Raw genomic sequence first — 57,671 nt, 5'->3', positions numbered from 1 at the left:
GAGTTGCTGAATGAAACCATTCTGCCGTAGCGTCGGTTCAGTTGCAATTTGCAACTGAATCGGAGGGTAGATGAAACCGACCGTCGGTCTGAAGGTGCTTCTCGCCACCGTGTGCGCAGTGGCCGTGGCAACGATCTACGCGGCACAGCCGGTGCTGGCCCTGATCGGCCACGACCTGGGCGTGCCCGACGCTGAGCTGGGATCGATCGTCACCGCCGGACAACTCGGTTATCTGGTTGGGCTCGTCGTTCTCGTCCCACTCGGCGACATGCTCGATCGCCGCAGGCTCATCGCCGCGCACCTGCTGTTGGCCGCCGCCGGCGTGGCACTGGCCGCGACGGCCGCACAATCCCGGCTGCTGCTCGCCGGCCTGGCGGTCGCCGGCCTGTTCGCGGTCGTCGTGCAGACCACGGTCGCCTACGCTGCGGCCCTGTCCACACCCGAACAACGCGGTCGAACCCTGGGCGTGGTGACCTCTGGAGTCGTCATCGGCATCCTCGGATCCCGCGTGGCGGCGGGCGCCGTTGCCGCGGTGTGGGGTTGGCGCAGCGTCTATCTCGGGCTGGCGGTGTTGTTGCTGGCGCTGGCATGTCTCGTCCTGCGACTCCTGCCGCCCGACCCGCCCCGGGCGCACACCACCTACGTCGAGGTGCTGGCGTCGTTGGGCCGACTGTTCAGTGACCGCCTCTTCGTCTCGCGCGGCGTGATCGCGTTCTTTCTGTTCGCCTCCTTCGGAACGCTGTGGAGTGGCCTGGCTCTGCCACTCGCGGCGGACCCGTGGCATCTGAGCACAGCGCAGATCGGACTCTTCGGAATCGCCGGCCTCGCAGGCGCACTCGGCGCAGCCCGGGCCGGACACTGGGCTGACGCCGGGTTCGCAAGTACGGTCACCGGCGGGGCGCTCGCGCTACTGGCCGTATCGTGGCTGGCCATCGGGCACGCGTCATGGTCGTTGCTGCCGATCGTCGTCGGTGTCGTGGTGCTCGACTTCGCGGTGCAAGCAGTCCATGTGAGCAATCAGCACCTGCTGACCACAGCCCACCCACACCTCACCAGCAGCGTCATCGGCGGCTACATGTTCTTCTACTCGCTCGGCTCAGCCCTTGGGGCGACTGCCACGACCGCCGCGTACTCGGCCGCGGGCTGGACCGCCTCGGCGCTCCTCGGCGCCGCCTTCGCCGCCTGCGGGCTCATCGTCTGGGCGGTCAGCCGACCGGCGCACCGAACGCCACGATGACGGCGACCACTTCAAGGCCACCGGGATCGGCGCCTGAGGGCTTGCCCCTCAGATCGGCTTCCTCAGGTCAGATATCGGTACGTCGGTGACCCGGGTTCGAGCAACTCGACGTGGATGTCGGAGTCCCTCATCCGGGCCAGCAGGCCTTCGAGGTCGGTCGCTGCACTCAACTCGACACCGCACAGTGCCTCACCGGTCTCGCGGTTGTTGCGCTTGACGTACTCGAAAAGCGTGATGTCGTCGCCCGGTCCTAGGACCTCATCCAGGAATCGGCGCAACGCCCCGGGCTCCTGCGGGAAGTCGACCAGGAAGTAGTGCTTGAGCCCCAGATGCACCAGTGAGCGCTCGACCACCTCGTTGTACCGCGACACGTCGTTGTTTCCGCCGGAGATCAGGCACACGACGGTGGAACCGCGTTCGATGTCCGCCTCCAGCAGCGCCGCGACCGACAACGCACCGGCAGGCTCGGCGATGATTCCGTCGTTCTGATACAGATCGAGCATCGTGGTGCACACCGCGCCTTCGTCGACCGTGGTGAGCGAGACCATGTCACCGGCGGCGGCCAACGCGGCATAGGGCAGCGCCCCGGCCCGCGCCACTGCCGCACCGTCGACGAACTGGTCGACGTGTTCGAGGGTGACCGGCTGACCCGCGGCCAGCGCGGCGATCATCGAGGCCGCACCGGCCGGCTCGACACCGAGTACCGAGGTGCCCGAGGCCCGCTCGGCGAGGTAGGTGGTGATGCCGGAGATACAGCCGCCGCCGCCGACGGGGACGATCACCAGGTCCGGCTCGTCGTCGAGTTGGTCGAGCAGCTCGGCAGCGATGGTGCCCTGCCCGGCCATCGTCCGCACATCGTCGTACGGGGGTACGAGGGTCGCCCCGGTCCGGGCGACATCGTCGAGCGCCGCGGCAGCAGCCAGATCGTAGGTCGACCCAACCGCGATGAGCTCGATGAACTCGCGGCCGTGGTATCGGATCCGGTCACGCTTCTGTTTGGGCGTCTTGGCCGGCACGTACACGCGGCCGTGGGTCCGCATCGACCGGCAGGCCATGGCGAAGCCTTGGGCGTGGTTGCCCGCCGAGGAGCACACCACACCAGCGGCCAGCTCCTCGGGCGAGAGCTGCGCCATCAGATTGAACGCCCCGCGCACCTTGTAGGAACGCACTGCCTGCAGATCCTCACGCTTGAGGTAGACATTGGCTCCGGTCGCGTCCGAGAGCCGTTCGTTGAACTGCAGCGGGCTGCGGGTGACCACGCCGGAAATTCGCTTGGCGGCCTCGTCGATGTCGGCCGCGGAAAGCGGCGCAGCCAGCGGGGAGACTCGGGAGCCCTTGCTCAGATCGGCAGTCACCGTTCAATGGTGCCACTGGCCAGGCGTTTCTCTGCAGCTGGGTGGGGACACACCGCAGGATCCCGGCAGCTGCACGGCCACCCCGAGGAAATCCACCGCAGTTGGTTGAAGGGACTCCGAACTGGGAAAACAACCGTCATGTGGCACATGCAGCGGCTGGTGCGGCGGGTGGCGGCGCGCACCGTTTCGGTAGGCGTGCTGGCATTATCTGCCTGCGCTACGGCCACCGGCATCTCTGCGGATGCCTACACGGCGCGGATTTTCATCAACGGCGAGCAGGTCCCGACCACGTTCTCGGTGCTCTGCACGCAACGGTCCTGGCTGTGGACCATCGAAACGCAGCCGGAAACGCCCGGCTTCACGGCCATCATCCAGACCGGCGGCACCGTCGAACCGAAAGCCATGCGCCTGACCGGGCTGGAAGGGTTCACCGGCGGCTCAGCCAATGTGACAGCACCTGCCGATGCCAGCGTGGATGGCACCACATTCCATATCAGCGGCACGGCGCGTGGCTGGTTCGCTGATCGTCCCACCCGGCCGGCCGAGGTCCAGTACCGGATGGAAGCCCACTGTTGAGCAGTCTGGACCGATAAAGTGACACGCCGCATCCAAGGTTTCGGCTAGCCGAAATCAATGTTGCGAGCTATCGTCAATACATGACCACCGCCGGGAACTTTCGTAGTGTCGCCTCCCGGGCCGATCACGAAGTGGACATCGCCGGGGTGCCCTGGCCGACCTACAAGCTGATCGCCCTGGCGGTCGGCGCCCTGGTACTGGTGATCGTCGGCGTGGCAACCATGAGCGCTGCACCGGCGGTACTCTCCGCAGCCGCGGCGGCCATCGTCGTGTGGCTGACCCTGGGCCACGTTCCGCCCTCTGATCAGTGACCCTCCAGCAGCCGCCGCAACGTCTCTAGATCCGCTGCCACCGCGGCCACGTCCGCTTCGAACTCTGCGTCCGTCATGCCCTGCCGCTGCCGCACGGTGAACACGACTTCGCACGACGCGGCGTCGACGCCGCCCGGCACCACCCGCAGCGGGTTGTAAACGGCCTCACCCGAGGGCAGCCGCACCACGTGATCGAGTACTCCCAGCGTGTTCGGGCCGGCGAACTCGACGGTGACCTCACCCATGGGGGAATCGGCGACCCATCCCCGCGGAGTGAGTCTCAATCCGCCCTCGGCCAGCCCCGCCGCCCAGTTGGCCAGGTGCTGCGGATCTGCCGCGTAGGCGTACACCGCGTCCGCGGCAACCTCGATCCAGACGCTCACATGCGTACTGCGCATGGCTCCCACCGTAGGCTGCTGTCGGTTCACTGCCCACCCCGACGCGTGATCGCAAGGGCGGTAAACGTTTTCGCCCAAATGTTCAGCCGCGGGCCGGGTGTACCGTCGGGCTTGTGGGTATTGCGACGACAGGCCTGACGCCGGTGGAGGAAACCGCGTTCCTGACCCTGTACGCCAGGGCGCTCGACAGCAGATGGGTGAGCCCCATCCTCGGCGACACGATCGCCGACGAGACTGTGAAACGGCTCGACTACGACTTCGCCGGCCTGGGTGTGCAGACCAGCGTGGTGTGCCAGTCGGCGTTGCGCGCCAAGATGCTCGACGATCGGGTCCGCACGTTCGTCGTCGAGCATCCCGACGCCGTCGTGGTCGACCTCGGTGGAGGACTCGACAGCGGCGTCCACCGCGTTGCGCCGCCGGCCACAGTCGACTGGTACAGCGTCGATCTACCCGGAATCAGCGAACTGCGCGATCGGGTGCTGCCCGCACTCCCCCAGGCGCACACCGTCTCTGCGTCGTTGGCCGACCCGGACTGGACGGATCCGATCCCGTCGGACCGCCCCACCATGCTGGTGGCCGACGGATTGTTCGCGTTCCTCACCGAACCGGTGATCACAGGCATCTTCCGGAGAATCACCGAACACTTCGAATCCGGTGAATTGGCATTCAACGATTACGGTCGCATCGGTTGGGTGAGTAAGGCCGCGCTGAAGTTCTTCCCCGCCAAGATGTTCAAAGACGTCGGAAGCCAATGGGGCTATCCGGGATTCAAGGATGCGCACCATCCTGAAACGTGGAATCCGCGGATGCGGCTCATCGAGGAGTCAAGTCTGGCCCACCAGCCTGAGGTCGACCGCTTTCCCGGCATGCTGCGGATCGCAACGCGGGCCACCGGCCTGAGCAAGGCCGGCGCACGCAAGGCGCGCATCCTGCGCTACCGGTTCTGACGCAGCCGCGCCATTACGCGCGAGATAATCGACCCCGGGTTTCGCTCCTGCGTCAGGCCGGCAGTTCGTGGTGAATACCACACGTGCACAACTCGATTGACGGACACGTGCACCGCATCCCCCATTCGATGATGGCCCGCGCCCGCCTCAGCGACTCCAGTTGCTCGTCGATCTCGGCCAACTTGCTCTGGGCCAGTTCGCGAGCCAAGGGGCGGCCCGGAGTGTCGTCCTTGAGCAGCAGAGCGATGTCTGTCAGCGAGAATCCCGCCGTCTTGCACAACCTGATCACTTCCAGCCGCATCAGGACCGACTCCTGGTAGCGGCGCTGGCCGCCCACGCGGTGCGGTGCAGGCAACAAGCCGACCTGCTCGTAGTAGCGCAGCGCGGTCTGGGCGATGCCCGACCGCTGCGTGACGTCTCCGATTGTCAGCGTCGCGTCCATCTGCCCTCCTGCTGCGCTTGACTTAGAGTCAACTCTAAGTCGTTGACTGGCTACATGCCATACACCGACTCCACGCTGGAGACCCTGAGTCACTCCCGATACGCGCTGCTGCGCAGCTTTCGCCGCGACGGCACCGCAGCAGACACCCCGATCTGGTTCGTGCTCGACGGCCGAACGGCATTGTTCCGCACCAAGATCGGACCGAAGACCCGCAGAATCACCGCGCGGCCCGACGTCGAACTGGTGGTCTGCGATCGCCGGGGCCGGATCACGGACACCACCTGGCTGACCGGTCGGGCCACCGTGCTGGGAGGCGAAGACGCCCAAGCCGCCAACCGCGTCCTGCACCGGCGCTACGGCTGGCAGTGGAACATCGTGCCGCTACTGAAGATCCCCGGAGTCACCAATGTGCACGCCGACCTTCCGTTGCGGGAAAAACTACGGCGGGCGCGGGATCGTGCACTGTGGCCCGACAGCGCGATCGTGAAGATCGACCTCGACGATCAACCCAGGCAACCCGGCCCGAGCAACGCCTTCAGGTCGCCCATCAACGCCGAGGACGGCGTCACCCGAAGGGACTGATCCAGTTCCAGCGTGGTGATCCGTTCACCGCTGATCAGCCGCAGATGCACCTGAGATGTGCCGGGATGGTTGGCCAGCACCTGCTTTAGCGCAGTGACCTTGTCGATGGTGCACTGCCGGGTCGGCAGGCTCACCGCCAGCGGCCGGTCGGCCTGGGCGCTGCTGAAGTCGGGTACCACCAGTTCGTGGGCGATCAGCGAGATCCGGTCGTCCCGGGCAGCCACCTTCGCCTTGACCAGGACCACCACGTCGTCAGCGATCTCGTGACCGAACAGTGAGTAGGTCTGTGGGAAGAACAGCACCTCGATGCCACCGGTGAGATCTTCCAATTGGGCTGAGGCCCAAGGCAAGCCGTTCTTGTTCACCCGACGGTTGACCGAGGCCAGGATGCCACCGACCACCACCTGCGCATCGTTGGCGACATCGCCGTCGAGAATCGCCGGAATCTGGGTGTCGACCTGGTTGGCCAGCAGGTGGGCAACCCCGTTGAGCGGATGGCCGGACACGTACAACCCCAGCATCTCGCGTTCGAGCGCCAGCTTGTGCTTGTCCTCCCACTCCTCCTCGGGCACGCGGATGGTGAACACCGCATCCGTGCCGCCGCCGTCGTCGGCGCCGCCGAACAGGTCGAACTGGCCCATCGCCTCGGCCTTCTTGGTGCCGAGCACCGAGTCGACGGCGTCGGTGTGCACCAGGAACAGCCCCTTGCGGGGGTGGCCGAGCGAATCGAACGCGCCCGCCTTCACCAATGACTCGGTGACCTTCTTGTTGCAGGCCGCGATATCGATCTTGTTGAGGTAGTCGGAGAAGTCGGCGTATTTGCCCTTCTCGGTACGGGTACTGATCAGCGACGCAACGACATTCGCGCCGACGTTGCGGATGGCCCCCAGCCCGAACCGGATGTCATCGCCCACCGAGGCGAAGTTCTGCACCGACTCGTTGACGTCGGGCGGAAGGACCGTGATGCCGAGCCGACGGCAGTCGGCCAGATACACCGCGGCCTTGTCCTTGTCGTCACCGACCGAGGTGAGCAGGCCGGCCATGTACTCGGCGGGATAGTTCGCCTTGAGGTAGGCCGTCCAGTACGACACCAGGCCGTAGCCGGCCGCGTGCGACTTGTTGAACGCATATCCGGCGAACGGAAGGATGGTGTCCCACAAGGCTTTCACCGCGGCCTCGGAGAACCCGTTGGCCGTCATGCCCTCATAGAAGCCCTTGTACTCGGCCTCGAGCACTTCGAGCTTCTTCTTACCCATGGCCTTACGGAGCGCATCGGCCTTACCCATGGTGTAGGAGGCGACCTTCTGCGCGATGAACATGATCTGCTCTTGGTAGACGATCAGGCCGTAGGTCTCGGCGAGGATCTCCTTGAGCGGCTCTTCGAGCTCAGGATGGATGGGCTTGATGGCCTGGCGGCCGTTCTTCCGGTCCGCGTAGTCGTTGTGGGCGTTCATGCCCATCGGGCCGGGCCGGTACAGCGCGAGGACAGCGACGATGTCGTTGAACCCGGTGGGCTGCATCCGGCGGAGCAGGTCTCGCATGGCACTGCCGTCGAGCTGGAACACGCCAAGGGTGTCGCCGCGGCCCAGGAGTTCATAGGCGGCCGGATCATCGAAAGGCAACGTTTCGAGGTCGAGGTCGATACCGCGGTTGGCTTTGATGTTCTCGATGCAGTCACCGATGATCGTCAGGTTCCGCAGGCCCAGGAAGTCCATCTTCAGCAGGCCGATGGCCTCGCACGACGGATAGTCCCAGCCGGTGATGATGGCGCCGTCCTGCGGCCGCTTCCACAGCGGGATCGCGTCGACCAGCGGCTCAGAACTCATGATCACCGCGCAGGCGTGCACGCCCGCGTTACGGACCAGGCCCTCCAGGCCGCGCGCCGTCTCGAAGATGGTCCGCACATCCGGATCGGTGTCGATCAGGGCACGGACCTCGGCGGCTTCCTTGTACCGCTCATGGTTGGGATCGGTGATCCCCGACACCGGGATGTCCTTGGCCATGATCGGCGGCGGCAGCGCCTTGGTGATGCGGTCGGCGATCGCAAAACCAGGTTGGCCGTAATGCACGCGGGCCGAGTCCTTCAGCGCCGCCTTGGTTTTGATCGTGCCGAAGGTGATGACCTGCGCCACCCGGTCGCTGCCCCACTTGTTGGCCGCGTACCGCAGCATCTCGCCACGACGGCGGTCGTCGAAGTCGATGTCGATATCGGGCGCGGAGGGTCGTTCCGGGTTGAGGAACCGCTCGAACAGCAGGCCGTGCGGGATGGGGTCGATGTTGGTGATGCCCATCGCGTACGCCACGAGCGAGCCGGCAGCCGATCCACGGCCCGGCCCCACCCGGATGCCGACCGAACGGGCGTAGTTGATCAGGTCGGCCACGATCAGGAAGTACGACGGGAAGCCCTTGTCGCAGATGACCTTGATCTCGTAGGCGGCACGCTCGGTGTACTCGGCGGGTACGGCGTCCCCACGGAACCGGCGGTTCAGCCCCTCCGTCACCTCGTGTGTCAGCCACGACGCCTGGTCGTGGCCGTCGGGCACCGGGAACACCGGCATGCGGTCGGTGGGTGTCCACACGTCGGCATAGGACTGCACCCGCTCGCCGATCAGGACCGTGGAATCACACGCGCCCGGAACCTGCGAATCCCACAGGGCCCGCATCTCTTCGGCCGATTTGAGGAAGTAGCCGTCGCCGTCGAACTTGAACCGGTTCGGGTCCGACAGGGTCTTGCCGGTCTGGATGCACAGCAGGGCCTCGTGGTTCTGCGAGGCCTCACGCGTCACGTAGTGGCAGTCGTTGGTGGCCAGCGGCGGAATGTTGAGCTTCTTCCCGATCTCGAGGAGGCCCTCGCGAACCCGGCGCTCGATGTCGAGGCCGTGGTCCATCAGCTCCAGGAAGAAGTTGTCGGCGCCGAAGATCTCGCGCCATTTGGCGGCCGCCTCCAGCGCCTCCTGACGGTGGCCGAGCCGGAGCCTGGTCTGCACCTCACCGGACGGGCAACCGGTGGTCGCGATGATGCCTTCGGCATGCTCGGCGATGATCTCGGCATCCATGCGCGACCACTTGCCGAGCTGACCTTCGAACGACGCCAGCGAGGACAGCTTGAAGAGGTTGCGCAGACCGGTGGCATTCTCGGCCACCATGGTCATGTGGGTGTAGGCACCGCTGCCCGAGACGTCGTCACTCTTCTGGCTCGGGTCACCCCACTGGACCCGCTTGGTATCAAATCGAGAAGCGGGAGCTATATACGCCTCGATGCCGATGATCGGCTTGATGCCGGCCTTGGTTGCCGAGTTGTAGAACTCACTGGCACCGAACATGTTGCCGTGGTCGGTCATACCGATCGCCGGCATGCCCAGCCGCTGCGCCTCGGCCAGCATCGGCGTGATCTTCGCGGCCCCGTCCAGCATCGAGTACTCGGTGTGGTTGTGCAGGTGTACGAAGGACCCCGAAGATGAACCGCTCATAGGGTGGCCAGTCTATTGCCGACCACCGACACCCTCCGGGCGTGTCGCCACGCGTGTCTGCGCCGAGGTTTCAGCGATCACGATCAGCGATCGACAGCAACCCGTTTCCGATGACCTGGTGCAGTTGCTTGGCTATCGCCGGCACATCAACCGGCCGACCCTGCCAGCCACTGTAGGCACCCACTCCCCACATCATCGCGTACAGCAGTTCGACCAGGGTCGCGGGCTCGGTGTGCGGGGGCAACTCGCGTCGGGTGATCGCCTCGTCGACCACCTCGCCGAGGAACCCGCGGGTGGCCGCGACCGTGGCGGCGGGCAGGTCCGGATGCCGGTAGGCCTCAAGCCGCGCATTGGCCAGGAACCCGACCACCGCCTGGTCCCGATGCCATACCGCCACCACCGCATCGATGTAGGCATACAACCGATCCAACGTTCCTTCATGCTGTTTCGCCACGCGAATGCACGAAACGACGACGTCGTGTGCCTGCTGGAGAAGTGCGCCGTAGAGTTCTTCGCGACTGGCGAAGTAGTAGTTGAGGGTCGGACGGCTCAGACCACTGCGCTTCGCGATCTCCTGGAATGTCGCCGCCGCGTACCCGCGTTCGTTGATGACCTCATAGGCCGCGTGCACGATGCGTTCACGGGTTTGCGCAGCGTCGGCGCCAACCGGCCTTCCGGGCCGACGAGCGGCCCGAGGCCCGCTTCGCACAGTCATTCAGCAAACACTATGACATTGCCAAAATGACGTCAAAAGATGCGTTCGCAAATAGTCGCTCGGCCGGGTCAGGACCCCGGCCCGGTGTGGCCGGCCGATCGGAGACCCATCAGCCGTCCGGCCAGGTAGGTCCGCACCGCATCGTCGGCGGTCAATTCGACGGCGCGGCGGTACGCCGCGGCCGCCTCGTCGACCCGTCCCGCCCGGGCGAGGAGGTGTCCGCGGGTGACCCACGCCGGCTGAAACGCGCCGGCCGCGCGGTCGGTGATCGTGTCGAGGGTGCGCAGTCCCGCGTCAGCACCGTCGATTTCGCCGTCCAGGGCCGCCAGGGCCACAGCCGCTCCCAACGACGGCCCGACCCGCATCAGCGCCCGGTACAACCTACGCAGCGCATGCCGGTCGACGTCGGGGGCGCAGTGCGCCGATTGAATCGCCGCCTCGTACTGGAACCGGCCCGGACGCGCAAAGCCGTGTGCACGGGCAAGCAGGCCTTCCCCCCGCGCGTGCAGCTCGGCGTCCCACCGATCCCGGCTCTGATCGTCCAACGCCACGAAGTTGCCGTCCGAGTCGAGGCGCGCGGGACGGCGCGCCTCGCACAGACACATCAGTGCGGCCAGACCCAGAACCTCGGGCTCGTCGGGCAACAACTCGACGAGCACCATGGCCAGGTGCAGGGCCTCGGACGACAGCGATTCGATGGCCGTGGCCTGCGGGACGGACAGCCAGTCGATCGAGTAGGCGCCGTACACCGCTTCGAGTACCTCGGGTAGCCGCGCATCGAGGTCGGCACGCTCCGGCAGGGTGAACGGGATCCCGGTGTCCCGAATGCGTTTCTTGGCCCGCACCAGCCGTTGCGCCATGGTGGCGGGGGCGACCGCGAAGGCCGCGGCGATGGCGGCGGCGTCCACCCCCAGAACCGTCTGCAGCATCAGCGGGGTACGGATGTCGGCGGCGATGGCCGGGTGGGCGCACACCAGCATCAGTTCGAGCCGACGGTCGGGAATCGCCGCCGGGTCCGCCATCTCCCCCGCGACGTCGTGGCCCTCGGTCCATGGCCCAATCAGCCGGTAGGCGGGTGATTTCCACATGTCCCGCAGTCGATTTCGCGCCACGGTCACCAACCACGCCTCGGGATTGCCCGGAACGCCGTCGCGTGGCCACCGTTGCAGGGCGCGTTCGAGCGCGTCGGCCAAGGCGTCCTCCGCCGCGGCGATGTCGCGGCTCTGGGCGGCCAGCAGCGCAAGCAGTCGGCCGTAGGACCGGCCGACCACCTGCTCGAGGCGCGCCGAGGCCGGTGTGTTCAGGGCGCGTACCAGCCCCGGCCACTGCGATAGGTCACTGCGACGGGTCTGATCTCGATCGAACCCCACGCCGCCGCCGGGCATTTCGCCGCCCACGCCAATGCCGCATCGAGATCGGGCACGTCGATCACGAACACGCCGCCCAACCGTTCCCTGGTGTCGGCGAACGGGCCGTCCTGGATCTCGGCGACACCGGTGCGTGCGGTGTAGGTCGTGGAGGCTGACGCCGACTGGAGTACCTGTGTCCCGATGAGCACTCCGGCCGCGTCGAGATCGTCGGCGTAGCGGGCGAATGCGGCCCGGGCCGGTTCCATGTCCTCGTCGCTCAGGCCCGCCTCCGGGCCCTCCTGATAATGCATGAGTAGGCAGTACTGCACGGTGTCCTCCCGGTGTCGGTTTTCAGCCTGTCACCGTGATGACGATTCCGGTTGCACCTGATCGACAAAGTCGGCCGGAACCTCGGCCGGCTTCTTGCGCAGCGCTCCGGCGGTCATGATCACCAACGCCACCCAGATGAGGGTGAACCCGATCCACCGGCCCGGCGGCATCGGCTCGTGACCGATGAACACACCCCAGGCCATCTGCAACCCAGGGTTGAGATAGAACAACAGGCCCAGTGTCACCATCGGGAGCCGCTGTGCGGCCGCGGCGAACAACAGCAGCGGGACTGCGGTGACCGGCCCGGCCAGCAACAACAGCAGCGCGTGCCAGGTGCCGTGGTCGAGGAAGTTTCCCCGGCCCAGCACCTCGAGCGTGATCACGTAACCGGCCGCAAAGGGCAGCGCTACCAACGTTTCTGTGGCCACACTGACCCGCGGGTCGGCCTGCACCACTTTCTTGATCAGGCCATAGACACCGAAGGACAGCGCGAGCACGACCGCGATGTAGGGCGGCGCGCCCAGCTCGACGGTCAGGATCACCACTGCCACGAGTGCGAGCACCAGGGCGACCGCCTGCCATCGGCTGATCCGTTCGCGGAACACCAGCACGCCCAGCAGCACGCTCACCAGGGGATTGATGAAGTAGCCGAGAGCCGCGTCCACCACATGGCCGGTGGTCACGGCATAGATGTAGGTCCCCCAGTTGACCGAGATCAACGCGGCGGCCACCAGCAGCTGCAGCCAGGTCTTCAGCGTCAACCTGCGGAGGTCGCCGAGCCGCCGGGCCACCGCGAGCACCAGCAGCAGGAACACTGCGCTCCACACGATGCGGTGGGCCAGCACCTCGGGCGCTCCCGCCGGGAGCAACAACAGGAAGAAGCCGGGGCACAAACCCCACCAGATGTAGGCACCCGCACCGTAGAGCACCCCGGCGCGGGTGCCGCCGGTCTGCTGCGCAGGTACCTGCACACCCACCGCTAGTGGCGGCGCAGAACGTCGAGGGCGGCCTGCAGGTCAGCCGGATACGGACTGGTGATCTCGATGCGCCGGCCGTCGGCCGGATGGGCGAAGGCCAGCGACCGGGCATGCAACCATTGACGTTCCAGCCCAAGCTTTTTCGCCAGCGTCGGGTCGGCGCCGTAGGTCATGTCGCCGCAACACGGATGGTGCAGCGCGGAGAAATGCACGCGGATCTGATGAGTACGGCCGGTCTCCAGGTGAACGTCCAGCAGGCTGGCGGCCTGGAACGCCTCCAGGGTGTCGTAGTGGGTGATGCTGTGGCGTCCGCCCTCGACCACGGCGAACTTCCAGTCGTGACCACGATGCCGCCCGATCGGGGCATCGATGGTCCCACTCGACGGATCAGGGTGCCCCTGCACCAGCGCGTGGTACCGCTTGTCCACGGTGCGTTGCTTGAACGCCCGCTTGAGCGCGGTGTACGCCCGCTCCGACAACGCCACGACCATGACTCCGGAGGTGCCGACGTCGAGTCGGTGCACGATGCCCTGGCGTTCGTGGATGCCCGAGGTGCTGATCCGGAAGCCGGCGGCGGCCAGCCCGCCCAGGACCGTCGGGCCGTGCCAGCCCACGGTCGCGTGCGCGGCCACGCCCGGCGGTTTGTCCACCGCCACGATGTCGTCGTCCGAGTAGAGGATGCCCATGCCCTCGATGTCGACCGGGGTGTTCTCGACCGGTGGCGGCGCCTCGGGAAGCCGAACCTCCAGCCACGCCCCGGCGACGAGCTTGTCGGACTTGGCTGCCGGCGCGCCGTCGATATCGACACCGCCGTCCTCGGCCATGGCTGCCACCGCGGTACGGGACAGCCCGAGGAGCCGGGCCAGGCCGGCGTCGACCCGCATTCCGGCCAGGCCCTCGGGCACCGGCATCGACCGGGTGGTCACTATGACGTCTCGGCCTGGCGCCCGACCGCGCTCGACTCGTCGGACTCGGCCGCAGTCTCGGGATCGGCGTCATCCGACTTGTCGGCCTGATCATCGTCCGCCGCTTTATCGTCGTCGTTCAGGCGCCGCCGCCCGACGGTATCGAAGTCGAACCCGAACAAGGAGAGCGCCACCAACAGGATCGCGCCGCCGACCACCGCGGGATCGGCCACGTTGAACACCGGCCACCAGCCGACCGAGAAGAAGTCCACCACGTGACCGCGCAGCGGTCCGGGAGCACGGAAGAAGCGGTCGATCAGGTTTCCCGTCGCACCGCCCAGGATCATCCCGAGACCGATCGCCCACCACGGGGAGACCAGCCGACGGCCCATCCAGACGATTCCGATCACCACTCCGGTCGCGATGAGCGTCAACACCCAGGTGTATCCGGTTGCCATCGAGAACGCCGCGCCGGAGTTGCGTACCAGCGTCCAGGTCACGGTGTCACCGATGATCGACACCGGCTGTCCGGGGGTCAGCAGGCGCACCGCGAGCACCTTGGTCACCACGTCGATGAACAGCACGACCGCGGCGACGGTGAGCAGCAGACGCAGCCGCCGCCGGGGCGGAGCAGCGGTTACAGGGGATGGTTTCGCATCCCCGGTTGCGTCGGTCACCGGCTCCACCGGGCCTGACGTTTCATCAGTCACTCCCCCATCATCCCAAACAGTCGAGCCGGGACAATTGCGGGACAATCTGGACCGTGACGGAGACCGTGACAGGACCTGTGGAGCCGCGCCGGCGCGTCGTCGTGATCACCACCGGCGGCACCATCTCGACCAGCACCGACGATGCCGGGATCAGGCATCCGACGCGTGCCGGGGCCGAGCTGACGGCCGGGCTGGCGGTTGACGCGGACGTCGAGATCGTCGATGTGCTCTCGACCGACAGCGCCCTGCTGACACCTGCGGACTGGGACGTGATCCGGGCAGCGGTCGGGGTCGCGGCGGCCCGCGCAGACGGCGTCGTCGTCACTCACGGAACCGACAGCCTGGAAGAAACCGCGCTGTGGCTGGACCTCACCTACGACGGAGCCGTGCCGGTGGTGCTGACCGGGTCGCAGCGCAGCGCCGACGCACCCGACGCCGATGGTCCGGCCAACCTGCAGCACGCCATCTCTGTTGCGGCCAGTCCGCAGGCCCGGGACCTCGGGGTGGTCGTGAGCTTCGCCGGGACCGTGTGGCAACCGCTGGGTCTTCGCAAGCGGCACACCGAGGAGTTGAACGCCTTCAGCGGGCTGCCCCCGACCAAGCGCCGCCCGTTTCTCGGTGAGTTGTCCGCATCGACGGCACCGCGAGTCGACATCGTCGCCGCCTATCCGGGAGCGGAATCGACCGCCCTGGACGCCTGCGTCGACGCCGGGGCACGTGCGGTGGTGCTCCAGGCGATGGGCTCGGGCAACGTGGGAACCGCGCTGATCGACGCGGTGCGCCGGCACTGCCGCGACGGCGTCGTGATCGCGGTGTCGACCCGGGTTCCCGACGGCCCGGTCGTCGCGCAGTACGGACCGGGCCGGCGGTTGGTCGACGCGGGCGCCATCGTGGTCCCTTCCCTGCGCCCAGCGCAGGCCAGGGTTCTGTTGATGGCCGCACTGGCTGCCGCGCGACCGGTCGCGGAGGTCGTCGACGCCTGGGGTTGACAGCCTGTGCTGAAATAGCGAACGTGCGTTTCCACATTGCGGCGGCAGCTGCCGTCGGCCTGTCGGTGCTCGGCCCGCTCCCGACCGCGCAGGCTTGGCCGTGGCCGCCGCCACCGGGCATCGAGGACATCAACGGCTACCCGATCGCCGAGGGCAACTACACCTCACCCACCGATTTCTACGGGCTGTACTTCCAGACCCCGGACGGTCGGTTCTGCGGAATCCTGCCCAACCGCGGTCCGGTCGGTTGCGACGCGGTGCCCGCAGATGCACCCGAGGGCATGAACCAGACCTTCGTCGAGGCCGGAGCGCCGGCCTCCTACCGTTATTCGGGGAGCAAGCTGTTCACCCGCGAGGTCGACGTGCTGCCCGCCGGCTATCGGCTGGAGAACTGGGAAGCCGCCTGCGCGGTCACCCACGAGGGCACACTGATCTGCAAAACGTCCGGCCGGCACGGCTTTTCGCTCGATGCCGCTTCCGGCGTGCTCTGGTAGTAGCCCGCGGGGGTTGACGGCGTCGGTTCAATGGAACCTATGCGCCATCACCTCATGGCAATTGCGGCGATCGGTCTACTGACGCTGACACCGGCCCCGACTGCGGCGGCGGAGCCACCGCCGGGCGCCGACGACATCGACAGCTACCCCAAAGCCGAGGGGCATTACAGCTCGCCCACCGACTTCTACGGCGTGTTCTTCCGGACCCCGGACGGTCGGCATTGCGGAATCGGCCCCAACGGCGGGCCGGTGGGCTGCGACGCGGTGCCGATCGACGCACCGGCCGGCAGCAACCAGATCTACGTCAACAGTGGCGCACCCGCGGCCTACCGTCATTCCGACACCGCGTCGTTCACCCGCGAGGTCGACGTGCTGCCCGAGGGCCACCGGCTGGAGAACTGGGGCGCCAGTTGCGGTGTCGGCTATCAGGGCACCGTGACGTGCAAGACCTACGGCGAGCACGGCTTCATCTTGAACGCCACCTACGGGGTGCTCTGGTAGTCGGCCAGGCCGCTGAGATAGTCACCCCAGTCCAGGCTGTCGACCGGATCGGCGCGGCGGAAACCGGGACTGTCGTCGGGAAACGTCCGGGCCGGCCCGGGACCGCTGGCCCGGGTTTCGAAGCGCACGGTCATCACGCCGTGGCCGGCCCCCTGGACCCAGCCGTGACCGTGGTCGGGGTGCGCGACGTCGTCGCCGATGCGCCAGCCGGTCGGGCTGCTCTGAGCAGCGTCGGCGGCCTCATGCTGGTGCGAGTCGGCGATGTCGTCGAGCTGCTCAAGATCCGGAAACAGGGATTCCTGCCTGCTGTCGGACAATCCCGAAAAACCCACGCCGACAAGGCGAATCGGGCCGATCTCCACCGGGTCGAGCAGCAACCGGCGGGCGGTGCCGATCAGGGTGGCGGCCTCGGTCGTGGCATAGGCGAGCGTCGCCGAGCGAGTCAGCGTGCTCATATCCGACTTCTTCAGCTTGACCGTCACGGTGCGGGCACCACGCCCGTCCTTCTCCAGGCGCCGGTGCGCATGTTCGCCGATCGGTGCGATCGCATCCTGTAACTGGCGAAGAGTGGTGAGATCCTCCGGAAAGGTCGATTCCGCGCTGATCTGCTTGGCCTCGGCGCGCTCGGTCACCGGGCGGTCGTCGATCCCGCGGGCCAGCCGATGCAGCGCGGCACCCACCGCCGTGCCGAGCACACTGGCGGCTTCGGCATCCGACAACGCGGCCAATGCGCCCACCGTCTCGATCCCGAGTCGGTGCAGCTTCTCCTCGGCCACCGGGCCGATCCCCCACAACTTCCGCACCGGCAGGCCGTCGAGCAACAGCGCCTCCTCGTCGCGGCGGACGATCCGGATCCCATCGGGCTTGGCCAGCCCGGACGCGATTTTGGCGATCTGCTTTCCCGAGCCGGCTCCGACGGAGGCCACCAGCCCGGTCTGCTCGAGCACCTTGGCCCGCAACTGCTGACAGAACTGTTCGACGTCGGCGGCGGTGGCGCCGACCAGTTCAACCGGTTCACCGAAGGCCTCGTCGAAGGACAGCTGCTCGAGCACCGGGACGACGCTGCGCACGGTGTCGAGTGCGCGTCGGCTCGCCAATCCGTAGACCGCGCCGCGGGGCGGCAGCACCACGGCGGGTGCACCGACGAGCCGGCGGGCCTGGTGCATCGGCATCGCCGACCGCGCGCCGTAGCGGCGCGCCTCGTAGCTGGCCCCCGCCACCACGCCGCGCCCGCCCAGGCCGCCGACCAGCACGGGTCGGCCGCGCAGGGTGGGACGCGTCAGCTGTTCGACGGATGCGAAGAACGCATCCATGTCGAGGTGCAGAACCCAGCGTCCGCCCGCGCCCGTGACCTCGGCGCCGTTCATAGTTGCTGATGCTATGGCGCTAGCCTGACTTTCATGACGCCGGATGACGTGCCGATCAGGGACGAGTCGATTCGCCTTGGACAGTTCCTCAAGCTGGCCTCCCTGATCGATAGCGGCGCCGACGCCAAGTCCGTCATCGCCGACGGCCTGGTGAGCGTCAACGGCGAGGTCGAACTGCGCCGGGGCCGCCAGCTCCGGCCGGGCGACACGGTCACGTTCGAGGACCGCACCGCGCGCGTGGCCGGCGCCTGAACCGACCGCCTCACGCCTTGGTGATCGCGACCCGTACTCCATCCCCGATCACCGAGCCCTCCAGCCCCGTCGCCGCATCTACGAATTCGAAACCGGTGGCCAGGATCTCTCCGGCGATGAGATCACGATGGGCCCGGGCCCATGGCTCGTACTGCGCCGGCACCGACATCTGCACGACGATCCGGTCGGACACCTCCAGGCCGGTCGACTTCCGCAGTTCCTGAAGTTCGCGGATGCGGTCCTTGGCCCAGCCCTCGGCCTCAAGCTCCTCGGTGACCGTGCCGTCCAGAACCACCAGGCCCGCACCGTCAGGCAGGGCCGCAGTCCATTCCGGATCGGCGGCAACCAGTTTGGCGGTGTACTCCTCGGGCTGCAGCACCACCGGTCCCGCTGTGAGGGTGCCGTCGGGATTGACCACGCCCTCCCCTGCCTTGACGGCCTTGATGGCGGCCTGCACGTCCTTGCCGATCCGGGGACCGGCGACGCGGGCGTTGACGGCGAGGTCGAACTTGCCGTAGGCGTCGATGTCATCGGTCAGCTCGACCGCCTTGACGTTGAGCTCATCGGCGATCAGATCCGCGAACGGCGCGAGGGCGGATGGGTTTTCCACCGCCACAGTCAGTTTCGGCAACGGCAACCGAACCCGCAGCTTCTTGGCCTTGCGCAGCGATGACCCGACCGAGCACACCTCGCGCACCTGATCCATCGCGGCCACCAACTCGGCATCGTGCGGCACCACGTCGGCTTCGGGCCAGTCGGTCAGATGTACCGAACGCTCACCGGTCACGCCCCGCCAGATCACCTCGGTGGCCAATGGCAACAGCGGCGCGGCCAGCCGGCAGGTCACCTCAAGGACGGTATGGAGGGTGTCGATCGCGTCGGCATCCTCTTCCCAGAAACGCGAACGTGACCGGCGCACATACCAGTTGGTCAATGCCTCGGTGAACTGTCGCAGTTCGTCGCACGCCCCGGAGATGTCGCAGGTGTCCAGCGAGTTGGTGAGATCGCCTCGCAACTGGGCCAGCTTGGCCAGGATGTAGCGGTCGAGCACGTTGGCCGAGTCCGTCCGCCAGGTGCCCTTCTTCGGCGCGTACAGCGCCAGGAAGCTGTACGCGTTCCACAACGGCAGCAGCACCTGACGCACACCTTCGCGGATGCCCTGCTCGGTGACGATCAGGTTGCCGCCGCGCAGGATCGGCGAGGCCATCAGGAACCAGCGCATGGCATCAGAGCCATCGCGGTCGAACACCTCGCTGACATCGGGATAGTTGCGCAGCGACTTGCTCATCTTCTGGCCGTCGTTACCTAGCACGATCCCGTGTGCCACACAGGTTTTGAATGCAGGCTTGTCGAACAGCGCGGTGGCCAGCACGTGCATGGTGTAGAACCAGCCACGGGTCTGGCCGATGTACTCGACGATGAAATCACCCGGGAAGTGGGCGTCGACACCGTTGTGGCCGTCGAACCACTCCCGATTCTCGAACGGATAGTGCACCTGCGCGTACGGCATCGACCCGGAGTCGAACCACACGTCGAACACGTCCTCGATCCGGCGCATCGTGGACTTGCCGGTCGGATCGTCGGGGTTCGGCCGGGTCAGTTCATCGATGAACGGCCGGTGCAGATCCGTCGGCCGCACACCGAAATCGCGTTCGAGTTCGTCGAGGCTGCCGTACACATCGATCCGCGGGTACGCCGGATCATCGGACTTCCACACCGGGATGGGGCTGCCCCAGTAGCGGTTTCGCGATACCGACCAGTCGCGCGCATTCGAGAGCCACTTGCCGAACTGGCCGTCCTTGACGTGCTCCGGGTACCAGGTGATCTGCTGGTTGAGCTCGACCATCCGGTCGCGGAAGTCGGTGACCTTGATGAACCACGAGGACACCGCACGGTAGATCAGCGGATTGCGGCACCGCCAGCAGTGCGGATAGGAGTGCTCGTAGGTCTCGTGGCGCAGCAGCACCGCGCCGTTGGCCGCGGCGGGCCCGTCGCCGTTCTTGAGGTCCCGGATGATCTGCGAGTTGGCCTCGAAGACATGCTGGCCCGCGTAGTCGGGCACGGTGGTGTCGAAGCGGCCCTTCGAATCCACCGGGGTGACCGCGACGATGCCGGCGGCGTCTGCGGTGGCCTTGTCGTCCTCGCCGTAGGCAGGCGCCATGTGGACGATGCCGGTGCCGTCCTCGGTGCTGACGAAATCAGCAGGCAGCACCTGGAACGATTTCGGCGCGTCCATGAAGTAGGTGAAGGGCGGCAGGTAATGCGTCCCGAGCAGGTCGCGCCCGGTGTAGCTACCGAGCACCTCCGGTTCCTCCCCGAGTTCGCGCGCGTAGGCGGCGAGGCGAGCCTGGGCCAGCACGTAGCGCCGCCCGTCGGTGCCCTGCGCCAGCACGTAGTCGATGTCGGGGTTGACGGCGACAGCCTGGTTGGACGGCAGTGTCCAGGGCGTCGTCGTCCAGATCAACAGGTGAGCGCCCTTGAGCGGGCCTTCGGTCACGGTGAAGCCGACTGTCACCGCCGGATCCTGGCGGCTCTGGTAGACGTCGTCGTCCATGCGGAGCTCATGGTTGGACAACGGGGTCTCGTCGTTCCAGCAGTACGGGAGCACCCGGTTGCCCTCATAGGCCAGGCCCTTGTCCCACAGCTGCTTGAATGCCCAGATCACCGATTCCATGAAGGTCGGGTCCAGGGTCTTGTAATCGTTGTCGAAGTCGACCCAGCGGGCCTGCCGCGTGACATAGGCACGCCACTCGTCGGTGTACTTGAGCACCGATGCGCGACACGCCGCGTTGAACTTCTCGATGCCCATTTCTTCGATCTGGGCCTTGTCGGCGATGCCGAGCTGGCGCTGCACCTCGAGTTCGGCGGGCAGTCCGTGGGTGTCCCAGCCGAACCGGCGCTCCACCTTGTAGCCGCGCATGGTGCGGTAGCGCGGCACGATGTCCTTGACGTAGCCGGTCAGCAGGTGGCCGTAGTGCGGCAGGCCGTTGGCGAACGGCGGACCGTCGTAGAAGACGTACTCCTCGGCGTCGGCACGGCGCGCGATGCTCGCCCGGAAGGTGTCGTCGGCGCCCCAGTAGTCGAGCACCTCGAGTTCCCGCTCAGGGAAGTTGGGTGCCGCCGGCTTGGGGTATCCGGCCGACGTTGAAGACTCCGATTGGGCAGTCACTGACGCGTCTCCTGTGCCTCGTCTGTCCAGGCACGGGGACGACGTCGCGCGGGTGCGCAAGCGCCGCGGTACCACCCCGCTTGCGCGCTGTCACGCAGCGCGCCGCTCAACTTTCAGGCGATCACGAGCCCACCCGTCCGGTTCTACTGAGCCGCGGGCCTGAAGCACCCGAATCCCGCAACTGTTCTTCCGAAGGCTCCCCGGTGATGGCCGGATCAGCGCCGATGCGCCCAGTCTAGTGACCACCGCAAATCGTTGAGAAATCACACCTAACCGGAGGTGACCTCGATCAGTGCCAGCGGGAACTGCTCGGACAATTCCTGCACCGTGCACTCGTCGAACCCGCGGCTGTCGAACCGCCAGTCCAGGCTCATCGTGGTCGCGCTGTCGCAGCGGATATGCAGCGAGAGCGGATGCTCGCACTGACCGGCCCGCGGCCCCTCGCCGTAGGCGAAGGCGATGTCCGCCGGCGGATGGTCCCCGTTGTCGACGACGGGCCGGGCCGCCGCGAGCAATTCGGGCCCTGACAGGTCACGACGCGACACGCAGGACACCCCGACGCGGCGATATCCGGCGCGCTCGGGACCGGTGACGACGTCGACGACCAGCACACCTTCGCCGATCGTGCGGGCGACCGTCCGGCCCAGTGCAGCCAGCAGCAGCTCCTCGGCAGTGCAACCCATCGCGATCTGGGCTTCGTGCACCTCCGCGGACAACACCTCATCCAGCGAACTGGACACCGACGCCAGATCTGCGACAACGGGGGGCCCCGCGGTGCCGTAGTCGGCGATCCACGAGCTCGCGCCGTATGCATGGGGCAGGACGGAAACAGACATAGCTGTAACGGTAGCCAGAGAGTCCCAAAAATGGGAGAGCTGTGCCAAAAGTCTGACATCGTTGTCAATTACGTCATTGCTGGCTTCGCTGCGGTTCGCTGTGACCAACCCCGGGCACGGGGTCTATTGTGTTCTGATGCCGCGAACCGACGAGAACGGCAGGCAGCTCAAGGCCCTGCTCGACTATCTGCTGGATGGCGAGGTCGACGCCAAGGCCGTGTACAGCGCGCTGGGCGTGTCCAGTAGCACGTACTACCGGCGGGTGAAAGAAGCCGACTACCCGAATGCCGAGGAATTGCGGCAGGTGGCCGACCGCTTCCACCTCAGCTATCCCGACCTGCAGATTCGGTTCGGGCTGATGAGCCGCCAGGAAGTCTGGCACTACATGGAATCGTCACCGGTGACGGTGGCACCGGCGGATACCGCCACCCGTGTGCGCCAGACGGTCCACCGCCCCAAGAGACTGTCCCAATTGACCCCGAGATCCGACGCACCCCCGCTGTGAGCAACCCGCACGTCAGCTGAATCCGCAACACAGTCCGAGGCAGATCGTTATGTCCGTCGCCACACTCATCCTGATCACACTGTCCTGCATTCTGTGGAGCCTGTGGATCAGGAGGGTCACCTGGTCGTGCCGGTGGGAGGTGGCCGCCACCCTCAACATCGCGCTCCAGGGGCTGGCCGTACTCCTAATGTCGCCCTGGGCCTCGGCGACCATCGGGCAGGTCCTCTACGAGCTGACGGGCAAGTGGAATGTCGAGGACTACATCGGTCACGACTGCTACATCGTGGCCGCCTCGGCCATCGTGTACAACTCCCTGGGCCGGCTCCAGGACGACAACGCCATGCAGCGCTCGTTCAAGCAGTACGTCGAGCGCCCGGCAACGATCTGCATCCCGGTCCTGCTGGCCACCTTCTCGATGGGCAACGGCGCCGCGGTGTACCGGGCCGACTTCTTCCAGGTGCCCACCGACTTCTGGCTCAGCGTGTACTGGATCATCCTGTGCGGCACCTTGATCTACCTGCTGGGCTACGGTGCCCGCGCCATGCTGATCCTCCGCAAGGATCCGCGGTCCCGGCGGATCGCCAACATCTATCTGTTCGCCTCGATCAGCGGCGTACTCGCATGCGCGACACGGATCGTCACGTCGCTGGTTCCGGCGCTGCAACCCATCGAGAACGGCCGTCTGGTCTGGATTTTCGCCTGTGGCTGCGGTGCGATCTTCGCACTCGCGTCCGCGCATTCCTGGCGGATCAAGACGCGGTGGCTGTCCCCGAGCAATCGGTGAGGTCGAGGCGCACATCAATTCACTGTCCCCACGGCACCGCCCGCTGCCGTCCCGCTCGCCCGTAGGATCGTAAAGTGCCGTCGCCGACAGAATCTACGAGCACGGCCGAACACTCCTCGCTGTTCGTCCGGCTCGGCTCAGTCATCGTGCGATGGCCGTGGATCGTCATCGGAATCTGGTTGGCCATCGCCGCTGCCCTGCCCCTGACATTTCCGTCGTTGACCCTGATGGTGCAGCAGCGTCCGGTCGCGATCCTGCCGTCGCACGCGCCGGTCACCGTGGCCACCCGTGAGATGACCGAGGCGTTTCACGAATCCGGCTCGGAGAACGTGCTGTTGGTCGTGCTCAGCAACGACAAAGGCCTGGGCCCGGCCGATGAAGCGACGTACCGCACGCTCGTCGACGATCTGCGCAAGAACCACACCGATGTCGTGATGCTGCAGGACTTCATCAGTGCCCCGCCCCTGCGCGAATTCATGGCCAGCAAGGACGGCAAGGCCTGGATCCTGCCGGTAGGCATCGCGGGCGACGTCGGTTCACCACAGTCATACGCGTCGTATACCCGTGTCGCCGACATCGTCAAGAACAGCGTGCAGGGCGCCGAGCTGACCGCGAGCCTCACCGGACCCGCCGCGACCGTCGCCGATCTCACCGACATCGGCGAACGCGACACGACCGCCATCGAGATCGCCACGATCGGGATGGTTCTGGTGATCCTGCTGTTGATCTACCGAAATCCGGTCACGATGCTGCTGCCCCTGCTCACCATCGGGGCCTCGCTGGTGACGGCCCAGTCGGTGATCGCGGGCCTGGCCTACCTGGGCATGGGAATCTCGAACCAGACCGTCGTGTTCCTGACCGCCATGATGGCCGGCGCCGGAACCGACTACGCCGTCTTCCTCATCAGCCGGTATCACGACTATCTGCGCGACGGACTGGAATCCGACCGCGCGGTCGAACAGGCACTCGGCTCGATCGGCAAGGTCATCGCCGCATCCGCCGCCACGGTCGCCGTCACCTTCTTGGGCATGATGTTCGCTCAATTGGGCCTGTTCTCCACCGTCGGCACCGCACTCGCCGTCGCCATCGGCATCGCGTTGTTGGCCGCGTTGACGCTGTTGCCCGCCGTGATGGTGCTGGTCGGGCGTCGGGGTTGGATTGCCCCGCGCCGTGACCTCACGAGCCGGATCTGGCGACGGTCCGGTATCCGCATCGTGCGCCGGCCATGGTCCCATCTGGCCGCCAGTCTGGTCGTCCTTGCGGCGCTGGCCAGTTGCGCGACCCTCGTCCAGTACAACTACGACGACCGCAAGGCGCTGCCGGCGCACGCTGAGAGCTCGATGGGTTATGCGGCGCTGGAGGACCACTTCCCGATCAGCTCGGCCATTCCGCAGTACCTGATCGTCCAGTCCCCGAACGAGTTGCGTACGCCCCAGGCTCTGGCCGACCTGGAACAGATGGCCCAGCGGGTGAGCCAGCTCCCCGGGGTCGCGGTCGTGCGAGGTATCACCCGGCCGACGGGAGAATCGCTGCAGCAGGCACGACTGAGCTATCAGGCCGGCGAGGTCGGAACCAAGCTGAACGACGCGTCGACCCAGATCAACGGGCGCGCAAGCGATCTCAACCGGCTCACCGACGGTGCCGATACGTTGGCCACCAGCCTGCTCGATGTGCGCACACAGGTCACCCGCGGCGTGGCCGGAGCGCGGGGCCTGGTCGACGCCCTGGCGACAATGCAGAAGCAGGTCGGCGGCAACACGACGCTCCAGCAGATCGACAGCGCGGCAAAGCTGGTCAGCAGCATGCGGGCGCTCGGCGACTCGCTCGACACGAACTTCGCCGATCTGACCAACGGCATGCCGTGGATCGATCCGGTCCTACGGGGTCTGGACACCAGCCCGGTCTGTCTCACCGACCCGGCCTGTCTCGAGGCCCGCGGATCACTGCGCCGACTGGCCGCCGCCCGAACCGACGGTACCTTCGATCAGATCGCCGCCCTGGCACGGGATCTGCGGGCGACCGATTCCATGCAGACCCTCGAGGACACCGTCAAGAAGCTCAGCGCCACCATCGACACCGCGAGCAAGGCCATGCAGTCCATGGGGCTGGCCAATCCGGCCCAGGCGCGATCACAGCTCAGCACCCTGCAAAACGGCGCCGACAACCTCGCCGACGCCAGCAGACAGATCGCCGACGGAGTCTCGCTACTGGTCTCCGAGACCAAGCGGGTGGGTTCGGGGCTCGACGAGGCGTCCGCATTCCTGCTCAACATGAAGACCGACGCCGCCAGCCCACCGATGTCCGGGTTCTACGTGCCCGCACAGATTCTGACCCAGGACGAATTCCGTAAGGCCGCAGCGACATTCATCTCCCCCGACGGGCATACCGCGCGTTACCTGATCCAGACCGACATCAACCCGTTCGGCACCGAGGCGATGAACCTGGTCAATTCGATCGGTGACACCGCGCGGAGCGCCCTGCCCAATACCGCGCTCGAAGGGTCCTCGGTGTCTATCGCCGGATATCCGGCGATGCTGCGCGACACCCGCGACTTCTACAACCACGACATCCGGCTCATCATCGCGATCACCATCGCAGTCGTGCTACTGATCCTGGTCGTCCTATTACGTGCGTTCGTCGCGCCGCTCTACCTGATCGCCTCGGTGGTGATCTCCTACCTGTCGGCCCTGGGTATCGGTGTCGTGATGTTCCAGTATGTCCTCGGCCAACAGTTGCATTGGAGCGTGCCCGCACTGACCTTCATCGTGCTGGTGGCGGTCGGCGCCGATTACAACCTGCTGCTGATCTCCCGAATACGCGATGAGTCGCCCCACGGCGTGCGGTCGGGTGTGATCCGTACCGTCGGATCCACGGGCGGCGTGATCACCGCGGCCGGACTGATCTTCGCGGCATCGATGTTCGGCCTGTTGTTCGCAAGTATCACGACGGTCGTGCAAGCCGGATTCGTTGTGGGCGTGGGGATTCTGCTGGACACGTTCCTGGTCCGCACGTTGACCGTGCCCGCCATCGCCACGCTGATCGGCACCGCGAACTGGTGGCCGTCGGATTTCGTCACACGTCAGGTCGACCGGTTGCGCAGTCGACTGAGGGTAGGGGTAAAGCAGGAAGCCGAGCCCGGCAACTGAGCCGAGCCGGCTAGCCGATCCCTGGGAACAGGTTCTTCACCTGTGCAGCCGCGTTGTCGATGTTGGCCTGATCAGCGGGGCTCACCTTGATGCCCTGCACCGCCTTGTCGATGTTCTCCTGGTCGGTGCGGCTCAGCTTGATCGTGGGCTGCGACGCGGGAGCCTGCTGTGGCGGCAGTTCCGCCAAGCCGGTGCCGGCCTGCCGCAACCAATCCTCGACGTTGGCCCGGGCTACGGGATCGATGCCGGTAGCCGGGGCACCCGGGTAGTCGTTACGCGAGTAGCCGGCGTCCACCATGGGTCGCACCACGCCGTCGAGCTGGTCGACCAGTTCGTTGGGAACTCCGAGATCGCGAAGCGGTCTGGTCAGGGGCAGGAGCTGGGTCGGCAGGAAATACGCCGTCTGCGTCGCCCCCTTGGAGTTGACCGTGACGAAGATGTTCTGCGGCGGCACTTCCTCACGGGTGGAGTACGACGTCTCGGTGTGCAGATATTCCAGCGCGACAAGCGAATTCGCGAGCGCCAGGAAGTTGTCCGGCCGATCGGGGAAGTCGGCGATGAAATCGTATTCACCCACCACCAAGGTGGTGTCGTACTGGCTCTCCACCGGACCGCGCACGGTGTAGTCGATCAGCGGCACGTACGTTCCCGGCGTCAGCGACGACAGGACCGAATGGCTGAACGGTGTCACCGACTGCGGGGGCCCGAACAATGTGAAGGACACGCCTTCTGGGGCGCGCGCACCAGGATCCTGCGACAGGCGCGCCAGCGCCTCGCTGAGCACCAGCGCGCCCTCGGAGTTGCCGACCACCACGGTCTGGCCGGGAGTGTTCTGCAGCGCGGTCTTCAGGTTGCGCGCACCGATGTCCACCGAGTCGCCCACGCTGTCGGTCGAGATGTCGTTGCCGGGCCACAACTTGTCCGGCAGCCGGCCGTACACCATCCCGGCGGGATACTCGACGATGCGCCGGTTCGCATTCGGGTAGTAACCGCGGCCCACCTTGTTGGTGATCTGGTCCCACGGAATGCCGGGGCCGCGGGCGCCGCCGAAGATCAGCGCGTTCTCGGCGGACGCGGTTCCGGCGCCGAACACCGTTCCCGCGGCGACGAGGCCGACGGCGAAGGTTCCGGCGAGCAGGCCTTGCGGCACGCGGCGGACGGCATCTCGTGACCGCCTCCGACCGCGGACCGCTTCGCGACGCCGACGTCCTCCGTTGACTCCAGGCATCCTGCCGTCTCCCTTCTGAGCACCGCCCGTCGGCGGTGTCATGCTGCCGCTCATATCCCCAGCAGACCGATCGTGATGAACAAAGCACCTGCCGCAGTGAGGATCATCGCTACGTCGCGCCGCGTGCACGAACGGATCCAGGTGTGCACGCGGGTCATCCACACCAGCGTACGTTGCGGCGCGATCAGGTAACTCAGGAGTGGGATCTCCACGAGTGCAAATGCCACCAGGTTGAAGGCGATCACCGCGCCAACCTGTGTGCCGGGTGCGACACCGGAGGCGTGTATGACGGCCAGTGCCGCCAGGTAGTCGACCGACGGCAGCGCGATACCCAGCCCGCTGACGCCGGCCACCCACAGCGAATTGCCTTGCATGACCGCACGTATCCGGTCTCGCAGACCGACGCGCGGCGCCGCCACTGCCACCTGGCCGGAGCCGGATTCCTCAGGCGCCGGCTCTGCCTTTTGCGCCCGCCGCGAGCCCACGTTGGCGGCCACCAATACGGCGGCGACCAGGGCGAGGATGCCGATCCCGATCTGCATCCTCGGCACGGTGAGCGTGCCTGCGGCCAGCGGTGCGGCGTCGAGGACCAGCAACGCCGTCCCGCCGACCACCAGGCCCATGAGGAACCCGCCGCACAGGAACGCCAGCAACTGATGCACCGGCCGGGGACGGTTCAGCATCAGCACGGTCAGCCCGATCCGTACCGGTTCGAGGCTGACCGCGATGGCCATCAGCAAAAGGGTTGCCCACATGGTGGTTTCAGCGCTTCGGTTCAGCCCCGATCAGGCGTCCAACCTCGCAAACTCCTGCCGGCGGTACAGCTCGGCACTCGCCTGCCGACGGACCTTGCCGCTGGTGGTGATCGGGAGCGAGCCGGGGGCCACGAGTGCCAGGTCGGCGGGGTTGAGTCCGTGCGCCGTCGAGATGGCGGAGATCACTTCGCGTTTCATCAACGTGAGACGCTCGGACAGGGCCTCCGGGCTTTCGTCGGAACGCTTCTTGACCTCGATGACGGCGACCAGCTTTTCTTCCTCTTCGTGGTTCACCGCAATCGCAGCGACCCGCCCACGGGAGATCGCCGAGACCGTGGCCTCGATGTCGTCCGGGTAGTGGTTGCGCCCGCGGACGATCAGGAGATCCTTGACCCGTCCGATGATGAACAACTCGCCTTCGGAGATGAAGCCCAGATCGCCGGTCCGCAGCCATGTTCCGTCGGGGACGCCGTCGACGGTCGCGCCGAAGGTCTCCTGCGTCTCGGCGGGCCGGTTCCAGTATCCGGCCGCGATGTTCTCGCCCTGCGCCCAGATCTCACCGATCATCCCGGCGGGCATCTCGGTGTGGGACTCCGTATCGACGATCCGTACGGCCGGGCTGTGCGGTGTCCCGTAGCTGATCAGCGCGGTTCCGCTGGCACACCGCTCGGCGTGCCCGGCGGCCAGTTTCTCGGGCTCGAAGTTGGCCACCACCGGCGGCTTGCCCGGCTCGCGCGTCGCGACGTACAGCGTGGCCTCGGCCAGACCGTAGGACGGACGAATCACCTTGCCCTGCAGATTGAACGCGGCGAACCGCTTGGTGAAGCGTTCGACGGTCGCATGGTGAACGCGCTCCGCGCCGCTGATGATGCTCAGCACGTTGCCCAGGTCGCAACCCGCCATATCGTCATCGGTAGTCTTGGCCGAGGCCAGGTCGAAGGCGAAGTTGGGTCCCGCGGTCAGGCCGGTGGTGACGCTGCCGAGCTGCTGCATCCAGCGTGCCGGCCGGGCCAGGAACGCCAACGGACTCATCATCACGGTGCGCCATCCACCCAGGATCGGCGCCACGATGCCCGCCATCATCCCCATGTCGTGGTACAGCGGCAGCCACGTGACGACGGTCGTGTCGGCCGGCGGCACGCGGTTGTAGTCCGGATAGAAGCTGGCCATCATCTGCTCGAAGTTGGCCGTCAGGTTGCGATTCGAGACCATCACGCCCGCGGGAGTCCGCGTCGAGCCCGACGTGTACTGGAGGTACGCGGTCTCGGGGGCGGCTTCGCGCCTCAGCCGTACCGCCTTGCGGGAATCGAGGTCGAGCTTGTCGACCTCGAGCACAACGGGCGCCGGGTTGCCGTCCTGTGCCACCGCATACGGGGTCACCGTCCCGGAAATGGCGGACGTGGTGAGGATGACGGTGGGCGCCGCGTCACGCAGGACCGCGGTGACCCGCTCGTCGTGGGCGCCGATCATCGGCGTCGACAGCGGGACGCAGACCACCCCGGCTTCCAGTGAAGCCAGGAACGCGACGATGTAGTCGAGGCTCTGCGGTGCCAGCACCACCGCGCGGTCCCCCGCTGCGGCGTGGGTCTGCAGTTCCCCCGCCAGATTCCGGATGCGTCGGTAGAGCTGACCCCAGGTCAGGGTCTCCTCAACGCCATCCCAGTCGCGTTCGTAATCGACGAAGGTGTAGGCGATGTCATTGGGCTGCATGCTCGCCCGCTCACGCAACACGCCGTTGAGTGTTGACTCAGCCATCGAGTGTGCCTTCCTGTTCTGACTTCATTCCGCGGCTCACCTGCGCGACCCTGCGCTGAGGTTTTCCAGCACCCGTGCACACGTCGACTTCAGCACCTTGACGTACCGGCCGACCGATTCATGTGCCTCGGGATTGTTCGGATAGACCACCGAGACCGCCGTGCGGTCCTTCAATCGCACCAGGAACACCGTCATCTGGTACGAGTACACGCCGTCACTGAACATGCCGATCCGCATCGATTCCAACTCGGTGGTGAGCAGCACCGACAACGGGGCCGCCCCGGCATCCAGGAAGTTGATCACCTGGAAATTCGGCCTCGGCCAATCCAATTCGGGCCGCAATTCGAGCACCCGGTAGAACGGGACATCGACGAGCTGATGTCCGGCGTCGAAGGACTGCTGTGCCGCAACGGCCGATTCGGCAAAGGACCTACCCGCGATCGGGACGGTGATCGGGACCAGCCCGGTGAACCAGCCCATCGTCATCAGGTCGGCCGTGGTCTTGCGGGTATCGCTCGGTGTCAGGCCATAGTAGGTATCCGCTCCGGTCAGTTCATGCTCGGCCATCCCGGTGCAGGCGAGCATGCCACCGATGAAGCGGGCCCCGGCTGCGACGCATGCCGATTCGAAATTTGCCGTCTGCTCCTCGTCCATGAGGGTCTCGACCCACATCTCCGCTCCACACGGCTCGAGCGGATCGCCCAGAGGCAGTGGGAAGTCCGGCAGGCTGCCCTTGTTGCTGGTCGCGAAATCGGCCCACGCCGTGACTTCCGGCGAATCCGACGTCAATGCACCGAGCAGTTCCTTCTGACGCATGCAGAAGGCGTCGTAGCTGCCCGCCTCCGGAAGTGCCAGCGGCGCGCCACCACTGACGAGGGTGGTGTACATCGCGTGGAACTCCATGAGCGTGACACCTGCGAACGTCGCGTCCATGTGCAGGTGGTCGATGCTCACGTAGAGCGTGAACCGATCCGGGTACTGGACGATGCCGTAGGTGAAGCAGTCCCAGTGCAGCGGATCCGGAGTCGACAGCGTCAACTGACGCAGTTCCTCCGACGTGAGATCGCCGTGCCGGGTGGGCACGAACTTGATGTCGGCCGGATTGGGCATCGTGCGCCGCACGATGTCGTGGACATCGTGGTATTCGAACCAGCTACGGAACGTGTCATGCCTGCGCACATGGGCATTGACCACGTAGGTCATCGCCCTGATGTCGCATTGCCCTGCAATGTCACACGTGACGATCACCAGACGGGAGTAGTCCAGGCCCTTGGCTCGCTGATCGATGAACCCGCGCAGGTGCTGGGCCTGCATGTAGCTGACCGGCACGTCACTGACGGGCGCTTCAGCCGCCTTGGCGCACGAGGCCGGCGAGGCTCGCCAGGAAACGGCAGAACCGGGCGGTGCGTCCCACTCTTCGACCGAACCGATCGAAACGGACCCTAACTGCAACGTGACTCCTCTATAAACTCAACCGAATTCGGCATCACGCCGTCGGTGTCAGCTCCGTGTCGGCATTGGCGACCAACTTCTCGCACAACTTGTCGGCGAGCCCGCGGACGGTGGTGATGTCCGCCGGGCTGATCCGCACCCCGGTTTCGGTCTCGATCCTGGTCCGTACCTCGAGGTTGCCCAGTGAGTCGATGCCGTATTCGGCCAGCGGACGATCCGGGTCGATCGAACGACGCAGCAGCACGCTGATCTGGTCGGAGACCAGCCGGCGCAACCGCGAAGGCCATTCGTCCTGCGGACTGGCGTACAACTCGGTGAGGAACCCGCTGGCGTCGGAATCCCCGGAACTCGCGGGACGGAACGACTCGGCGAACGGGACCCGCTTGGCGAAGTCGGCGAGCCAGGACACCCCCACGATCGGGGTGTAGCCGGCGTAGCCACGGTTGTGCCGCAGCATCGTCTCGAACGCGTGGGCGCCCTCGTCTGGCGCGATCGCCGAATCGGAGGCCTCGGCAAAACCGGTGCCCTTGCCGATCTCGGTCCACGCACCCCAGGCGATGGCGCTCGACGGCAGTCCCTCATTTCGCCGCCACTGGGTGAATCCGTCCAACCAGCTGTTGGCGGCCGCGTACGCGCCCTGCCCCGGTGAGCCCACCAGGGCGGCAGCCGACGAGAAGCAGCAGAACCAGTCCAGCGACTCCGACCGCGTCGCCTCGTGAAGGTTCCACGCGCCCACAGCCTTTGGTGTCCAATCTCGGGTCATGAGGTCGTCGGTGATGTTGGTCAGCGTGGCGTCTTCGACGACCGCCGCCGCGTGCAGGACACCACGCAGAGCCAGTCCGGTGGCCGTCGCCGCCGACACCAGGGCGGCGGCAGTGGCGGGATCGGCGATGTCGCCGGTGACCACCTCCACCTCGGTACCGAGGCCGCGGATCCGGTCGAGCTCGACCAGTGCTTCGGCGGACGGCTGGGACCTGGCGTTGAGCACGATCCGGCCGCAACCGGCCGACGCCATCTTCTCGGCGAGGAACCGTCCGAGGCCGCCGAGGCCGCCGGTGATCACATAAGCCCCGTCGGCGCGGAACACCGGTGCGTGCTCGGGCGGCACCACCGCCGTATCGGAGCCCGACTCCGGGATCTTCACGACGAGCTTGCCGGTGTGCCCGGCCGCATCCATCAGTTCCATCGCCCCGGCCCATGCGGTCAGCGGATAGGTGCTGATCTCCGGCAGCGGTAGCGCGCCTTCGGCGAGCTTGCCGAACACCGTCTGCAGCAGTCGGCGGACGACGTCGGGTCGACGCTGGCTCAGCGACGACAGATCGACCGCGTGGAACGACAGGCCGTCTCGGATCATCGCCGGCGTGAGGGTGGCGTCACCGCGAAGGTCGGCGACTCCGGTCTCGACGAACCGACCGCCGAAGGCGAGTAGTTCCAGTCCGGCACGCTGCCCTGACCCGGTCAGCGAATTGAGCACGACGTCGACACCGTATCCGTTGGTATCGCGGCGGATCTCGTCGGCGAAGCTCAGTGTGCGCGAGTCGTAGACGTACTTGATGCCCATGTCGCGCAACAGTTGCCGACGCTCGGGACTGCCCGCGGTGGCGAACACCTCGGCTCCGCACTCGCGTGCGACCGCGATGGCTGCCAGGCCGAGGCCGCCGGTTGCCGAATGGATCAGCACCTTGTCCTGTGCCGATATCCTCGCCAACTCCCGCAGCGCGTACCACGCGGTGGCATGCGCGGTGGGCACCGCGGCGGCACTGTCCATCGCCAGCTCATCGGGGAGAGCGACGGCCAGGTCGGACGCGCACGTGACGAACGTGCCCCAGCAACCGGTCGCCGCCACGCCGGCCACCCGGTCGCCGACCTTGTGGTCGGTGACATCGGGTCCGACGGCCGTGACGACGCCGGCGAAATCGCGGCCCAGCGCTGCGGACTGCTCCGCCAGACCGGGATACCGGCCCGACGCCGCCAGAACGTCCACGAAGTTCAGGCTCGATGCGCTGACCCTCACCTCGATGCAACCGGGCTCGGGCGCCGGACGCTCGAAGGTGGTCAGCTCCAGCGAACCGAAGTCCCCTGGGGTCCGGATGCTCAGCCGCACCGCATCGGTGGACAGGTCGACCGTGGTGGACAGCCGCTCGTCGGCAGCCAACGGGCTGGCGCCCAGCCGCGCGGTGTACCACCGACCGTCGCGCCAGGCGGTCTCATCCTCGGGACTGCCGGTGAGCAGCTGGCGCGCAATGTCCTTGGGATCGGTGCGCTCGTCCACGTCGATCTGCGTCGCGTGCAGTTGCGGCTGCTCATTCCCGATCACCCGGACCAGTCCGCGCAGCCCGATCTGGTCGAGGTTGAGCCCGTCGCCCGGCAGCACCGACTGCGCGCCACGCGTGACGAGGTGGAGTCGGGGAGCCTGGTCGTCGACATCGATCAGTTCACGCACGATGTGGACCACCCGCTGGACCAACCCGAGGCCCCGGGACGCCGACTCCCGGTCCCCCGTTTCGGCAGCGCCGGCCAGCACCAGGACGACGTCACTGTAGGTCTCGGCACCGAGGTGTTTGCGCAGCGATTCGGCGTTGGCGGATTGGTCAGCCCCATCGGGCCAGACCACTGTCGACACGTCGCCGAGATCGGGTTCGAGCGCGTCGGCCAACTCCGTGGTCAGCAGATCCGAGCCGTCGGACGTGATGAACAACCACTTGCCCGTCCCCGATGTCCGGGCCTCCGGCAGTTCCTGCTCGTGCCACTCGACGGCCAGGAGGCGCTCGTTGAAGATGCGTTCCCGCTGACCGCTTTCGGTCATGCCGGTGCCGAGCCGCAGGCCACGAACGGCGAGCAGGACCTCACCGTCCTCGTCGAGCAGATCGAGATCGGCTTCCACGCTGGTGGCGTCGGCGTTGGTGACCTGCAGCAGGCAGTAGTGCGCCGAACGCGTCGACCCGGACGCACGCAGGCTGCGCACGCCGAGCGGGAGCAGCAGACCGCCCGGATCCTCGCCTTCGGCGTACGCCGCGACCGACTGGAAGCACACGTCGAGCAGAGCCGGATGGATCTGGTAGGCGCCCTGCTGGGACCGGATTGCGCTGGGCAGTGCCACCTCGGCCAGCACACTGGTGACGGGACCGTCGGCGGTAAATGCCGCCGCGAGGCCGGAGAACGCCGGCCCGTACTGAATACCCTTGTCCCCGAACCATTTACGCAATGCATCGCCCTCGACACGGCGAGGGTGGGCCGCCTTGAGTTCGGTCAGATCGAGTCGGGTCGGCGCCTCTGAGGGCTCCGCCTCGACGATCACCGCCGCGGCACGCCGGATCTGTTCGCCGGCCCCGGCTGTCTCGACCAGGAACTGCACTGCCCCCTCGGGGGTCACCTTGGCCTCGGCCGAGACCACGGTCTCGGCGTCGAGCAGCAGCATCTGCTCGAAGGTGATGTCGCGTACCTCGCAGGCATCGCCCAACAGTGAGCGACCGGCGACCAACGCCATCTCGCAGTACGCGGCGCCCGGAAGCGCGGCCACGTTGTGGACCTGATGGTCGGCCAACCACGGCTGGGCCTCGACGCCGACGTCGGCCTGCCAGACATGGCGCTCGGGATCCTCGGGAAGTACGACATGCGCACCCAACAGCGGATGGACGCTGAGCAGATGTCCACCGCCCGGAAGGTGCTCGCGAGCGTCCCGGCTGACGGTCAGGGGCAGACGAGTCCAGGTGGGCAGGGGTGCGTCGGCGAGCGTGCCCGTCGGGTACAGCGTCGCGAAGTCGACTGCGGCGCCTGCGCTGTGCAGGTCACCGACGTACTGCAGCAGACCGGTGGGCATCTCGGTCTCGCGCCGCATGCTCGGAAGTGCCGCGATGTTGATGTCCAGGCTGCGGGCGACCTGCTGGGCCGGGTGAACCAGCAGCGGGTGCGGAGAAAGCTCACCGAACACGCGGTAGCCGTCCTCGAGGGCGGCCTGCACCGCAGCCGAGAACCGTACGGCGTGGCGCAGATTGTCCACCCAGTAGTCGGCGTCGGTGTAAGGCTCGTCGCGGGGGTCGTACGACGTCGACGAGTAGTACGGAACCGTCGGCGTGAGCGGCGTCAGGTCACTGAGCACCTCGGCGAGTTCGTCGAGGATCGGATCGACCTGCGGCGAATGCGATGCGACGTCGACCGCGACCTCGCGGGCCATGATGTCCCGCTGTTCCCAGTCGGCGACGAGTTCCCGGATGCGTTCAGTGGTTCCGCCGACGACGGTGGACTTCGGCGAGGCGATCACCGAGATCACCACGTCCGTGATGCCTCGGGCGGCGAGCTCGGACAGCACATGTTGCGCCGGCAGTTCGACCGAGGCCATGGCGCCCGAACCCGAGATCCGGGTCATCAGGGCCGACCGCCGGCAGATCACCCGCACGGCGTCCTGCAGCGACAACGCCCCCGCGACCACGGCGGCCGCGGCCTCGCCCATCGAGTGGCCGATCACCGCTCCGGGCTGCACTCCCCTGGACTTCAGTGCAGCCGCGAGCGCGACCTGCATCGCGAAGATCGTCGGCTGCACCCGGTTGATGCCCTGGACCGGCTCGGAATCCGAAATCGCCTCGGTCACCGAGAAGCCCGACTCTGCGGCGATGAGGGGTTCGAGTTCGGCGATGGCCGCCGCGAAGGCGGGCTCGGTGGCGAGAAGCTGCGCACCCATCCCGGCCCACTGCGAACCCTGGCCGGAGAACAACCACACCGGTCCGCGCTCGCCGGTCCCCACTGCCGGCTCGTAGACCGCGTCGCCCTCGGCGACCTCCCGCAACGCTGCACCGAGTTCGTCGGCAGTCGCCGCCGTCACCGTCGTCCGGAACGGCCGGTGAGCGCGGCGCCTCGTCAGCGTGTAGGCCAGATCCGGCAAGGGCTGGTCGCCGGCCTCGTGGATCAGCCAGTTGGCCAGTCGGCCTGCGGTCCGCCGCAGCTCGTCGGCCGAGGTGGACGACACCGGGAACATCATCGGCTCGCCGTCACCGGCCGGCGCACCGGCGGGCTCGGACCCGGCAACGGGCGCCTGCTCGAGCACCGCGTGCACGTTGGTACCGGACAACCCGTAGGACGACACGGCGGCGCGTCGCGGGTGTTCCCCGGCGACCGGCCACTGCATCAGTTCGGTCGGGACGACCAGCGAGCTGTTGAGCCGGGCCATCGCCTCGGGAAACTCGGTGAAATGGAGGTTGGCCGGAACGGCGCCGTGCTGCAGGGCGAGGACGGCCTTGATCAGACCGATCGCCCCGGACGCCGACTGCGCGTGACCGATGTTGGTCTTCACCGACCCGAGTGCGCACGGTCCGTCGGTGCCGTAGACCGCGGCCAAACTGGCGTACTCGATCGGGTCGCCGACGGGCGTTCCGGTTCCGTGGGCCTCGATCATGCCGACGGTCACCGGATCGACCGCCGCGGCCGCCAGCGCCGCGCGGTAGACCGCGCTCTGCGACTCCTCCGACGGGGTCGCGATGTTGATCGTGTGGCCGTCCTGGTTGGCCGCGGTGCCGCGGATCACGGCGAGCACCCGGTCACCGTCGCGCTCGGCATCGGCAAGACGCTTCAACAGCACCATGGCGACGCCCTCGCCCGAGACGAACCCGTCGGCGCCGACGTCGAACGCGTGGCAGCGACCGGTGGGCGACAGCATTCCCTGCGCCGAGCCCGCCACCATCTTCTTCGGATCGAGCAGGAGTGAGGCGCCGCCGGCCAGGGCCAGGTCGCTCTCCGATTCGTGCAGGCTCCGGCATGCCATGTGGATGGCCAGCAGGCCCGATGAACAGGCCGAGTCGACCGTCAACGCGGGTCCGTGCACGCCCAGTGCGTAGGCGACACGACCCGACGCCAGGCTGAAGTTCGTTCCGGCGAAGCCGTAGGCGCCGTCCAGCGCGTCCGCCTCGGCAGCGACCATCTGATAGTCGTTGTGCGTCATGCCGAGGAAGACGCCGGTCGACGAACCGGAGATGTCGCCGGGAGCCCGGCCCGCGTGCTCGAGGGCCTCCCATGACGTCTCGAGCAGGAGTCGGTGCTGCGGGTCGATGGACGGCGCCTCACGCTCGCCGTAACCGAAGAAGTCGGCGTCGAATCCTGCGACGTCGTCGAGGAACGCACCCCACTTGGACACTGAACGCCCCGGCACTCCGGGCTCCGGGTCGTAGTACTCGTCAGCGTCCCAGCGATCCAGCGGGACCTTGGTGACGAGGTCATCGCGCCGCAGAAGTGCCTGCCAGAACGCGGCCGGTGAGTCGATCCCTCCGGGCAGACGGCAGCCCATGCCGATTACGGCAATCGGGGTGACTGGTGTCTCGGCCAAGTTGGCTCACCTCTCTCGATGCGATCGATCAGCAAAGCGTCGATCAACATACTTAGAACGCGGAAAAGAATGTGCGCTACGTCGCCCTCGACGCACGGTACCGAATCCCCGTATCCGGTACGAGTCGTTGCCAACGCGGGTCCGTAGCCTAGCGCGTGGACCAACTGGATGTTGGAAACACCCGATCGCAAAAACGGTCACGCGTTCGCTACACCGACCAATTCTTGGGAAATGTCAGTACCCGCCAATTTCACCAGCGAGGCGCCGAACTCGGACGGTGGGCGCCTGCCATGGTTCACCAATATCGCTGCGCACCAACACTATTCACCACCAGATAGAGTAGCGCCACGGTGCAGGAGAAATTATCCCGCTAACTAACTCCGAGCTGATTTCAGGCGCAAAGACAGGCTTTCACAGGTTGTCCATAGTTTGAAAACGGTGTTCGGTTCACCACTCACAGTTAATTCATAGGGCAGCTGGCAATAGTTAGCTGGCTACCGACACGCAAACTATCGGTTCCGTAGTTGAACCGAATTCATGTTCCATCGCCCGGGCCGACGAAAACGGTACGAATGTGTACCCAAATCCCACATCAGCTAATGGTCATCATTGACTATGCAACGTCATAACCAGCATGGATCACTACGAAGGTGGAAATTGTCGCAACACACGAGACGTAGACGTACCAAATTCCGGCGCCAGGACAGGCCGACTGAGATCCAGCCCACGCGACACGCGAAGGCGTGACAGAAACCACAATGTGTCTACCAAGGCAAATCTGCCGAGGTTAACGGTGGACAGGCGCTGCAACCACGGGAAGGGCATCCCATATATGGGACATAGTGTGATGTATATCACTGCAGGTAGAAGCGGTACGCCGCCGTTCCTGTCCCGCGCTCAAGCCCCCGCAACGAACGGAGCCGACCTGTTGGTGCAACAGGTCGGCTCCGGGGTGTCAGGTGAGAACTATCCCGCGACGGGCTTCGGTAACTCGTACGGCGCCGCACCGAGGTTCGGCACCGCCTCGAATCCCCGCTCGCGGGCACGAGCCACGTCCTTGCGAATCAGCGCATTCAGACCGACGAAGGCGGCCATGTCCAACACCATCGGAGTCAGGAGGCGGTTGTGCACAAACCCGATCGCCAGCCCGCTGGCCGGGTCCGCCCAACCGACCGACCCGCCGAGCCCGACATGGCCGAATCCGGGCATGATCCCGAACGGCACCGAGTGATAACCGAGATGGAAGCCGAGCGGCACCCCGAGATTGCGGTCCGGGCGTATACCGGGCGGACCGGCCAAACCGCCAACGATGCGCTCAGACAGGTAGTCCGCGCCACCGATGCGGCCGTGGTTGGCGATGGCGCCGTACATTCTGGCCAGGCCACGCGCCGTGGCGACACCGTTGACGGCGGGCGCCTCGGCGTCCAGAAACGGGGTGTCGCCCTGAACGAGGGACATCACGCCGGGGAAGTACATGGAACCGAAGGCGCCGGAGAAGTTCAGCGCCGCGATCCGCGGGGCCATGAAGTCGAAGACCTGGTTGGGCCAACGTCGTTGCGGAACCAGAATCTGTGCGGCCCGGGTCGGGGCGTCGGCCGGCGGACGCCCCAGATGCAGGCCGTCAGTTCCCAACGGCTCTGCCAACTCGGTCCGGAACAGCTCGCGCATGCCCTGCCCCGTGACCGCGCGGGCCAGACCCGACAACAGCCAGCCATAGGTGAGCGCGTGATAGGCGGGTTTGCCGAACAGAAGTGAGTTCACCGGCGCCGCTGCGACCCGGCCTTCCATCACCTGGTGATCCAACAGATCGGCTTTGCTGACGCCGTTGAGCTGAGACAGCCCCGCCTCGTGCGCCATCACCTGTCGCACCGTGACCGCGGATTTGCCATTGGTCCCGAATTCAGGCCAATACTCGCTCACCGGGGCGGCGTAATCGATCAGACCACGATCAACGAGGCGATGGATGACCGTCGAGGCCATGCCCTTGGTCGCGGAGAACACCATCGCGCCCGTGTCGGCCGTCCAATGTCGGGTGCCGTCACGGTCCGAGTAGCCGGTCCAGACGTCGACCACCGGTTGACCGTCTTGGAGAATCACCAGTGCCCCGCCGCCGTACTTCCGGCCCGGGAACAGCTTCGAGAACCCGCGGACCGTGCAGGAGAAGTTCCTGTCCGCCGCGCCTTGGACGCCGTGTGGAAGCGCCTCGTCGCGCTCCCCGTTGTGATCGGTCACACACTTGAATTTACCTGGCCCCCCGGCAAATTCCACAGGCGTTACCTACCTGTTAGCCGGAGCCCGGCCACCGGGTCAGGAACTCGGCTTGTCATCCACCTTGAAGTCGATCTTGACCTTCTCGGACTCGACGTTTTTGACCGTAGCCGTAACGCCGTACTTGGTGCCGTTCTTGTCTGTCAGCACACAATGCTGGGTCGCTCCCACCTTGCCGACGATGCCGTCGTCGCAGGTCACAGACTTGGCCTTGCGCTTGGCCGCGGCTTCCAGGTTCTCCTTCGCCATGGTTTGCAGCTTGGACTTGGCCACCGTGGGTGCCGGGGCGGTCGATCCGCCGCCGCCGCAACCGGTCAGGACAGCACCGCCGACCATCGCGGCGGCCACGAGCACACGCAGTTTCACGTTCACGTCCCTCATCTCCGGGTCAGCCCAGCCTTTCACTGTCATCCGGCCGCGTCGAGAATTTCCTGCGCGGCCAGCGCCGGAGTCAGTTCACCCTCGCGCACCCGGCGCTCTACCTCGTCGCGGATACCGCGGACACCGGGATGCGACATCACACGGTCCAGCACGGTGTCTCGCACCATCGACCAGGTCCAATCCACCTGCTGCGCGCGTCGCCGAGCCTCGAACTCGCCCGCCTCGGTCAGCACCTCACGGTGCTTGATCACGGTGTCCCACAATTCGGCAAGCCCGTGGCCTTCGATCGCGCTCATCGTGAGAACCGGTGGCCGCCATAGTGTTTCGCGGGGATAGATGAGACGGATCGCGCCCGTCAGTTCGCGCGCAGCAGCCTTGGCCTCGATTGCGTGCTCGCCGTCGGCCTTGTTGACGACGATGACGTCGGCCAGCTCCAGCACACCTTTCTTGATGCCCTGCAGCTGGTCACCGGTGCGGGCCAGGGTGAGAAACACGAACGTGTCGACCATGTTCGACACCGTGACCTCGGACTGCCCGACGCCCACGGTCTCGACCAGGATGACGTCGTAGCCGGCGGCCTCCAGCAGAACGATGGTCTCTCGGGTGGCCTTGGCCACCCCGCCGAGCGTCCCGGACGTCGGCGACGGCCGGATGTAGGCGTCCGGGTGAACCGCCAGTTTGGCCATCCGGGTCTTGTCTCCCAGGATCGAGCCACCGGTCCGGGTCGACGAAGGATCCACCGCCAGAACCGCCACCCGGTGGCCTGCCTCGATGAGGTACATGCCGAGGGCTTCGATCGTCGTCGACTTGCCGACGCCGGGAACCCCGGTGATGCCGATGTGTTGAGCTTTGCCCGCCTCAGGCATCAACTCCAGCAGCAACTGCTGGGCCTGGTCACGACGGTCGGCCCGGGTGGATTCCACCATCGTGATGGCGCGCGCCAGGGCAGCTCGGTCGCCGCCCCGGATGGCCTCCGCCAGTTCCTGCACCGAGAGGGCCATTGCTAGCTCAGCTGGTAACCGAGCCGGTCTGCCAGCTTCTGCAGCAGGCCGATGGCCGCATCGGCGATCACGGTGCCCGGCGGGAAGATCGCGTTGGCCCCGGCGTCGTAGAGCTCGTCGAAGTCCCCGGGCGGGATGACCCCGCCGACGACGATCATGATGTCGGGCCTGCCCACCTCGGCCAGCGCGTCGCGCAGCGCGGGTACCAGGGTCAGGTGCCCAGCGGCCAGTGACGACACCCCGACCACATGCACGTCGTTGTCGGCGGCCTGACGGGCCACCTCCTCCGGGGTCGAGAACAACGAGCCCACGTCGACGTCGAAACCGATGTCGGCGAACGCCGTTGCGATCACCTTCTGCCCACGGTCGTGCCCGTCCTGGCCCATCTTGGCCACCAGGATGCGGGGCCGACGACCGTCGGCCTCGGCGAACTTGGTCACGAGCTCCGTCGCGGTAGACATTCCGCCGACCTTCCCCGCTCCCCCGATTTCGTCCCGGTAGACGCCCGAAATAGTACGGATCTCGGCCTGGTGCCGCCCGTACACCTTCTCCAGGGCGTCGGAGATCTCGCCGAGGGTGGCGTTGGCGCGGGCGGCGTTGATGGCCAGGGCCAACAGGTTGTTACCCAGTCCGTCCTCACCTGCAGAACCCGTCGCCTCGGCGGCCCGGGTCAGCTCGGCCAGCGCGGCCTGCGTCGCCGACTCGTCGCGGTCGGCCCGCAGCTGCTGCAGTTTGGCCAGCTGTTCGGCCCGCACCCGGCTGTTCTCGACCTTGAGGACCTCGATCTCCTGGTCCTCTTCCACCTGGTACTTGTTCACACCGATCAGCGGCTGGGCACCGGAGTCGATCCGCGCCTGGGTCCGGGCCGCGGCCTCTTCGATGCGAAGCTTCGGTATGCCGTCACTGATGGCCTGCGCCATGCCGCCGTGCTCGTTCACCTCGTGGATGTGAGCACGTGCCTTGTCGGCCAACTGATGCGTGAGCCACTCGACGTAGTACGAACCGCCCCACGGGTCGATCGGCCGGGTGGTCCCCGACTCCTGCTGCAGCAGCAGCTGGGTGTTGCGGGCGATCCGCGCGGAGAAGTCGGTGGGCAGCGCCAGCGCCTCGTCCAGGGCGTTGGTGTGCAGCGACTGGGTGTGCCCCTGCGTGGCCGCCATCGCCTCGATACAGGTTCGGGCGACGTTGTTGAACACGTCCTGCGCAGTCAGCGACCAGCCCGAGGTCTGTGAGTGGGTGCGCAGCGACAGCGACTTGTCGTTCTTCGGGTCGAACTGGGCCACCAGCTCGCTCCACAGCAGGCGGCCGGCCCGCAGCTTGGCCACCTCCATGAAGAAGTTCATGCCGATGCCCCAGAAGAAGCTCAGCCGCGGCGCAAACTTGTCGATGTCCAGGCCGGCGTCAAGGCCTGCCTTGATGTACTCGACACCGTCGGCCAGCGTGTAGGCCAGCTCCAGATCGGCTGTCGCACCGGCCTCCTGGATGTGGTAACCCGAGATCGAGATCGAGTTGAACTTGGGCATCTTGGCACTGGTGTAGGCGAAGATGTCCGAGATGATCCGCATCGACGGCGTGGGCGGATAGATGTAGGTGTTGCGGACCATGAACTCTTTGAGAATGTCGTTCTGGATGGTCCCGGCCAGCTTCTCCGGCGGCACCCCCTGCTCCTCGGCCGCGACGACGTAGAGCGCCAGGATCGGCAGCACCGCGCCGTTCATCGTCATCGACACGCTGACTGTCGACAGATCGATGCCATCGAACAACTGGCGCATGTCGAGGATGGAATCGATGGCCACACCGGCCATTCCGACGTCACCCTGCACGCGCGGATGGTCCGAGTCGTATCCGCGGTGGGTGGCCAGGTCGAAGGCCACCGAGAGGCCCTTCTGCCCGGCGGCCAGGTTGCGTCGGTAGAACGCGTTGGATTCGGCAGCAGTGGAGAACCCGGCGTACTGACGGATGGTCCACGGCTGGTTGACGTACATCGTCGGGTACGGCCCACGCACGAAAGGCGGTGCGCCGGGGAAGGTGTCGAGCGGGTAGCCGGCGGCGGCCGCCTCGTCGCGGTCGGCGGCGATGTACACCGGCTTGACGTCGATCCCCTCGGGCGTGGCCCAGGTCAACTGCTCGGGGGTGTAGCCGTGCGCGGTGGCAGCTGCCGCGACGTGCGCCTCGACGGCTTCTGGAGTGGCGGGCTCACCCGCGCCTTCGCCGTGCAGCGGTACGTCCGCGAAACTTCCGATTCCAGTTGTGGCAGTCATCTCAGGCCCCCAGTCCGGTGAGCAGGTTCGACAAAGCTTCGACCGCATCGATCTTGGCGGTCAGGTATCCGTCCGGCTTCGAATCAGCCTCGGCGACCGCCTTTTCCGGGCCGGCCAGCAGGACCTGACGTACCCCGGCCGCGTGTGCAGCGGCCACCGCCGCAGAGGCCTCGGCACCGTAGCGGGCGTCACTGCCACACAGCACCGCCACCGTCGGGGCACCGGCATCGGCCACCGCCGCGGCAACCGCGGCCGCCTCGACGGTCCCGGGGTTGATTGCCTCGATTCCGCCGGACGCCAACAGGTTCGACGCGAACGTGGTGCGGATGTTGTGCTCGGCGAGCGGCCCCAGCGGCAGCAACAGAACCTTGGGCCGCGCTCCGGTCGATGCCAGGAACGCATCCGAGCGATCCCGCAGCGCCTCGAATCCGGCCGCGTACCGTGCGATGGACGACGCCGACGATCCCTGCGGGAGCGGCTGTTCGTCGAGGTTGGGGAATTCGTTGACACCGGTGATCGCGGTGCGCCGGTGTGCGACATCGTCACTGCGCCGCGCGGCGACCTCGGCGATCTGGGCTGCGATGTAGTCGCGAGCGGCGACGAACCCGCCCCGCGCCTCGATGTCCTGGAAGTGCGCCCACGCCTGTTCGGCCAACTGAGCCGTCAGATCTTCGACAAACCAGGAGCCACCGGCCGGATCGAGCACCTGACCGATGTGCGACTCCTCCAACAGCAGCAGCTGGGTGTTGCGGGCGATGCGCCGCGCGAAGCTCGCCGACGTGCCGTCCAGTCCATCCGGAATCGCCGCGTCGAACGGATGCACCTGCACGGTGTCGGCTCCCCCGACACCCGCCGCGAAGGCGGCCAGCGTGGTGCGCAGCATGTTCACCCACGGGTCGCGCTGGGTCATCATCGGCAATGAGGTCACGGCGTGGATGCGGGCGGCACCGGCGTCAACCGCGCCGACCACCTCAGCGACGCGTGCCCACAACTGCCGGGCAACCCGAAGCTTGGCGATCGTCATGAACTGGTCGTCGTCGGCGGCGTAGCGGAAGCTGATCTGCCGCAACGCATCCGGTGTGGCCACGCCGCCGTCGCTGAGAATGCGCAGGTAGGCGACCGCTGCGGCGATCGAGCCCGCGAGCTCCCAGGCGGCGCTGGCGCCGAGGTTGTGGAAGGCGGGACCGTCGACGGTGACCGCACGCACTCCCCCGGCATGGCCGGTGAGTTTGGCGACGGTGGCCAGTAGGTCCGAGTCCTCGGTGGCGGGCTGCCCCGACAGCGGTGCGGTCAGCGGGTCGGCACCGAGATCGACCGACAGTCGCGAGCGCTGGTCTTCGTCGAGGTTCTCGAGCAAAGGCAGCACCGCGTCGGCCGCTGCCACCAGATCGGTTCCAGCGCTTTCGAAGATCACCGGCACCAGGTCAAGGAACACGCCGTCGAGCAGACGGTCCAGCTCGCCCAGGGCGATGCCGCCCTCGTCGCCGACCCGCAGTGAAAGCGCGCTGGCCCCCTCGGTCAGTGCCACCAGTACCGCACCGTTGACGGTGCCGACGGCGGTGCCCGCGACGGCGGGGAAGCTCTCGACGACCTTCCAGCCGGACTTCACGTCCCGCAGGGCGTCGCCACCGCGCACAAACGGCCACTGCCCCGGCAGCGCGGACTCGGGCCGCGCATCCAGGCTCGTGTAGAGCGGCCGGATCGCAAAACCCTCGTAGGTCTGCGAATCCAGCAGGCGCTCGGGCTCGGCCGGCAGATCGGCCACGTCCCGCCGGCTGCTCTTGGCCAGCACTCCGGCGACTGCCGTCCGCCACTGCTGTCGGTCCGCCTCGACCGCGCTAGTCCCCTGTAACGACACCCGCATCTCCTGTTATCGCAGCGTGTGACCTACCTACTTGACCCTCAGGCTAAATGATCGCCATCACGGCTCTGACCGCTGGTGGGCGGACTCGCGGTTACGCCCAGCGGTGATCGGTGCCTGCGGCCCGTACTCTTGGAAGACGTGAAACCCGTCGTCAGAACCCTGCGCGTGCTGCGCGCCGCAGTGATCTCGACGGTTTCCCAACTGCCGCCCCGGCGGATCGTGGGCCTGCTGGCCGGCATTGTGATTCTTGTCGCAGTCGCCGTACTGATTCCGTTGCCGACCGCGATGCAGATGCGGGACTGGGCCACCTCCGTGGGCCCCTGGTTCCCGCTGGCGTTCCTCGGTGCGCACATCGTCGTCACGGTCTTCCCTTTCCCGCGCACCGCATTCACCCTGGCTGCGGGCCTGCTGTTCGGGCCGGTGCTGGGCGTGGCCATCGCCGTGGTGGCCAGCGCGGTGAGCGCAGTGCTCGCGCTGTTCTTGATCCGCGCCGCCGGTTGGCAGCTCAATCGGCTGGTCCCGCATCCCCGGATCGACTCGCTGGACACCCGATTGCGCCGGCGCGGCTGGCCCGTGGTGCTGTCCATGCGGTTGATCCCGGCGGTGCCGTTCTCGGTGCTGAACTATGCGGCCGGCGCGTCTGCCGTACGGGCCGTCCCCTACACGCTGGCGACGCTGGTGGGGCTGTTCCCCGGCACGGCCGCCGTCGTCGTCCTGGGCGACGCGTTGACCGGGAACATCAGCCCGGCGCTGGTCCTGGTGTCGTTGAGCACCGCCGCGCTCGGCGTGGCCGGCCTGGTCTACGAATGGCGCCTCCACCACCGCGACCAGCGCACCCAGCAGTCCGCCGACCAGGCGCACGAACGCGCCGTAACCGGCTGACGCACCCCCGACCGTTGTCGCGAGGCCGAGGCACCTTGCGAGTGCTAAACATTTGTTTACAATAGTAAACGTGAGTTCACCACCAGACGATCGAACGGCGCGGGCCCGGATTCGCGACGAGGCGTTGCGACTGTTCGCCGAACGCGGTGCCGACGCGGTGACGATGCGCGACATCGCCTCCGCAGCCGATGTTTCCCCGGCGCTCCTGGTGCGGCACTACGGCTCTAAGGATGGACTCGTGGCGGCGGTCGACGAGCACGCCGTACGAACCCTCGAGGCGGTGCTGACCCACGTCACCGAACAGACCGCACAGGTTGGCATCGGACCGTCGGCGGTGCCGACGATGCTGGAAAGTCTCGCCACCCACCTACCACCGGACTCTCCCGTGCCGGGTTACCTGAGCCGACTGCTGACAACGGGCGGCACGGTCGGATCGGCAGTGTTTCAACGGCTGTACGGCATCAGCAGGACGGCGTTGGACGGCATGGTCGCGGCAGGTGTCGCCAGTCCCGGCGAAGACCCCGCCGTGCGGGCTGCGGTCCTCATGGTCAACGACCTGGCGGTGCTGACGCTGCGGACGCGCCTCACGGAAACGCTCGGCGTCGACCCGCTCTCCGATGCCGGGATGAAGCGCTGGGCGACAGAAGTTTTCGCGATCTATCGCGATGGTCTCAAATCCTGATCGAAAGGAGACACGGCATGTCCATGACAACCGCTCTCACCAATACCGGTGCCCGACTCCTACGCAACCGCCGGCTCGTGCGAGCGCCGATCTGGCTCTACCGGATGCGCGCCGGCGCGCTGTTCGGTCCGCGGATGATGATGCTCGAACACATCGGTCGCACCTCCGGTGCCCGCCGGTACGTCGTGCTCGAAGTGGTGGGCCGGCCGAACCCCCACACCGTCGTCGTGGCCTCAGGATTCGGGGCAAAGGCCCAGTGGTTCCGCAACATTGCCGTCAATCCGCAGGTCCGGGTGTGGCTCGGCAGTCACCGTCCGGTCGCCGCCACCGCTCATGTGCTGGACCAGCAGGCTGTCGACCAGGCGCTGGCCGATTACCGCACCGAGCATCCGAAGACGTGGGAACAGTTCAAGCTCGTCCTCGAAGAGACACTCGGCCAACCGATCACCGATACCAATGCACCGCTGCCGATGGTGGAATTGCGGTTGCAGCCCGGTCACTGACAGACGTCCCTAGCCGGGTGGCGGTTGGATACGCACCTGACGCCGGGTGGGTCGGTGCGCGACCATGATGCCGACGGTCACGCACGCCTGCACGCCGCCGGTCGGTGACGGGTCGACGGTCCAATCACGTTGCCCCGCATCCTCGAACAGGGCGACCGCGTTCGCGCCGGCGCCGGTACTGAACCGGGTCTGATAACGAATTCCGCTGTGGCGGCCGGTGGCGAAGAAGGCCGCGGCCCAGGCCTGAGGCAGCTCGTATTCCGGGCACATACCGAGTTCGCGGGTCATCCCCACGAAGGAGGCCGCTCGCGCCGAACATGCGTTGGCCAACCACCGGGCGGCGGGCACCCGCACCCGCGACACCACGGTGCGGGCCGCGGCGTCGAACGTGACCACACCCTGGCGTACCAGATCGTGGCCGAAGCGCTCCCGCAGCGCGGTCGTGACATCGGTTGCCAGATAACAGGTTCCGTTCGGCGGCAGCAGATCGAAGCGACCGCTCAGGTCCGAGGAGAACCACCACGGCGACTTGCCCACGGTGTGGGCCCGGTACAACAGGTGGTCGATGCGCAGCCGGGTCCGCGGGAACCCGGAGACGTCCGGCGGTGAACCGAGCGCGGGCCGCTGACGGCTCATGCGCTCCAGCTCGCCGCGGTCTCCCGGGCCATGTCGATGACCGTTTGCGGATCCCCACCGTCGCGCAGCCAGTCCGCGGGGCAGGATCCGTCGAGTCGCTCACTGGGCGCCCGCATCCACAGCGCCGCCATCCACGGGTCATCGGCGCCGGCGGTCAGCACCGTCAGTACGTCACGCAGCGAGGGAATGGTGGCTCCGCTGTCGAGAAACTGCCACGTCGGATACACGACCCCGCCGTCGTCGAGTGGGCAGGCCAGTATCGCGTACCGCGCCACCTTCTGGTGCAGGGCCTGGCGGGTGACGCCGAGCCAACGCGTCAGCCCTGCCGTGTCGTAGAACGGCCCGGTGACCTCGTCGAACACGTGGCCCAGCGGCAATGCCGCCACCATGGCCTCGGCGATCTGCTCCGGGTCACCGAATGCCTCAGGGCCCAGGCTCGCCTCGTCGGCCCGCCGCAACCGCTCGTGGACCTTCTGCCCCACCGAACGCATGATCTGGCGCTCGAACAGTGCGAGATCGGTCATTGCGGCCTCCCAGACGCGTCAACTACGTCAAGTCTACTGCGTCAAGGAGGTCAAGCAATGAACGCGACCACTACGCGCGGTGCGCGCCACCTTCCAGTTCATTGGGCGGCATCCCCGGCGGCGTCCCCAACGACTGCTGCGCCGACGGAGCGCCCAGGGGCGGCGTGGTAGCCCGCGCCTCCGCCTCGGCCTTGGCCACGGCTCTGGCGATCTCGGGATCGGTCTCGGTGTTGAACCATTCGGCGACTTCGTCGCTGTCGTCCTCGGGCTTGGGCAGGTCTTCGTCCACCGGCGTCGGCGTGTAGCGGAAGACACCGTCCTCGCCCGGGGCGCCCAGCAGTTTGGTGAAACCCTGCAGCGCCGAACCGAAGTCGCTGGGCACCAGCCAGACCTTGTTCGCCTCGCCCTTGGCCATCTGCGGCAGGGTCTGCAGATACTGGTAGGCCAACATCTCGGGGGTGGGCCGGCCCGCCTTGATCGCGGCAAAGGTCTTCTCGATGGCCTTGGCCTGGCCCTGCGCCTGCAGATACTGGGCGGCCCGCTCACCCTGTGCGCGCAACATCCGGGACTGCCGATCGGCCTCGGCGGCCAGGATGGCGGCCTGCTTGGCACCCTCGGCGGCCAGGATCTGCGACTGCTTCTGGCCCTCGGCCTGTTTGATCGAGGACTCCCGGACACCTTCCGCGGTCAGGATCATGGCCCGCTTGTCGCGGTCGGCCTTCATCTGCTTTTCCATCGACTCCTGGATCGACGGCGGCGGGTCGATGCTGCGCAGCTCGACTCGCGCCACCCGCAGCCCCCACCGACCGGTGGCTTCGTCCAGCACTCCCCGCAGTTGGGCGTTGATCGAGTCGCGCGAGGTCAGCGTCTGCTCGAGGGTCATGCCACCGACGACGTTGCGCAGGGTGGTGGTGGTCAGCTGTTCCACACCGACGATGTAGTTGCTGATCTGGTACACCGCAGCCTGCGGGTTGGTGACCTGGAAATAGACCACGGTGTCGATGTTGAGCGTCAGGTTGTCCTCGGTGATCACCGGCTGCGGCGGGAAGGACACCACCCGCTCGCGCAGATCCACCCGAGCCCGGATCCGGTCGATGAACGGCACCAGCAGCGTCAGCTGGCCACTGACCGTGCGGCTGTAGCGGCCCAGGCGCTCGATCACCGCCGCCTCGGCCTGGGGAATGAGCGCAACTGATTTCGCCACGATGATGATCGCGAACACCACCAGCACGAGCAGCAAGATCAGCCCGGCTACGGCACCTTCCATGGTGGATCCCTCCCTCTAGGTCCTACCTTGTTTACAGAGCTACATCGTTTACAGAGCTACATCGCCTTGAAGACCACCGCGGTGGCGCCGTCGATCCTGACGACGGTCACGTGATCACCCGGTTCGTACACATCGTTGTCGTCGAGCGGCCGCGCCGTCCAAACCTCGCCGTCGAGCTTGACCTGGCCCTCGTGCTGTCCCACCCGGTCCAATACCAGCGCCGACTTGCCCTCGAGCGCCTTGACGGGTTCGGGGAGTCCCCGGCCCGCCTCGAAACGGCGCCGCAGCGCGGGCCGGACCAGAACCAGCAAAAGCACCGACACCACGAGAAACACCAGACCGTCACCCCAGAGCGGCAGGTCGAACAGCCAACTCGATCCCGTCGCGGCCAGGGCACCGCCGGCCAGCATGAGCAGGAACATGTCACCGGTCAGCGCCTCTGCCCCGGCGAGTCCCAGCGCCAGGATGAGCCAGATCAGCGGAAGCGGCATACGCACACCCTAGCGAATCCGACCCGATCGGCGACCGACAATTACACTGCCAGGATCATGTGGTGTCCAAGTGCGACTCTTTCGATGTGGGCCAACGCCTGGCTTGCCGGCGCGGCCGCGCCCGACGACGTCCTCGACGCGTTATCTCAATGGGCACCAATGCATTCTGTGACGGCCTATGACTCGCAGGCCGCCGTCCGTACGGGGCTGCCCTGGCCCGAGTTGGAGGACTCCGGTTCGGTGTCCTTGCTGCAGACGCTGCGCACCGCCGTCGGCCGATCCGGCACCCGGCCATCCATCAGGGTGGCGTTGCCGGTGCCCGGCGATGTCCGCGGGTTGCCCGCGGGATCGCAGTTCCAGCGCGACGCACTGAGCGTGGGCGAGGCGGTGCTGGTGACCCATGACGAGCTCGACGGCGTCGGGCTGGTGCCGGAGTTCGAGTACTTCGAATTCGACGACGTCGAAACCGAATCCACCTTCGAGCCCGAGCCGAGGGCGCTGTCGTGGACCGTGTACTCGCTGCCCGTTCTGCCACCGCCTCAGCACCACGATCTCGGCGAGGCCGAGTACGAGCTGCGGTCAGCGGTGCGCTCGGCGGCCGACACACTGGTCACCTTGCGCGCCGGCGTGGGCGTAGATATCGAGGACCCCCGCGGCATGGTCGAAGACATCCTCGAAGCCGGACGGATGCACCGCATCCCCGACCACGCCCCCACCCGGGCCGTGAGGGTGTTGGAGAACGCCGCCCACGTGGACGCGATCATCACCGTGAGCTCGGGCCTGATGCCGATCGGCCTGCAGAGTTCCTCGGAGGTTCAGATCGCCGGCGACGCCATGCGACCACTGGCACAGGTGGTGCGCTCGGCGCGGTTGGCCGCACTCGAAGCGATCCTGCAATCCGCTTGGCGGGACTAGCCTTTGGACGGTGTCCCGCAGCAGTGCGGTGAGCACGGCGCACCGTTGACGCTGAACCCGTAGCCGGGCACCGGCTCTGGACCGGCGACCCGCAGCGGGACCGCACCGGTGCGCAGCTCCTCGATCAACCCGGCCGCCAACCGGGCGAAACGTTCGTCGGCGTTCGGGGTGCTTGCCCGCGCGAAGGCGATGCCGGCTTCTTCGGCCTGTAACCGGAGTTCGTAGTCGAGATCCCACACCACCTCGATGTGGTCGGCGACGAACCCGATCGGACAGACGATGACCGCCCGGGTTCCGTTCTGGCCCAACACAGTCAGATGATCTGCCACGTCGGGTTCGAGCCACGGGATTCGGGGCGGCCCCGACCGCGACTGCCAGACCTGGTCGTAGTCGTCATAGCCCGCGGCGGCGGCCACCAGCCGCGTCGCGTAGCCCACCTGCCGACTGTAGAGCCCGGGGCCGTGCCGCTCATCGGCGGCGACGGGCACCGAGTGCGCGGTGAACACCAGCCGGGCCTCGTCACGCACCTCGACCGGCAACGTGGCGGCCGCCGCCGCGATCGAGTCGGCGAACATCTCCACCAACAGCGGATGGTCGAAGTACTGGCGCAGTTTGACCAGCTCCGGTGCGTCGGGACCGGCCGCCGACCGCGCCCGGGCGATGTCCTCGACGTACTGGGTGCAGCTGGAGTAGCCACCCCAGGCCGACGTGGTGAACACCGCCGCCCGCCGGATTCCGTTGTCGCGCATCGCCGCAACGGTGTCTTCGACGTACGGATCCCAGTTCCGGTTGCCGAAATAGACCGGGAGGCCGGGCAATTGGAGACGCAACTGCTCGATCAGTGCCCGGTTGATCCCGTTGATCGGCGATACCCCACCGAAATGCAGGTAGTGCTCGGCGACGTCGGCCAGTCGCTCGGCCGGGATGCCGCGCCCCCGGGTGACGTTCTCCAGGAACGGCATCACCTGCTCCGGTGCCTCCGGACCGCCGAAGGACAGCAGCAGCAGAGCGTCAAAGGGATCGGAGCGCTCCATGCTTCTAGAGCAGCTGGGTGCTGGCGCCACCGTCGGCGTAGACGATGGTGCCGGTGGTGGCGGGCAACCAGTCGGACAGCAGGGCGCACACGGTCTTCGCGACCGGCTCCGGGTCCTTCATGTTCCAGCCGACCGGCGCACGCTGATCCCAGCCCTCTTCGAGCAGCCGCATCTGGTCACCGGCTTCGGCACCGAGCGCACCGCCGACGATCGCACTCATGGCCAGGGTCCGGATCGGGCCCGCCGCAACGAGGTTGGAGCGAACACCGAACGGTCCGGCCTCACGAGCGACGAACCGGTTGACCGACTCGAGGGCGCTCTTGGCCACGGTCATCCAGTTGTAGGCCGGCATCGCGCGGGTCGGATCGAAGTCCATGCCGACGATGCTGCCGCCCTCGTTCATGATCGGCAGCGTCGCCTTGGCCAGCGAGGCATAGGAATACGCCGAGATATGGATGCCCTTGGCGACATCCTCGTACGGGGCGTCGAAGAACGGGTTGACACCCATCCCGGTCTGCGGCATGAAGCCGATCGAGTGGACCACCCCGTCGATCTTGTTGCCCTCACCGATGACACCGGAGATACGCTCGGCCAGGCTCGCGAGGTGCTCCTCGTTCTGCACGTCGAGCTCCAGCAGCGGCGCCGGCTTGGGCAGCCGGTCCGCGATGCGCTGGATCAGCTTCATCCGGTCGAACCCGGTGAGCACCAGCTCGGCGCCGGCCTCCTGGGCCACCTTGGCGATGTGGAACGCGATCGACGAGTCCGTGATGATCCCGGTGACGAGGATGCGCTTGCCTTCGAGCAAACCTGCCATTAGTGCGACTCCTTCTTGAGGAAAGTTTCAGTAGACCAATACGTTTGGGTCGGATCCAGGCGGATCAGTGACCCATGCCCATGCCGCCGTCGACGGGGATGACCGCACCGGCGATGTAGCCGGCGTCCTCGGACGCCAGGAAGCTCACCGCGCCGGCGACCTCCTCGGCGGTGCCGACGCGCTTGGCCGGGATGAACTCGAGAGCACCGGCCTGAATCCGCTCGTCCAGGGCGCGGGTCATCTCGGTGTCGATGTACCCCGGGGCCACCACGTTGGCGGTGACGCCGGCCTTAGACAGCTCCCGCGAGATCGAGCGCGCCATACCGATCAGGCCGGCCTTCGCGGCCGCGTAGTTGGCCTGGTTGCCGATGCCCCACATGCCGGAGACCGAACCGATGAAGATGATGCGGCCGAAACGCTTGCGCTGCATGCTGCGTGAGGCCCGCTGCGCCACCCGGAATGCTCCGGTGAGGTTGGCGTTGATGACGTTCTCGAACCGCTCCTCGGTCATCCGCATGAGGAACGCATCCTGGGAGATGCCGGCATTGGACACCAGCACCTCGACCGGCCCCTGGTGCTCCTCGACCTCTTTGAACGCGCGGTCGACGGCCTCGTTGTCGGTGACGTCGCACACGACGCCGAACAGTCCGTCGGGTGCGCCGGAACCGCGGTGGGTGACGGCCACCTTGTGTCCGTCGGCGGCCAGTCGCTGCGCGATCGCCAGGCCGATCCCCCGGTTTCCACCGGTGACCAGCACAGAACGGGGAACGAAGGCCGGCCGGCCGGTGGATGTCTCGGTGTCGGCTTTCGCGACAGCAGCGTCACTCATGCCCGCCAACTTATCTCCTCACCAGCATGGTCTGAAAATCGCATCGCCGGTGAGGACCGCCGCCCGGGAGGGCACGATCGCGGCTCAACCGGGCAGTCTGCGGTTGATCAGGAGAGCCGCCACCCCGGCGACGGCCAGCACCAACGCACCCAGCCGCAGCCAGCCGAGGCTCGCATCGCCCTTGATGGTCTCGTAGCCGATCTGCTGCTGCAGCGAGGTGAACACCTGCTTGAGCTGTTCCAGGCTGGACGCGGTGAAGGCGTCTCCGCCGGACAGCTTGGCGATCTTGCCGAGCATCTCGTCGTCGACCGGCACCGGCTGGCGCTGGTCGTTGATCTCGACATAGCCGTAGGGCGTACCGAAGGACACGGTGGAGATCGGGACGCCTTGGTCCTTGGCCGTGCGCGCCGCGGTGTAGGCGCCCTTCGGGTTGTCCGGGTTGGACGGCACCGTCTCCTTGCCGTCCGACATCAGCACGATGCGCGCGGGCGGCTTCTCGTCGCCGCCGCCGATCACCGCGCCGACGGTGGCGATCGCCTGCAGTGCGGTGAAAATGCCCTCACCTGTGGCGGTCCGGTCGGCCAACTGCAGCTTGTCCAGGCCGTTCTTGGTGGCATCACGGTTGGTCGTCGGCTGGACCAGCACCGTCGCCGTACCGGCGTAGGCGATCAGGCCGAGGTTGATTCCCGGGGTGAGCTGATCGGCGAACTGCTTGGCGGCCTCCTGCGCGGCGGCCAATCGGCTGGGAGCGACGTCGGTGGCGCGCATCGACTGCGACACGTCGATCACCAGCATCACCACCGCGCGGTTACGCGGAATTCGCACATCGTGGGTAGGACCGGCCATCGCGACGGTCAAGAGCACGAGCGAGGCCGCCAGCAGGGCGGCGGGCAGGTGCCGCCAACGGGTCGGTTGCTTGGGCGCCACACTTTCGAGCAGCTCCATGTTGGCGAACCGCAGGATCCGCTGCTTGCGCGCGCGCTGCACGATGACGTAGTACGCCACCAGGCCGAGCACCACGAAGAGGAACAGGAACCACCAGGCGTGCGCGAAACCCGTCAGGCTCATCGGACCGAGAATCGGTAAAGTCATGTGCTAGAAGTCATTTCGGGTTGGTTGCTGATCAAGCTTCTTCTACCGGTCCAGCGCTCATCGGCCCGCCAGGGCGCCGCGCCTCCGGTTGGCCACGAACCGCACCACGTCGGCGATCCAGTCCCGGTCGGTGCGCAGGCTCAACAGCGGTGCATCACAGCGCCGCAACGTCCGGGCCACCTCTTCCCGATGCGCGGCGGCGGCCCGCTCGAAGTCGCTGCGAAGCTGTTCGTCGATCGTGAACTCACGGGTGACACCGGTCTCGGTGTCCTGCAGCACCACATCGCCGACCGGCGGCAGCTCGACATCGCGCGGGTCGAGGATCTCGATGCCCAGCACCTCGTGGCGACCGGCGATGGCCCGCAACGGGCGCATCCAGTTGATCGGGCCGAGAAAGTCACTGATGATCACCGCCATGCCGCGCCGGCGCTCGGGGCGGCGCAGCGCGTCGATCGCCGCGGCCAGATCACCGCGCACGCCGACCGGAGCCCGCGGCGTCGTGGCGATGGCCCGGAGCAGTTCCTGCTCATGCACCCGCCCGCTCAGCGCCGGAACCCGGCGCACGGTGTCACCGTTGGCGATCACTGCGCCGATCCGGTTGCCGCCTCCGCTGTTGAGGAACGCGATCGCCGCGGCAGCCGCCACGGCCAGGTCGCGCTTCTCGCAACCGGTGGTACCGAAGTCCAGACTGGCCGACATGTCGACCACGAGCCAGGTCTCCAGCTCGCGGTCGGCGATCATCTGCCGCACGTGTGGCGTCATCGTCCGCGCCGTGACCGACCAGTCCATCCGGCGCACGTCGTCGCCGGGCTGGTAGATCCGCGAGTCCCCCGGCTCTGATCCCGGCCCCGGGATCAGACCGAGGTGGTCGCCGTGCAGGACTCCGTCAAGCTTGCGCCGCACCGTCAGCTCAAGCTTGCGCAACGCCGCCGTCAACGCGGGGTCGCGGATCTCCCCGCGCTTCAGAGACGGCAGGTCGACGGTGCGTCGCGAAGTGGTCACCGACCACCCGCCGCGCCGGCCGCGGCAGGTACGGCGGGCGCGACCGAATGTCCTTGCTGCGGAAGCGCATTGACCTGCGGCAGGGCGACGGTCTGCAGGATCCGGTTGACCACGGTCTCCGCTGACACCTCGTCGGCCAGCGCGTCGTAGGTCAGCACCAGGCGGTGGCGCAGCACGTCCGGGATCACCTCGACGACATCCTGCGGGATGACGTAGTCACGGCCGCGCACCAACGCCAGCGCGCGGGCCGCCGAGATGATGCCCAGCGAGGCACGCGGCGAGGCACCGTAGGCGATCCAGGCCTTGGCGTCGGGCATACCGAACTTCTCCGGCTCGCGGGTCGCGGTGACGATCCGCACCACGTAATCGACGAGCGCGTGGTGCACGAACGTGTTGGCCGCGAGTTCCTGCAGCCGCAGCAGATCGCCCGTGTCGAGGATCTGCTTGGGCTCCGGAGGCTTCACGCCCATCCGGTAGATGATCTCGCGCTCTTCCTCCGGCGACGGGTAGTCGACGTTGAGCTTGAACAGGAAGCGGTCACGCTGGGCTTCCGGGAGCGCGTAGACGCCTTCCTGCTCGATCGGGTTCTGGGTTGCCATCACCAGGAACGGGCTGGGCAGCGGGAAGGTCTTGCCGCCGATGGAGATCTTGCGCTCGGCCATCACCTCGAGCAGTGCGGACTGCACCTTCGCCGGCGCACGGTTGATCTCGTCGGCGAGCAGGAAGTTGACCACGACCGGGCCGAGCTCGATGTCGAAGTCTTCCTTGCCCTGCCGGTAGATGCGGGTACCGATGATGTCGGTGGGCACCAGGTCAGGGGTGAACTGGATGCGGGCGAACGTGCCGCCGACCACCTTGGCGAACGTCTCGACGGCCAGCGTCTTGGCCACACCGGGCACACCCTCGAGCAGCACGTGGCCCTTGGCGAGCAGACCGACGAGCATCCGCTCGACGAGCTGGTCCTGGCCGACGATGATCCGCTTGACCTCGAAGATGGCGCGTTCCAGGGTGTGCACCTCGGCCTGCAGGCTGCCGTTGGTCGTGGCCTGCGGGGCGGCCGGCGCGGCGTGGGAGCCTGCCGACCCGGGCGGAAAGCCCGGCGCCGGGCTCGAACCGGGATATCCTCCGGCGCCCTGCGGCGGTCCACTCGGTGACGTCATCAACTTCCTCCCACGGTGTTCGGCTACAAAAACGCTGGTCTTGCTCATTGCTCATCGGGCAATCGGGTGCCCGCCGTCAACTATTCCAGGCACTTCGAGATCCGTCGACGCTGCCCGGAAGACTTCAGGTTCCCCTCAGGATTCGATGATGCGGGCCGCATAGGGCTGGATGCCCGACATGCGAACCGGGCTCACCGTCACTTTTTCCGCGCTTC

49 protein-coding genes and 1 pseudogene (1 of these 50 running past the window's edge) are annotated in these 57,671 nt (G+C 66.9%); 16 read left to right on the top strand and 34 right to left on the bottom strand.

Going from position 1 to position 57,671, the window contains the following annotated elements; all coding sequences use genetic code 11:
* Window positions 1–70 precede the first annotated feature (70 nt).
* Window positions 71–1,237, top strand: a complete 1,167-nt coding sequence (locus tag AC4LGL_RS13580; RefSeq protein ID WP_491839135.1) for an MFS transporter — start codon at window positions 71–73, stop codon at window positions 1,235–1,237.
* 62 nt (window positions 1,238–1,299) lie between these two features.
* On the opposite strand, the gene ilvA is transcribed toward AC4LGL_RS13580, so the two are convergent.
* The gene (gene ilvA / locus AC4LGL_RS13575) at window positions 1,300–2,592 is read right to left on the bottom strand and encodes a threonine ammonia-lyase IlvA (protein ID WP_491839134.1); all 1,293 of its coding nucleotides are present in this window, start codon (window positions 2,590–2,592) and stop codon (window positions 1,300–1,302) included.
* A gap of 147 nt (window positions 2,593–2,739) precedes the next feature.
* On the opposite strand from ilvA, the gene AC4LGL_RS13570 reads away from it, so the two are divergent.
* Together AC4LGL_RS13570 and AC4LGL_RS13565 are read left to right on the top strand one after the other, a co-directional pair.
* Window positions 2,740–3,168, top strand: a complete 429-nt coding sequence (locus AC4LGL_RS13570) for a lipoprotein LpqH (RefSeq protein ID WP_491839133.1) — start codon at window positions 2,740–2,742, stop codon at window positions 3,166–3,168.
* An 80-nt stretch (window positions 3,169–3,248) separates the two neighbouring features.
* Complete coding sequence (locus AC4LGL_RS13565; protein ID WP_491839132.1) at window positions 3,249–3,479, top strand: hypothetical protein; 231 nt, start codon at window positions 3,249–3,251, stop codon at window positions 3,477–3,479.
* Here the strand turns inward: AC4LGL_RS13565 and AC4LGL_RS13560 are convergent.
* On the bottom strand, window positions 3,473–3,877 hold the full coding sequence (locus tag AC4LGL_RS13560; RefSeq protein ID WP_491839131.1) for an SRPBCC family protein: 405 nt from the start codon (window positions 3,875–3,877) through the stop codon (window positions 3,473–3,475). The two genes, AC4LGL_RS13565 and AC4LGL_RS13560, sit on opposite strands and share 7 nt — an antisense overlap.
* Before the next feature lie 113 nt (window positions 3,878–3,990).
* Here AC4LGL_RS13560 and AC4LGL_RS13555 point away from each other — a divergent pair, with 113 nt between their 5' ends.
* Window positions 3,991–4,824: a class I SAM-dependent methyltransferase gene (locus AC4LGL_RS13555; RefSeq protein WP_491839130.1), complete on the top strand. Its 834-nt coding sequence runs from the start codon at window positions 3,991–3,993 to the stop codon at window positions 4,822–4,824.
* A 52-nt stretch (window positions 4,825–4,876) separates the two neighbouring features.
* Here AC4LGL_RS13555 and AC4LGL_RS13550 read toward each other — a convergent pair whose 3' ends face one another.
* Entirely contained in the window at window positions 4,877–5,266 is a 390-nt protein-coding gene (locus tag AC4LGL_RS13550; protein WP_491839129.1) for a MerR family transcriptional regulator, read from the bottom strand.
* Between the two features lie 54 nt (window positions 5,267–5,320).
* Between AC4LGL_RS13550 and AC4LGL_RS13545 the strand changes: the two are divergent.
* Window positions 5,321–5,764, top strand: a pseudogene (locus AC4LGL_RS13545) (PPOX class F420-dependent oxidoreductase); the annotation flags it as partial.
* A gap of 5 nt (window positions 5,765–5,769) precedes the next feature.
* Here the strand turns inward: AC4LGL_RS13545 and dnaE are convergent.
* From dnaE to lspA, 7 genes are all read right to left on the bottom strand, one after another.
* On the bottom strand, window positions 5,770–9,318 hold the full coding sequence (dnaE, locus tag AC4LGL_RS13540; RefSeq protein WP_491839128.1) for a DNA polymerase III subunit alpha: 3,549 nt from the start codon (window positions 9,316–9,318) through the stop codon (window positions 5,770–5,772).
* Between the two features lie 70 nt (window positions 9,319–9,388).
* Window positions 9,389–10,033 carry a TetR/AcrR family transcriptional regulator gene (locus AC4LGL_RS13535; RefSeq protein WP_491839127.1) on the bottom strand — a complete coding sequence of 215 codons (645 nt, stop codon included), beginning with the start codon at window positions 10,031–10,033 and terminating at the stop codon, window positions 9,389–9,391.
* Window positions 10,034–10,101: 68 nt separating this feature from the next.
* Window positions 10,102–11,304: an RNA polymerase sigma factor gene (locus tag AC4LGL_RS13530; protein WP_491839362.1), complete on the bottom strand. Its 1,203-nt coding sequence runs from the start codon at window positions 11,302–11,304 to the stop codon at window positions 10,102–10,104.
* Between the two features lie 29 nt (window positions 11,305–11,333).
* Window positions 11,334–11,693 carry a YciI family protein gene (locus tag AC4LGL_RS13525; protein ID WP_491839126.1) on the bottom strand — a complete coding sequence of 120 codons (360 nt, stop codon included), beginning with the start codon at window positions 11,691–11,693 and terminating at the stop codon, window positions 11,334–11,336.
* 48 nt (window positions 11,694–11,741) lie between these two features.
* Window positions 11,742–12,641, bottom strand: coding sequence for an EamA family transporter RarD (gene rarD / locus AC4LGL_RS13520; protein ID WP_491839361.1), 900 nt, complete (start codon window positions 12,639–12,641; stop codon window positions 11,742–11,744).
* 50 nt (window positions 12,642–12,691) lie between these two features.
* The gene (locus AC4LGL_RS13515) at window positions 12,692–13,615 is read right to left on the bottom strand and encodes an RluA family pseudouridine synthase (RefSeq protein ID WP_088304348.1); all 924 of its coding nucleotides are present in this window, start codon (window positions 13,613–13,615) and stop codon (window positions 12,692–12,694) included.
* Complete coding sequence (lspA, locus tag AC4LGL_RS13510) at window positions 13,615–14,304, bottom strand: signal peptidase II (RefSeq protein WP_491839125.1); 690 nt, start codon at window positions 14,302–14,304, stop codon at window positions 13,615–13,617. Before lspA ends, AC4LGL_RS13515 begins: the two co-directional genes overlap by 1 nt.
* Before the next feature lie 53 nt (window positions 14,305–14,357).
* On the opposite strand from lspA, the gene AC4LGL_RS13505 reads away from it, so the two are divergent.
* From AC4LGL_RS13505 to AC4LGL_RS13495, 3 genes are read left to right on the top strand one after another with little or no spacing between them, the layout of a single operon-like run.
* Window positions 14,358–15,293, top strand: a complete 936-nt coding sequence (locus tag AC4LGL_RS13505) for an asparaginase (protein ID WP_491839124.1) — start codon at window positions 14,358–14,360, stop codon at window positions 15,291–15,293.
* A gap of 23 nt (window positions 15,294–15,316) precedes the next feature.
* Window positions 15,317–15,787, top strand: a complete 471-nt coding sequence (locus AC4LGL_RS13500; protein WP_491839123.1) for a hypothetical protein — start codon at window positions 15,317–15,319, stop codon at window positions 15,785–15,787.
* 39 nt (window positions 15,788–15,826) lie between these two features.
* Window positions 15,827–16,288, top strand: coding sequence for a hypothetical protein (locus AC4LGL_RS13495; RefSeq protein ID WP_491839122.1), 462 nt, complete (start codon window positions 15,827–15,829; stop codon window positions 16,286–16,288).
* Here AC4LGL_RS13495 and AC4LGL_RS13490 read toward each other — a convergent pair.
* Window positions 16,270–17,655 (bottom strand): DNA polymerase IV, encoded by a 1,386-nt coding sequence (locus AC4LGL_RS13490; RefSeq protein ID WP_491839121.1) that lies wholly within the window; start codon window positions 17,653–17,655, stop codon window positions 16,270–16,272. The genes AC4LGL_RS13495 and AC4LGL_RS13490 overlap by 19 nt on opposite strands.
* A 33-nt stretch (window positions 17,656–17,688) precedes the next feature.
* Here AC4LGL_RS13490 and AC4LGL_RS13485 point away from each other — a divergent pair, with 33 nt between their 5' ends.
* The gene (locus AC4LGL_RS13485; protein ID WP_491839120.1) at window positions 17,689–17,907 is read left to right on the top strand and encodes an RNA-binding S4 domain-containing protein; all 219 of its coding nucleotides are present in this window, start codon (window positions 17,689–17,691) and stop codon (window positions 17,905–17,907) included.
* A 10-nt stretch (window positions 17,908–17,917) separates the two neighbouring features.
* Here AC4LGL_RS13485 and ileS read toward each other — a convergent pair whose 3' ends face one another.
* Together ileS and AC4LGL_RS13475 are read right to left on the bottom strand one after the other, a co-directional pair.
* Window positions 17,918–21,076 (bottom strand): isoleucine--tRNA ligase, encoded by a 3,159-nt coding sequence (gene ileS / locus AC4LGL_RS13480; protein ID WP_491839119.1) that lies wholly within the window; start codon window positions 21,074–21,076, stop codon window positions 17,918–17,920.
* Window positions 21,077–21,345: 269 nt separating this feature from the next.
* On the bottom strand, window positions 21,346–21,912 hold the full coding sequence (locus AC4LGL_RS13475; RefSeq protein WP_491839118.1) for a hypothetical protein: 567 nt from the start codon (window positions 21,910–21,912) through the stop codon (window positions 21,346–21,348).
* 136 nt (window positions 21,913–22,048) lie between these two features.
* Here AC4LGL_RS13475 and AC4LGL_RS13470 point away from each other — a divergent pair, with 136 nt between their 5' ends.
* The 3 genes from AC4LGL_RS13470 (at window position 22,049) to AC4LGL_RS13460 (ending at window position 26,347) form a co-directional block, all read left to right on the top strand.
* Window positions 22,049–22,417 (top strand): XRE family transcriptional regulator, encoded by a 369-nt coding sequence (locus AC4LGL_RS13470; RefSeq protein ID WP_491839117.1) that lies wholly within the window; start codon window positions 22,049–22,051, stop codon window positions 22,415–22,417.
* A gap of 49 nt (window positions 22,418–22,466) precedes the next feature.
* A complete protein-coding gene (locus tag AC4LGL_RS13465) occupies window positions 22,467–23,201 on the top strand; it encodes a hypothetical protein (RefSeq protein WP_491839116.1) in 735 nt (244 codons plus the stop codon).
* A 119-nt stretch (window positions 23,202–23,320) separates the two neighbouring features.
* Window positions 23,321–26,347, top strand: a complete 3,027-nt coding sequence (locus AC4LGL_RS13460) for an MMPL/RND family transporter (protein WP_491839360.1) — start codon at window positions 23,321–23,323, stop codon at window positions 26,345–26,347.
* A gap of 10 nt (window positions 26,348–26,357) precedes the next feature.
* Here the strand turns inward: AC4LGL_RS13460 and AC4LGL_RS13455 are convergent, their stop codons facing one another.
* The 10 genes from AC4LGL_RS13455 to mutA form a co-directional block, all read right to left on the bottom strand.
* Complete coding sequence (locus AC4LGL_RS13455) at window positions 26,358–27,497, bottom strand: PE-PPE domain-containing protein (RefSeq protein WP_491839115.1); 1,140 nt, start codon at window positions 27,495–27,497, stop codon at window positions 26,358–26,360.
* A 128-nt stretch (window positions 27,498–27,625) separates the two neighbouring features.
* The gene (locus AC4LGL_RS13450; RefSeq protein WP_448447743.1) at window positions 27,626–28,330 is read right to left on the bottom strand and encodes a GAP family protein; all 705 of its coding nucleotides are present in this window, start codon (window positions 28,328–28,330) and stop codon (window positions 27,626–27,628) included.
* Between the two features lie 30 nt (window positions 28,331–28,360).
* On the bottom strand, window positions 28,361–30,085 hold the full coding sequence (locus AC4LGL_RS13445; RefSeq protein ID WP_491839114.1) for an AMP-binding protein: 1,725 nt from the start codon (window positions 30,083–30,085) through the stop codon (window positions 28,361–28,363).
* Between the two features lie 36 nt (window positions 30,086–30,121).
* Window positions 30,122–31,537 (bottom strand): condensation domain-containing protein, encoded by a 1,416-nt coding sequence (locus tag AC4LGL_RS13440; protein ID WP_491839113.1) that lies wholly within the window; start codon window positions 31,535–31,537, stop codon window positions 30,122–30,124.
* 34 nt (window positions 31,538–31,571) lie between these two features.
* Window positions 31,572–37,850, bottom strand: a complete 6,279-nt coding sequence (gene pks2 / locus AC4LGL_RS13435; RefSeq protein ID WP_491839112.1) for a sulfolipid-1 biosynthesis phthioceranic/hydroxyphthioceranic acid synthase — start codon at window positions 37,848–37,850, stop codon at window positions 31,572–31,574.
* Window positions 37,851–38,816: 966 nt separating this feature from the next.
* Complete coding sequence (lipL, locus tag AC4LGL_RS13430) at window positions 38,817–40,082, bottom strand: esterase/beta-lactamase LipL (protein ID WP_491839111.1); 1,266 nt, start codon at window positions 40,080–40,082, stop codon at window positions 38,817–38,819.
* A gap of 75 nt (window positions 40,083–40,157) precedes the next feature.
* Window positions 40,158–40,484 carry a DUF4333 domain-containing protein gene (locus tag AC4LGL_RS13425; protein ID WP_491839110.1) on the bottom strand — a complete coding sequence of 109 codons (327 nt, stop codon included), beginning with the start codon at window positions 40,482–40,484 and terminating at the stop codon, window positions 40,158–40,160.
* 41 nt (window positions 40,485–40,525) lie between these two features.
* Window positions 40,526–41,500: a methylmalonyl Co-A mutase-associated GTPase MeaB gene (gene meaB / locus AC4LGL_RS13420; protein ID WP_491839109.1), complete on the bottom strand. Its 975-nt coding sequence runs from the start codon at window positions 41,498–41,500 to the stop codon at window positions 40,526–40,528.
* A gap of 2 nt (window positions 41,501–41,502) precedes the next feature.
* Window positions 41,503–43,761 (bottom strand): methylmalonyl-CoA mutase, encoded by a 2,259-nt coding sequence (gene scpA, locus AC4LGL_RS13415; protein WP_491839108.1) that lies wholly within the window; start codon window positions 43,759–43,761, stop codon window positions 41,503–41,505.
* 1 nt (window position 43,762) lies between these two features.
* Window positions 43,763–45,625 carry a methylmalonyl-CoA mutase small subunit gene (gene mutA, locus AC4LGL_RS13410; protein WP_491839107.1) on the bottom strand — a complete coding sequence of 621 codons (1,863 nt, stop codon included), beginning with the start codon at window positions 45,623–45,625 and terminating at the stop codon, window positions 43,763–43,765.
* A 138-nt stretch (window positions 45,626–45,763) separates the two neighbouring features.
* Between mutA and AC4LGL_RS13405 the strand changes: the two genes are divergently transcribed.
* From AC4LGL_RS13405 to AC4LGL_RS13395, 3 genes are all read left to right on the top strand, one after another.
* A complete protein-coding gene (locus tag AC4LGL_RS13405; RefSeq protein WP_491839106.1) occupies window positions 45,764–46,507 on the top strand; it encodes a TVP38/TMEM64 family protein in 744 nt (247 codons plus the stop codon).
* Between the two features lie 70 nt (window positions 46,508–46,577).
* Window positions 46,578–47,189 (top strand): TetR/AcrR family transcriptional regulator, encoded by a 612-nt coding sequence (locus AC4LGL_RS13400; RefSeq protein WP_491839105.1) that lies wholly within the window; start codon window positions 46,578–46,580, stop codon window positions 47,187–47,189.
* Window positions 47,190–47,206: 17 nt separating this feature from the next.
* Window positions 47,207–47,692 (top strand): nitroreductase family deazaflavin-dependent oxidoreductase, encoded by a 486-nt coding sequence (locus tag AC4LGL_RS13395; RefSeq protein WP_208859869.1) that lies wholly within the window; start codon window positions 47,207–47,209, stop codon window positions 47,690–47,692.
* A gap of 9 nt (window positions 47,693–47,701) precedes the next feature.
* Here AC4LGL_RS13395 and AC4LGL_RS13390 read toward each other — a convergent pair whose 3' ends face one another.
* The 4 genes from AC4LGL_RS13390 to AC4LGL_RS13375 form a co-directional block, all read right to left on the bottom strand.
* On the bottom strand, window positions 47,702–48,328 hold the full coding sequence (locus AC4LGL_RS13390) for an RES family NAD+ phosphorylase (protein ID WP_491839104.1): 627 nt from the start codon (window positions 48,326–48,328) through the stop codon (window positions 47,702–47,704).
* A complete protein-coding gene (locus AC4LGL_RS13385) occupies window positions 48,325–48,852 on the bottom strand; it encodes a hypothetical protein (RefSeq protein WP_491839103.1) in 528 nt (175 codons plus the stop codon). The genes AC4LGL_RS13390 and AC4LGL_RS13385 overlap by 4 nt, the downstream gene beginning before the upstream one ends.
* Window positions 48,853–48,922: 70 nt before the next feature.
* Window positions 48,923–50,119, bottom strand: coding sequence for an SPFH domain-containing protein (locus AC4LGL_RS13380; protein ID WP_055113775.1), 1,197 nt, complete (start codon window positions 50,117–50,119; stop codon window positions 48,923–48,925).
* 56 nt (window positions 50,120–50,175) lie between these two features.
* Window positions 50,176–50,610 (bottom strand): NfeD family protein, encoded by a 435-nt coding sequence (locus AC4LGL_RS13375; protein WP_064883547.1) that lies wholly within the window; start codon window positions 50,608–50,610, stop codon window positions 50,176–50,178.
* Window positions 50,611–50,667: 57 nt separating this feature from the next.
* Here AC4LGL_RS13375 and AC4LGL_RS13370 point away from each other — a divergent pair, with 57 nt between their 5' ends.
* The gene (locus tag AC4LGL_RS13370; RefSeq protein WP_135360059.1) at window positions 50,668–51,525 is read left to right on the top strand and encodes an Rv1486c family protein; all 858 of its coding nucleotides are present in this window, start codon (window positions 50,668–50,670) and stop codon (window positions 51,523–51,525) included.
* On the opposite strand, the gene AC4LGL_RS13365 is transcribed toward AC4LGL_RS13370, so the two are convergent.
* From AC4LGL_RS13365 to ripB, 7 genes are all read right to left on the bottom strand, one after another.
* Window positions 51,522–52,559 carry a ferrochelatase gene (locus AC4LGL_RS13365; protein WP_491839102.1) on the bottom strand — a complete coding sequence of 346 codons (1,038 nt, stop codon included), beginning with the start codon at window positions 52,557–52,559 and terminating at the stop codon, window positions 51,522–51,524. The genes AC4LGL_RS13370 and AC4LGL_RS13365 overlap by 4 nt on opposite strands.
* A gap of 4 nt (window positions 52,560–52,563) precedes the next feature.
* On the bottom strand, window positions 52,564–53,373 hold the full coding sequence (gene inhA, locus AC4LGL_RS13360) for an NADH-dependent enoyl-ACP reductase InhA (RefSeq protein ID WP_491839101.1): 810 nt from the start codon (window positions 53,371–53,373) through the stop codon (window positions 52,564–52,566).
* 64 nt (window positions 53,374–53,437) lie between these two features.
* Complete coding sequence (gene fabG1 / locus AC4LGL_RS13355) at window positions 53,438–54,202, bottom strand: 3-oxoacyl-ACP reductase FabG1 (protein ID WP_491839100.1); 765 nt, start codon at window positions 54,200–54,202, stop codon at window positions 53,438–53,440.
* A gap of 84 nt (window positions 54,203–54,286) precedes the next feature.
* Window positions 54,287–55,294, bottom strand: coding sequence for a VWA domain-containing protein (locus AC4LGL_RS13350; RefSeq protein WP_491839099.1), 1,008 nt, complete (start codon window positions 55,292–55,294; stop codon window positions 54,287–54,289).
* Window positions 55,295–55,351: 57 nt separating this feature from the next.
* On the bottom strand, window positions 55,352–56,296 hold the full coding sequence (locus AC4LGL_RS13345; protein ID WP_491839098.1) for a DUF58 domain-containing protein: 945 nt from the start codon (window positions 56,294–56,296) through the stop codon (window positions 55,352–55,354).
* The gene (gene moxR1 / locus AC4LGL_RS13340; protein ID WP_064883558.1) at window positions 56,293–57,456 is read right to left on the bottom strand and encodes a chaperone MoxR1; all 1,164 of its coding nucleotides are present in this window, start codon (window positions 57,454–57,456) and stop codon (window positions 56,293–56,295) included. The genes AC4LGL_RS13345 and moxR1 overlap by 4 nt, the downstream gene beginning before the upstream one ends.
* A gap of 135 nt (window positions 57,457–57,591) precedes the next feature.
* On the bottom strand, window positions 57,592–57,671 hold the end of the coding sequence (gene ripB / locus AC4LGL_RS13335; protein WP_491839097.1) for an NlpC/P60 family peptidoglycan endopeptidase RipB. Its footprint extends 616 nt past the window's final position; the window shows 80 of its 696 coding nt (coding positions 617–696); the start codon falls outside the window, past its right edge; it ends in the stop codon at window positions 57,592–57,594.

The organism is Mycolicibacterium arcueilense (assembly GCF_058536225.1).
Note: the sequence above shows the minus strand (reverse complement) of the source record. Positions and strands in the feature narration are given on the sequence as shown.

Coding starts and splice junctions, on each gene's coding strand:
- AC4LGL_RS13375 (WP_064883547.1), bottom strand. CDS start 50,610: ATGCCGCTTCCGCTGATCTGGCTCATCCTGGCGCTGGGACTCGCCGGG.
- AC4LGL_RS13450 (WP_448447743.1), bottom strand. CDS start 28,330: ATGTGGGCAACCCTTTTGCTGATGGCCATCGCGGTCAGCCTCGAACCG.
- fabG1 (WP_491839100.1), bottom strand. CDS start 54,202: ATGAGTGACGCTGCTGTCGCGAAAGCCGACACCGAGACATCCACCGGC.
- dnaE (WP_491839128.1), bottom strand. CDS start 9,318: ATGAGCGGTTCATCTTCGGGGTCCTTCGTACACCTGCACAACCACACC.
- AC4LGL_RS13390 (WP_491839104.1), bottom strand. CDS start 48,328: ATGAGCCGTCAGCGGCCCGCGCTCGGTTCACCGCCGGACGTCTCCGGG.
- meaB (WP_491839109.1), bottom strand. CDS start 41,500: ATGGCCCTCTCGGTGCAGGAACTGGCGGAGGCCATCCGGGGCGGCGAC.
- AC4LGL_RS13535 (WP_491839127.1), bottom strand. CDS start 10,033: ATGACTGTGCGAAGCGGGCCTCGGGCCGCTCGTCGGCCCGGAAGGCCG.
- AC4LGL_RS13380 (WP_055113775.1), bottom strand. CDS start 50,119: ATGGAAGGTGCCGTAGCCGGGCTGATCTTGCTGCTCGTGCTGGTGGTG.
- AC4LGL_RS13525 (WP_491839126.1), bottom strand. CDS start 11,693: ATGCATTATCAGGAGGGCCCGGAGGCGGGCCTGAGCGACGAGGACATG.
- AC4LGL_RS13490 (WP_491839121.1), bottom strand. CDS start 17,655: ATGAACGGCGCCGAGGTCACGGGCGCGGGCGGACGCTGGGTTCTGCAC.
- AC4LGL_RS13565 (WP_491839132.1), top strand. CDS start 3,249: ATGACCACCGCCGGGAACTTTCGTAGTGTCGCCTCCCGGGCCGATCAC.
- AC4LGL_RS13465 (WP_491839116.1), top strand. CDS start 22,467: ATGTCCGTCGCCACACTCATCCTGATCACACTGTCCTGCATTCTGTGG.
- mutA (WP_491839107.1), bottom strand. CDS start 45,625: ATGCGGGTGTCGTTACAGGGGACTAGCGCGGTCGAGGCGGACCGACAG.
- AC4LGL_RS13580 (WP_491839135.1), top strand. CDS start 71: ATGAAACCGACCGTCGGTCTGAAGGTGCTTCTCGCCACCGTGTGCGCA.
- AC4LGL_RS13485 (WP_491839120.1), top strand. CDS start 17,689: ATGACGCCGGATGACGTGCCGATCAGGGACGAGTCGATTCGCCTTGGA.
- moxR1 (WP_064883558.1), bottom strand. CDS start 57,456: ATGACGTCACCGAGTGGACCGCCGCAGGGCGCCGGAGGATATCCCGGT.
- AC4LGL_RS13445 (WP_491839114.1), bottom strand. CDS start 30,085: ATGGCTGAGTCAACACTCAACGGCGTGTTGCGTGAGCGGGCGAGCATG.
- AC4LGL_RS13560 (WP_491839131.1), bottom strand. CDS start 3,877: ATGCGCAGTACGCATGTGAGCGTCTGGATCGAGGTTGCCGCGGACGCG.
- AC4LGL_RS13365 (WP_491839102.1), bottom strand. CDS start 52,559: ATGGAGCGCTCCGATCCCTTTGACGCTCTGCTGCTGCTGTCCTTCGGC.
- AC4LGL_RS13495 (WP_491839122.1), top strand. CDS start 15,827: ATGCGCCATCACCTCATGGCAATTGCGGCGATCGGTCTACTGACGCTG.
- scpA (WP_491839108.1), bottom strand. CDS start 43,761: ATGACTGCCACAACTGGAATCGGAAGTTTCGCGGACGTACCGCTGCAC.
- AC4LGL_RS13550 (WP_491839129.1), bottom strand. CDS start 5,266: ATGGACGCGACGCTGACAATCGGAGACGTCACGCAGCGGTCGGGCATC.
- AC4LGL_RS13470 (WP_491839117.1), top strand. CDS start 22,049: ATGCCGCGAACCGACGAGAACGGCAGGCAGCTCAAGGCCCTGCTCGAC.
- AC4LGL_RS13570 (WP_491839133.1), top strand. CDS start 2,740: ATGCAGCGGCTGGTGCGGCGGGTGGCGGCGCGCACCGTTTCGGTAGGC.
- AC4LGL_RS13395 (WP_208859869.1), top strand. CDS start 47,207: ATGTCCATGACAACCGCTCTCACCAATACCGGTGCCCGACTCCTACGC.
- AC4LGL_RS13350 (WP_491839099.1), bottom strand. CDS start 55,294: ATGACTTTACCGATTCTCGGTCCGATGAGCCTGACGGGTTTCGCGCAC.
- AC4LGL_RS13370 (WP_135360059.1), top strand. CDS start 50,668: ATGTGGTGTCCAAGTGCGACTCTTTCGATGTGGGCCAACGCCTGGCTT.
- AC4LGL_RS13385 (WP_491839103.1), bottom strand. CDS start 48,852: ATGACCGATCTCGCACTGTTCGAGCGCCAGATCATGCGTTCGGTGGGG.
- inhA (WP_491839101.1), bottom strand. CDS start 53,373: ATGGCAGGTTTGCTCGAAGGCAAGCGCATCCTCGTCACCGGGATCATC.
- AC4LGL_RS13475 (WP_491839118.1), bottom strand. CDS start 21,912: ATGTCTGTTTCCGTCCTGCCCCATGCATACGGCGCGAGCTCGTGGATC.